Genomic DNA, 56,845 nt, shown 5'->3' with positions numbered 1-56,845 from the left:
TATTGACCAATAGATTAGATTCAACGCTTTCTCCGCATCAATATCCTCACGAAATTTAGTTAAATCAATGTCTTTATTTAATACTTTATCAACTTGCTTTTCAATCGCTAGTTTAGCTTGCGGTAAGCCTTCACATATAGTTGTGTAGCGGGATATATTTACAAAAATATGACCTAAAAAATCAAACGTATCTTTAAATCTAGGGTATTCTTGATTTTTTATTTCTGAAAAATGAATAATCCGATCAAAAATATCCGTAATGTCATAATTAACCTTCTGAAAATACATCGTATCAATGCGTTCTAAAGCTAATTCAATTAAATACTTAAACAAGTCTTCCTTGTTATTGAAATAATTAAATAAACTCCCCTTACTAATATTCGCTTCCTTAGCAATCCGGTTTGTTGAAGCGTCATCAAACCCTTTCTCAGCAAATTCTTTAAAAGCTGCACTTAGAATGCGTTCCTTCTTTGCATCATCAATTCGATTAAATTGCTGACTTTCAAACATAAAGCACCTACTTTCTGTTAATGACCACACTGGTCAACTTATTTTTATTCTAACAATAATGACCAGAATGGTCAATTATATTTGTTTAATAACTTGAATAAAGTTTAATGGGACGTGTCATATGGTGACCCATCCTGTTAGACGTTTAGTTTCCCCTGTCATGTGATGACCCGTCCCGTTAGCTGTTTAATTTCCCGTGTCATGTGGTGACGTGTCCCGTTAGGCATTTAATTTCCCTTGTCACGTGGTGACGTGTCCTGTTAGGCGTTTAATTTCCCATGTCACAACATGACCCGTTCCGTTAACAGTCTAACTCCCCTGTCACAACATGACCTGTCCTATTAAAACTCCAACTCCCTCTGTCAGATCATGACAGGGGGGATTGGTATTTAAAATATATACTCCGCCCCCATAAGTTTAGCTCTAGTTAACTTAATCGACTATAATTAGTAATGAGGTGATTGGGATGTTCCAAATTTTAGTTGTAGATGATAATAAAAACACACGCCAATTAATGCGAGCAGTTTTAGAAGAAGAAAATTATAAAGTCTTTACCGCAGAAGATGGTCAAGATGCCCTTGATCTGATGGAAAATCAACATATTGATCTAGTCTTGTTGGATATTATGATGCCTAATATGGATGGTTATGAGTTCACTAAAATATTACGAGAAATGAAAAATGACTTACCTATTTTAATGGTATCTGCTAAGCAGTTGCCAATCGATCGTAAGCAAGGTTTTATTGCTGGGACGGACGATTATATGATTAAGCCGGTAGATGAGGAGGAAATGCTTCTTCGAATTAAGGCTCTTCTTCGTCGTGCCAAAATTGCAACTGAAAGAGAAATTAATATTGGCGAAGTCACTCTAGATTATGACAAATTAATGGTGTCTCGTTTAGATGAAGTACATACTTTGCCACAAAAAGAATTTCAATTACTTTATATGCTTTTATCATATCCAGGGAAAATTTATACACGAATCCAATTAATGGATGAAATATGGGGAGTGGACAGTGATACAGGTTGGGAGACAGTAACAGTCCACGTCGCAAGGCTTCGTAAGCGATTTGGTGAGTGGCCAGAGTTTGACATTGAATCCGTTCGCGGCTTAGGTTATCGGGCGGTGAAGCGCGTATGACAAGAAAGAAATTGCTTAGAAAAAGGAAACTATTGCCTAGAACGATGCTGACAATTATATTCTCCGCGATTGTCTTTATTATTATGGTCATTACGATGGCCATTGTTAGCTTATTAATCTATCTACTTGCGCATACTGGAATCATTCAAACTCATATTCAAAGCCCAAGTATATTATATCCAATATTATTATTTGCGCTCATTAGTATTGTGATTGGAACATTTGTGGCAGCTATACTTAGTGCGTTTCCATTAAAGCCAGTCAATATACTAATTGAGGGAATGGACCGGCTAGCTCATGGGAATTATGATGCGAGAATTCATTTGGGACGCAGTCAAGTTGGGAAAGACTTATCAAAGAGTTTTAATAATTTAGCTGAAGAGTTGTCTAATACTGAGATGTTACGCTCGGATTTTGTGAATAACTTTTCCCATGAATTCAAGACGCCCATTGTTTCAATTCGAGGATTTGCAAAACTCGTTCAAAAAGGAAATTTATCAAAAGAAAAACAAGATGAATATTTAAAGATAATTGTTAATGAAGGAAGTCGACTCGCAGATCTTGCGACGAATGCGTTAGATTTAACAAAAGTTGAGAATCAGACCATATTAACTGATGTTACCGAGTTTAATTTATCGGAACAATTGAGAAACTCAATGGTTTTATTGGAAGAAAAATGGGCCAAGAAAGACTTAACTATGATGCCGGAGTTCGATGAGCACATGATTGAAGCGAATGAAGAGTTACTTAAGCAAATTTGGATAAACTTATTTGATAATTCAATTAAATTCGCCCCGGAACAAACACCAGTAAAATCAACGATTAAAGCCAATGATGATTATTTAACCGTAGAAATAACAAATTATGGAACTAAGATTTCTGAAGAAGACCAGGAAAGGATTTTTAATAAATACTGGCAAGCAGATACTTCTCATGCAAGTGAAGGATTCGGGATTGGTTTATCGATTGCTCAAAGGGTCGTCGAATTACATAAAGGGAATATAAATGTTGAGAGTAATGACGAGTGGACGAAATTCATTGTCGTCTTGCCTAAAGAACAAAAGAATGGGTAAATGCTGAGAGGACTCAGCATTTTTTTGTTTAGATTCATTTAATGGTAGAAAGATAGTATAGAACTAGAAAGTTATGATGGATACTGTCACGTACTATTTCCGAGGGTTTGCTTTGGAGATAAGTACGTCTTTCTTGTCTTAACTAATAAATAATGCATCGAGGGGAGTATTTTATGTTAAAAATATTTAAAAATTTAACAATGAAAGAAGCACTACTGGCTGGCTTAAGCCTTGTCTTCATAGTGATTCAAGTGTGGTTGGATCTGAAATTGCCAGATTATATGAGTGAAATCACGATGTTGGTTCAGACTGAGGGGAGCCAGATGAGTGATATTTATGCTGCGGGTGGCATGATGCTGTTATGTGCGTTCGGAAGTTTGATTTCTGCTGTCGCTGTAGCGGTTTTAGCATCTAAAATTGCAGCTAATTTCGGAGCAATTGTTCGCTTTAAACTCTTCGATAAAGTTCTTTCATTTTCAATGGAAGAGATTTCTGGGTTTTCAACATCCAGCTTAATTACACGCTCGACGAACGATATCAATCAGGTACAATTGTTGATTGTTATGGGTCTGCAAGCGATTATAAAAGCGCCAATTATTGCTGTGTGGGCGATGGTGAAAATTTCTGGAAAGAGTTGGCAATGGTCATTTGCGACTGGGGTTGCGGTGGTTTTCCTCATGTTAACGGTTGGGATTGCGATTTTCTTAGCAATGCCTAAGTTCAAATCACTTCAAGGGTTAACAGATAGATTAAATGGGGTGACACGTGAGAATTTAACCGGACTGAGAGTTGTTCGTGCGTACAATGCGGAGAATTTTCAAGAGGAAAGATTCAATACGGTGAACACTGAGTTAACGAATACGCACTTATTCACCAGTCGTGTGATGTCATTCATGCAACCGAGTATTCAACTTGTCATGAGTGGCTTGACCTTAGCTATTTACTGGATTGGTGCGATTCTTATTAACAATGCTGGTTTTGATATGAAGTTAACTTTATTCTCTGACATGATTGTCTTTTCTTCTTATGCGATGCAGATTGTGATGGCTTTTATGATGTTGATTATTATCTTCATCTTAGTTCCACGTGCATCGGTATCGGTTCAACGTATTCAAGAAGTATTAGAAACTAAACCAACCATCATAGATGGAGAAGTGACTGAAGCTCCAAATGCTCAAAAAGGTACAGTGGAGTTCAAACAAGTGAGTTTCAAATATCCAGATGCTGAGGATTATGTCATCGAAGATATTTCGTTCACTGCAAATCAAGGGGAGACGGTTGCTTTTATCGGATCGACTGGTTCTGGTAAAAGTACATTGATAAACTTAATTCCTCGACTTTACGAAGCGACTTCAGGCGAGGTCCTAGTGGATGGGATTAATGTTAAAGACTATACACAAGCTGCCCTTCATAACCGAATTGGTTATGTTACGCAAAAAGCGCGCTTATTTGATGGAACGATTAAATCAAATATCGCTTATGGTGATAATGGTAAGGACGGATTCTTAGAATCAGATATAGTTGAAGCAGTTTACACAGCGCAAGCTAACGAATTCGTTGAGAAGCTAGAAGGTGGCTATGATGCGAAAGTAACACCAGGTGGGACGAATCTTTCGGGTGGTCAGAAACAACGGGTGTCCATTGCTCGTGCGATTGCTAGACAACCAGAAATATTTATCTTTGATGATTCCTTCTCTGCCTTAGACTACCAGACTGACCGACAGCTTCGTGAGTCACTTCGTAAAGACTGTGCGGATGCAACTAAATTAATTGTTGCCCAACGTATCGGAACAATTAAAGATGCAGATCGGATTATCGTTTTAGATAAAGGTCGGATGGTTGGAAATGGGACACATGATGAATTAATGAAAACTTCCGCTGAATACCAGGAAATTGCTTATTCACAACTATCGAAGGAGGAATTAGCCAATGAATAATAGAACACGTGGAGGAAATCAAAGTAACCAAGCTTCTGGCCAAAAAGCAAATAACTTTAAAGCGACTTGGGGTAAGATGCTTAATTATTTTCGATCTTACTGGACAGCTGGAATTATTGCACTAATGAGTGCCGTGATTGGGACAGTCTTAACACTGATTGGACCAGATAAATTATCAGAACTCACCGATATTGTTACCGCCGGTATTGTTACAGGTATCGATATGGATGCAGTTAGAACCATTGGATTCACCTTAGTTGGTTTCTATGGGTTGAGTGGATTGTTGTCATTAGTTCAAGGCTTAATTATGGCAGAAGTTACCCAACGGATTTCTCAAAAATTACGCCAAGATTTATCACAAAAAATTAATAAATTACCAATAGCGTATTTTGATAATAATACAACGGGAGATATTTTGTCTCGAATGACAAACGATATTGATACAATTGCTCAATCACTCAATCAAAGTATCTCAACACTTGTTACCGCAACGACTATGTTAGTCGGATCATTAATTATGATGTTAACAACAAATCTAATTATGACAGCAACAGCGGTACTCGCAACTTTAATTGGTATTGGTTTAATGATGTTAATTATGAGTCAATCACAGAAATATTTTTCACGTCAACAAAATGACTTAGGTGCAATTAATGGTCATATTGAAGAAATATATACGAACCAGACGATTGTTAAAGTATATAACGGTGAAGATGATGCGCGTCAATCATTTATACAGATTAATAAAAACTTACAAACCAGTGGCTTCAGAGCCCAAAGTCTGTCTGGTTTAATGATGCCAATCATGACTTTCATCGGAAACTTTGGTTATGTGGCGGTCTGTATCGTCGGTGCGATGCTTGCGTTTAATGGATCAATTTCATTCGGTGTTATTGTAGCTTTCATTATGTATGTACGCTACTTTACACAACCATTAAGCCAATTAGCCCAAGCTGCTCAGTCACTTCAATCGACGGCAGCCGCAGGTGAACGTGTATTCGATATGCTAGAATCGACTGAAATGGAAGATGAAAGTGGTAAGACAGCAAAATTATCAACTATCGAAGGAAACGTCGAATTCTCAAATGTTGGATTTAGTTATCCAGGTTCAGACAAGACAGTGATTCATGATTTCTCTGCCAAAGCAAACGCTGGAGAAAAAATCGCCATCGTCGGTCCAACTGGTGCAGGTAAGACAACGATGATTAATTTATTAATGCGCTTTTACGATGTGAGTCGTGGTGACATTAAGATTGATGGCGTCTCAACGAATGAGCTGAAACGAGAAGATGTACGTAGTCAATTCAGTATGGTTCTACAAGAGACTTGGATATTCAATGGTACGGTGCGAGAGAATCTCGTCTATTCTGTTGAAAATGTATCCGATGAAAAAGTAGAAGAAGCCAGTCGAGCGGTTGGCTTACATCACTTCATTGCAACAATGCCTGATGGCTATGATACAGTCTTGAATGATCAAGTCAGTCTTTCCGAAGGACAGAAGCAACAAATAACGATTGCGCGTGCAATGATTGCAGATAAACCGATGTTAATCTTAGACGAGGCAACCAGTTCCGTAGATACACGTACGGAATTAAATATTCAGAATGCGATGGATAAACTAATGGAAGGGCGAACGTCATTCATTATTGCTCACCGTCTATCTACGATTAAGAACGCCGATCTTATCTTAGTCATGAAAGACGGAGATATTATCGAGAGCGGTACCCATGATGATTTACTTGAACAAGGAACTTTCTACGCGAAGCTTTATAATAGTCAGTTCGAAGCAGCTTAAGTAGATAAATTTATCGAAAATATTTAACGAACCCCCTAAATTCAGTTATGAGTTTAGGGGGTATTTATATAGGGAAAATCAAAAAAACACCTCATAAACCAATCGGTCTACAAGGTGTATGATAACTTTAATTCTTTTTACGTTTTGCTTCTTTAATTAATTTTAACGCGCGTTTGCGAGTTTTGATATTTGGACTTTTTAAGTGACGATAAGCACTTGATGCATTCATTGCTCCCATGGATATTTGCTCCTTTACTTCAATTACCAGCTGGCTTTATGAACACCCGGGATTTGCCCTAGATGTGCATACTTTCTAAAGTTAACTCGTGACATTCCGAATTTTCGCATGTAACCTCGTGGACGGCCATCGATTTTATCGCGCAGTTTTAAGCGGTTAGGGTTTGAATCAATGGGTAATTTACTTAAACCTTCATAGTCTCCCGCTGCTTTTAACTCACGACGTAGGTCTGCATATTGTTCTACCAAGGCGATTTGTTTTTCGTATTTTGCTTGTTTTGATTTTTTGGCCAAGTATGTAAATCCTCCTTATTTTTTAACTTCTGTGAATAAAGTACGACGTTTTAATTTTGGTGAGTACTTCATTAGTTCTAGTCGATCAGGGTTATTACGGCGATTTTTCGTTGTTAAGTATAAACGCTCGCCAGTCTCTTTGCTTTCCAATAAAATATTAATACGCATGGTGTACTCCTTTTATTTAAGAATTTAAATAGTAATGATTACTATTTATCCATAATATCAGGATTGGTCAAAGATGTCAATTTAAAAGTAAAATTGGAGGGAAGAAGTTGATCTATATTGAAACCAAACGTTTAACCTTAAGAAGTTGGAAAGAATCAGATATTGGCGAATTTATCCGAATGAATCAAGACAGGGAGGTTATGCGGTATTTTCCCAATGTGCTAACTGGGGAAGAATCGATTGATTTTGCTAGAAGAATCCAAAAAGAATTCGAAGAAAAGGGGTATGGGCTATATGCCGTGGAGGAGAAGGAATCCGGAGCGTTTCTTGGTTATGTAGGGCTTCATCAAGCGAACTTTGAAGCTGATTTCACACCATGTGTCGAAATTGGCTGGCGACTCAAACGAGAAGCTTGGGGGAAGGGCTATGCGACTGAAGCAGCTAAAGCATGCTTAGCATATGCCTTTGAAACGCTAAAACTAGATAAAATATACAGCTTCACTGCCAAAATCAATCAACCATCCAAGAATGTTATGAAAAAAATTGGGATGGAGTATCTCAAAGACTTTGATCATCCTCAGCTTTCAAGTGGACATCCATTAGAAAAACACGTTCTCTATAGCATTTCCTCAAACGAATAAATCGTATCGAATGCAACTTGGGATAAAGTGCAGTACAATAAAATTACAAGGAGGCGAAGATTATGAAAATAACGACAGATATGCTCCATCCAGAATTACGTCAAGTAGGAAAATGGATTCGTCGTTTACAACCTAAGATGAATCAACGAAAAATGAAAAAGTTAGGGCGCTTTTCTCAAAAAGCTTTATATGGTAAATACTCAGGACCCAATCGCTTAACAGAAGTGTGGATTCCACGTAAAGACGGATCATTGCTTCGATTATGCGTCTTTCGACCCCGTGAACGAATGTCATCAGATAAAGAAATCTTTCTAAATCATTCAGGTAAACAATGGGATGCTTCAATTGATAAAGCACCCGGGCTACTCTGGCTTCATGGGGGTGGCTACTCACTAGGTGCACCGGAGCAGGATGCAAGTCTTATTGATGACTTTATTAGAGTAAGCGGATCTGTTGTCGTTGCACCCGATTACACATTATCTGGCGATGCACCTTATCCTGCGGCATTAGAAGATGCTTACTTAGCTTTACAATGGCTAAAAAATCTTGCATCAGAGTACGGTGTCCGGTCTGATCAACTATTTATTGGTGGTGATAGTGCAGGTGGCGGACTCACTGCAGCTCTATCACTTTTAGCAAGGGACCGCGGGGAAGTGAATATTGCCTTTCAAATCCCTTTATACCCTATGTTAGATGCAAGCAGACAGACTGCTTCAGCGCAAATAGAGAATAGTCCCGTATGGAACAGCCAATATAATGAAGTTGCTTGGAAGATGTATTTAGGACCTGATTATCAAGCAGAAAACCTATCTATCTACGCTTCACCAGCACAAGCGACAGATTATTCAAATTTACCGCCAACTTATACGCATGTTGGAACAATGGAGCCTTTCTTCGATGAAACAGTCAGCTATATTAGTCATTTACTAGAGGCTGGTGTGCCAGTGCATTTTAAATTATTTGAAGGGGCGTATCATGCCTTTGATATCATTCAACCGAATACGCCAATTGCGAGAGAAGCGCGTGCTCATTTACTTACGACATTCAAATACGCTGTCGACAATTACTTTTCAAAACAACCCAATTAAAGAATTCAGAGAGGTTTGACTTTAAAATGTTAAGTTGCTACAATGCTTGTAATTAAAGCAAAGCAATTATTTTATCACCGGATGAAATAGTAGGCTCTTTTCCTTTTGTGTAGGTCTTAGAAACAAAAGGGAGGGGGTCTTTTTTGTTTGAGGAGGAAATGAATTTGGTCGGTCTGAGTAATCAAGCGTCAAGGACGCGAAAGCAGTTTATGCACTATGTTTCCTTAGCGATGGTAAGTATGATGGGACAATCGCTGTTTATCTTTGCGGATACATTCTTTATCGCAAATGGTGTCGGTTCACGGGGTATAGCAGCTTTAAATATTGTATTACCAATAGTTAATGTATTTAATGGGATTGGTTGGATGTTTGGAATAGGTGGGGCAACTTTATTTGCGATTGCCCTTGGTAAGAAGCAATTTACTGATGCGAACCGTTTATTTAATATGACTTTTATGTTTACAATTAGTGCTGCAATTGTATTTGCGGCGATGACGAGTCTGTTCTCGGAACCCATTTTGCAATTTTTAGGTGCGAATGAAGGGACGTACCCTCTCGCGAAAAGCTATTATGATATATTGATGTTCTTTTCACCACTGTTTATGGTCAATTTTGTTTTTATTTCATTTTTAAGAAATGATAATAATCCACGTCTTGCGATGTTTGCGATGTTAACTGGAGGCTTAGTGAATATCGTACTAGACTACATCTTTATATTCCCTTTACAAATGGAGTTAAAAGGAGCGGCAATGGCGACAGTGTTCTCACCAATAACGTCGATTTTAGTGGCAACTTTACACTGGCGCAGGGTTGCTCATCACTTGCACTTTAATAAAGTAAGTATGCAAATCAAGAAACTTAAAGATATTGTAAGTCTGGGATTTTCTTCATTCTTTAACGAGTTTTCTTCAGCCGTCGTGATGTTTTTATTTAATATTGTATTATTAAGATTGGTTGGAAATATTGCTGTATCAGCCTATGCAATTATTGCCAACATTAATATTATAGTAATTGCTTTATTTACAGGCTTAGGTCAAGGTTTTCAACCACTAGCAAGTAAGTTCTTAGGACAAGGAAATTCGAAAGAATTAAAACATGTGTTAAAACTTGCGCTCATTGCGGCGGTATTCCTTAGTTTGATCATTTTTGGAATAGGTTTCTTTTTCCCAGGCGGGTTAGTAGCAATTTTTAATAGTGAACAAAATCAAGAGATGGCACTGATTGCGCTTCAAGGGATTCCATTATACTTTATGTCATTCTTATTTACGGGAATGAATTTTGTTGTGATTTATTATTTGGCAGCGATCAATCAAGCGAGATCTTCGCTCATCTTATCGGCACTGCGTGGTTTTATTTTAATCATTCCGGTGCTACTTGTGATGGCCTTGTGGTTTAACCTTATCGGCGTGTGGCTCACGGTGATAATTGTTGAAGTTATGACATTTATATTCGCATTATATATTTTACGTAAGTCACTCAGCAGACTAGCGTAAGTAAAAACCCCCATCAACTGAATGTAGTGACCCCAAAAAGTCTAATGGGGTTTTTATTATGGTTTGGGGTTTGCATACCTACTGAAACTGAGTTTGACACAATAAGAATTAAGTAAAACTCATCAAAAAAGACAATAAAACTTTACATTATGACAATAAAACTTTACAAAACCCTTTTGAAAGGTTATAATCTATATAATTCAAGGGGGGAGTAAGAGATGAAAAAAGAAGATATTTTAAAAAAAGCTCAACAAGAAAAAACTGATGAAAGAGAAGAAGAAATTAATACAAAAGCTTTCCGTATAGGTTGGATGGGCGTATCAGTTGTCATGTTACTTCTTATTTTTTTAAGAGCTACTTTTAACGAAACAGCTACAGATCTTGTTGTAGTTTTACTAGCTCAATCAGCAGCCGTATCATTTTATCAATACTTTGAAATACGCGATAAAAAACTTTACTTGATCAGTGGAATTATGGCTTCAATAGGTGTTATATTAGGCTTTGCTTCTTTATTGAGTAGTTATGGAGTTTACTAATTACGACTAAAAATGAACACTTAATATTAAAAAATCGGTTAAAAATTGCCAGAGCAGAATGGAATTTAACGCAAGAAGAATTAGCTCAATTAGTTGGGGTTTCTCGGCAAACGATTAGTGCCATTGAGACAGGTCAATTTAACCCTACAGCAAAACTCGCACTAATTTTATGTATTGCTTTAGATAAAAAATTCGAAGAATTATTTTATTTTGATTAGCTTTAAATCCAGGAATTTTACTAACTAGCGAGTTTGTCAAAAATGTAATTAAGTAAAACCTATTAGAAAAAATAAGTTTTTACAAAATAGAATTCTATTTTATGAAATTTCCTTCAATTTTAGTCTTTTTTCATCAAAAATAAATGAACTAGGAGGATGAAAAATGAAAAGTGAAAAAACGTATTAAGTTTAAAGTTGAAGATGTACCGTCAACAAAACGAAATGACTCAAGAAGACTTGGCTGAATTACTAGAGGTTAGTGACAAATCTATATCAAAATGGGAGTTAGGTAAAGGTTATCCAAGCAAAAAAAACATGGTGAAAATCTCAGAGGTTCTTCAAGTTCCTTTAGAAGTCCTAATGATTGAAGAGCAAACAGAAGATAATCGGTTTGCAAAAAGCTTGAAATATTCTTTTGTCAGTTATTGTATTATCTTTGGACTGACGCTATTTATCAGAGTAATAAGGAATGGAAATGAGTATTCAAATATACTAAGCAGAGATCTTAGTGATATCCTAAAAATTGTACTCATTGAATTCGGTCAAAATGCTTATTTTGCTCTTCTACCAGCTATTATTATTGGTCTTGTTTTTTATCTTTATATTTTTCCGAAAGAGAGAGATGATTGAATTATATTTCGATGCGGTTTATCAAGAGCGACGATATGGTCGCTCTGATTTCGACGCAGAAACAGGAGAAATCAAATAAATAAAAGCCCCCTGACAGAAATGTAGTGACCCCAAAAAGTTGGATTAAACATCTAACTTTTTGGGGGCAGTACAGAATGATGGGGGTTTGTTGTTTAAATTATTTAATTAATTGAACTTGTACTTCTGAATCGATATATTCTTTTTCGCCAGCAACTTGTTCAACTGAACCAAATGGCATTTGAGCCACTAATTCGTATGATTCTGGTAGGGCGAATAGTTCACGGATTCCTTTGTCAAATCCTTGTTCGTAGCCTACGTTAAAGTGTTGTAGTGATCCACCTAAGTTCATTTCAGCTAATGCTAACCAAGTAGCGTATTGTGAGTTAGCTGAGTTGTTTTGTTTGTAAGCTTCAGTACGTTGACCTTGAGTAGGCATTTTAGCTACTGCATCGCGGTCTTCGAAGAATAATACTGTACCGATACCGTTTTTTGCCCCTTCCATAATTGGTGACATGAAGTCCCAAGTTGCTTGGTCTAAAACTTCTTTTTGAACATCTAAGATTAAGTTCCAAAGTTTAGTGTTTGCTTCACCAGTTAAAACAACTAAACGTGATGTTTGGCTGTTGAAAGCTGAAGGAACATCTTTTTGAGTTTCACGGATTGTTGCAACGATTTCTTCGATTGAATACTCGCTGTTTGTACCTAAAGCGTAGATTGAGCGACGGTTTTTGATTACATTTTTAAATTCTGCCATAATAAATAAATTCTCCTCTATTTCTAAATAATTAACTTACTTTTTATATTATAAAGGGTGTTTGAATGAATGTAAACCTCTAATTCGAGATAATAGACACAAAGGCGAAATTGTCGATTAGTTCGTAAATTTTATTCCGTAATGAGGGGAATATTTGGATAATGTTCCCTGATTAATTCTAGGACTTTCTTAGTCCGCATGTTTTTATTCGTAATATTCATAATCATCGCACCATCTTCACCTTCGATGACGATTTCTTCAGTATGATCATTTCCGCGTTTTCTTCGAATAAAGCGAGAACGATAGACAAAACGATGAATACGACTAACATCATAAGTCTCCTTGTGATATTGAATTGTATCCTCACTAGCCGTGATATACGTTGCGTTGACGATTGAATAAATCGAGTAACCCAAAAGAATGAGTCCAATAATTAAAAAAATCAGGGGGATAAACGCAATGATACTTAACTGATTATCAAAGTTGTCTTGGCCGAGCATCGGGAAAAGGACAAGAGAAAATGTGGCTCCATTCCAAGTAAAGACTAAGCCGATAATTAAGAAAATAGCTGTAGCTAATTTCCCTCTTTTGATTTTAAAGTAAGTTTCCATTACAAACACCTCTTTCAAATAGCTTTATAAAAGTATAAAGCTAATCGAAGTAGACTGCTATTGATATGGATAAATGTGCAATTATTCATTAAAAATGAGTAAAGAAATAGGCCAGCAACATGCATGCGCACCTCACTGGCCTGATAATTTAAAAATTATTAATACTCTGCGTTATGATAAACATCTGTGACATCATCGTCATCTTCAATAATATCGATCATAGCTTCAAAATCTTCTACAAGTGCCTCATCAAGTGGCACAGAAATATTTGGTTTCATCGTTAATTCAGATTGAGCTAAAGTGTAGTTTTCAGCTAAAGCATCACGAACAGCAGTAAAATCAGTTGGAGCTGTGTAAACTTCAACAACATCTTCTGACATTTCCATATCTTCGGCTCCCGCTTCAAGAATATTCATCATTAAAGTATCTTCGTCGTCTTCTAAACCTTCACGTTCAATTGCAATATAACCTTTACGTTCAAATTGAAAAGCGACAGAACCTTTCTCACCTAAATTACCACCATTATGATTAAAAGCTGTACGGATATTAGTTCCTGTACGGTTATGGTTATCTGTTAGTCCATAAACTAAGACCCCAATTCCGCCCGGTCCATAACCTTCATAAACAACTTCATCATAGTTTGCGCCATCAGCTGAATCCGTTGCGCGCTTAATTGCTCGCTCAACGTTATCATTTGGCATATTCGCACTTTTTGCTTTATCAAGTACGAGACGCAGTGAAGGATTCATATCTGGATCGCCACCGTTTTTTGCAGCTACATAAATTTCACGGGATAGCTTTTGGAAGATTTTACCTTTTTTAGAATCTTGTGCATTTTTTCGTTTTTGTATATTTTTCCATTTTGAATGCCCAGCCATCTAATCACTCCTTTTGTTAGTATCATCTAAGTAATCATATAATGAAACCACCTAATTGTAAAATAACTACCTAGTACAAAGGAGAATTTCCTTAAATTTAAAGCATATAACAATATTTTTATCTATTCACTTGTTACAATGAAGATAAGAATATTCAATATGAGAGGACGATTTATATATGGAATTAGGCGTACACGATTTAGTAACATTAAATGACGGAGAAACCCCTGAGGCAGCATTTGAGCGAACAAAGCGCTTTGTTCAAGAGATAGAAAAGTTAAATTACAAACGCTATTGGTTTGCAGAGCATCATAACTCACCGACCCACGCAAGTTCATCACCAGAATTATTGGCAGCTTATATGTCTGCGGTGACGTCAAAAATCCGCTTAGGTACGGGTGGGACAATGATTATGCACTACTCACCGTTGAAAATAGCAGAAAACTTCAAAACCTTAACAGCATTAGCTCCCGACCGCATTGATATTGGACTCGGACGTGCACCCGGAAGTGGTCCGAATGAAATTGTTGCACTGGCACAAGGTAAACCTAACTCTTTTGATGATCAATACGACAAGATTGAAATTATTCTGGATTACTTATCAGACCAACAAGCAGATGGCTATTACGGAAGAACGAACGCGATGCCACAAGGAACATCAACTTTAACGCAGCCATGGATGTTAGGATCTTCTGGTCAATCTGCGAGTAAAGCGGGAGAAATGGGCTTAGGCTATAGTTTTGCGAAATTCTTTGGTTTAGAAACAGACCCTGAAGTATTCAAACAGTACCGCAATGAGTTTCAAGCGAGCTGTTTCTTTGAAAAACCATCTGTGATGGTCAGTTACTTAATTGTCGTGGCTGATACACAAGAAGAAGCTGATTACTTGGCTAAACCTATGGAACTATCACAATTGGCCTTGTCACGCGGACGTATGATTAAAAATGTCAGTCCCGAAGAGCTGAAAGATTATAAATTTTCTGAACAAGAATTAAATTTCTTAAATAATCATTATGATAAACGCTTCATAATTAAAGGAACACCTGAGAAAGTTCAATCTATCTTAGAGGAAGAACAACAATTATTAGGTATCGATGAATTAATGGTTTATGCACCAATTCATGGTGAGAAAGAACGCTTAAATTCATACAAACACCTCGCGAAAATGTTCAATAAAATATAAAGCGATCCCTAAAGGAGGAATCTAAATTTAATGAATCAGCAATATGAAAGACTATTCCAAGCTGTAAACCTTCCTAATGGCAGTCAGCTTTCATCGCGATTTGCGATGGCACCAATGGTGGCAGAAGGGTCAACTTACGACGGCTTTGTCGGTGAAGATGATCTAAAATATTTTGAACGTCGCAGTCAAACAGGAGCCTTATTATTAACTGGAGCAGCGAATGTAGGACCATTTGGTAATGCTTTTGGTTATGGTTTAGGCATCCAATCAGATGCGCACATACCTGGTATGAAGAAATTAGCCAGTACTATGAAAGCACAGGGTGCAAAAGCAATGCTTCAGATTTTTCATCCAGGTCGCCAAGCTAAGTATTCCTATCAAGATGAAGAAAAAGTGTATGGACCTAGTACAAAAGACTTTGTTTTCTTAGATTATCCAGTCACTGGTATGACAAACGAAGAAGTTTATGAATTTGTACAGTACTTTTCAGATGCTACTAAACGTGCGATCGAAGCAGGTTTTGATGGTGTAGAAGTTCATGGGGCGAATCATTATTTAATTCAACAATTCTTCTCAGAATTATCGAACGAACGTGAGGATGAGTGGGGTGGAAATCGAGAGAAACGAGCAGCCTTTCCTTTAGCTGTAGTTAAAGCCGTTCAAAAAGTAGCAAATGAACACGCTAAAGATGATTTCATCATAGGTTACCGTATAAGTCCGGAAGAAATTCATGGCGAGATCGTCGGCTATAACCTTGATGACGCTTTATATTTAATTGACCAAGTAGCTGATTTGGGTGTGGATTATATTCATGTGTCTCAATTTGGACCCAATGGCTTTAAAAACAAAGCCCGTCTCGGTGAGCATAAAGGGGAAGTAATTAATGAAGTTGTCCGCGAATTATTAGCGGATCGTACATTACTCATTGGAGCAGGGGACTTAACGAGTCCAGATAAGTTGCTCGAAGCTTTGAATTATGTAGATATTCTTGCGATGGGGTCAGCAGCGATTGTCGAGCCAGATTTAATGCAGAAATTAAAAGCAGGCGAAGAGGATGCTGTTACCTTACATGTGGAAGATATTTCTGACTTAGCCTTGCCGGAGCGATTCTATATGATGGTTGGGTCATTGAAAGGTAATGGGTCAGTTCCAAAAGAAACGATTGAACAAATTGAAAAGTAAGATTTGACTCCAAGGTCATGGACGCACCGTGTCTGCGTTTATTATGACAGAAATAACTGGAGTCCACGAATGAAATTAGTTTGTTTGGAGTTGTCCACGATTATTGGACCAGTATATTCGTCTAATCGATCACTCGAATTTGAAACGAATGCTTGATTAGCACTAATCGATCACTCGAATCTGAAACGAATGCTTGATTAGCACTAATCGATCACTCGAATCTAATACGAATGCTTGATTAGCACTAATCGATCACTCGAATCTAAAACGAATGCTTGATTAGCACTAATCGATCATTCGAATCTAAAACGAATCCTAGTTTAATCAAAATCACAAAAAAGCACTCAACCCGCGTTGAGTGCTTTTGCTATTCCTATGCTTTCTTTTCTTTATAAGACGTTTCGAAGGCTTTAAGTTGTTCGAGTAATATTTTTAAATTGGCCATACTTGAAACATAACTGATTCTAAAGTGTCCGCGACCAGCTTCACCAAAAATTTGAGCAGGCGTGACACCAATTTTAACTTCATGGGCTAAATCTAGACAGAATTGGTAATCGTCTTCTTCATACCAAGCTGGAATTTTACTGAAAAGATAAAATGCGCCTTCAGGAACAATGAAGTCATATTCCAATTCACTTAAACCTTCAATAAGAAAGTCACGGCGTGCTTGATAGTCTTCTAACATGAGTTGAATTTCGGCGTCGCTATTATCATAAGCTTCGATACTAGCATATTGAATTTGGGTACTAATGGCAGTTAGAACTGATTGATGCAACGGGTAGATTGAGTTAATTAATTCTGCAGGTCCCGCTAAGAAGGCAGAGCGCCATCCGGTCATCGCATGGGATTTTGACGTTCCATTAATTAATAAAGTTAATTCAGGTGCAAATTTTGCCATCGATGTATGCTTAGATCCGTAACTAAATTCTGAATACACTTCATCTGAAATGACATAAATTTGATGTTTTTTAATGACTTCAGCTAAGGCTTCAATTTCATCATGAGTATAAGTAACTCCCGTAGGGTTTGTCGGGTGATTTAAAAGCAAAGCCTTTGTCTTATCTGTAATGGCTTCTTCTAACAATTCAGGTGTCAGCTTAAATTGAGTTGAGCTAACGTCGATGGCTACAGCTTTTGCGCCTGATAAAGAAATTTGTGTATTATAGATAACATAGTTCGGGTCGACGACTAAGACTTCGTCGCCTGGATTCACTAAGCCAGTTACCGCCAAATATAATGCTTGGGTCGCACCTGCTGTAACGATAATTTGATCATCCGGTGAGTAATCCAAATCATATTTACGATTTAAGTAACGGTGAATCGCCTCACGCAATTCATACACACCACGAGAATGGGCATAGAAACTTTGATCGGCATTGATTGATTTTATGGCTGCTTGTTTAATATTTTCCGGGGTCGGAAAATCTGGTTCGCCAACGTTGAAAAATAACAATCCTTCAATATGACTGATTTGATCGTTAAAAAGTCGGATGAGATTCTCCGACGTGTTTAGTAAGTGTTTATTAATGTTTTTATAATCCATTCTCATCAACTCCTCTAATAATATTCTTAAGTCTAACATATTTTTTAATAAAATGTTTGACAAAGTAAAATTTGTGTACTATTATAGTTTCAACAGATAAATAAAACGCTTTGATGTGGAAAGTAAATCAATCAAACTTTTTAGAGAGCTCACGTTTGGTGAAAGTGAGTAAGTGACGATCGGTTGAAAATGGCTACTGAGCGGTCATTCTGAATGCGTAACGCAATAAGGATGAACGGATGCACCCGTTAGAGATGCCACAGTATATAGTTAATATTATTTAAACAAATGTACTGGTAGAGGTTATTTCAGTGATGAAATGACAAATTAAGGTGGTAACACGAAGTTTATACTCTCGTCCTTTTCATAGGATGGGAGTTTTTTTTGTAGTTTATTTTATGTCGAAAGTAATTAAAATGTCAAATAATAGAACGGTCAATATATCAATGAACAAGGAGAGATAAAAATGAGAAAATGGTTAAAAAGTTTAAGTGTTGTCGGATTAGCAGCAAGTTTATTAGTAGGTGCAAGTGCTCCAGTACAAGCACAAAGTGAATTTGAAGGTGAAGAAGTATCAGTTGGGATTGTTCCTGGGCCTTCAGAAGAAGTCTGGAATGTCGTTGTTGAGAAGGCAGAAGCCGATGGAATCACGGTCGATTTAGTTTTATTCAGTGACTATGTTCAACCAAACATTGCATTACAAGACGGTTCGCTAGACTTAAATGCCTTCCAACACGTTGCCTTTTTAGATGACTGGAATGAAGCAAATGACGGAAGTCTAACTGGCATTGGTTATACCTTTGTTTCGCCAATGGGTGCTTACTCTGAAAACATTGAATCTTTAGATGACTTACAAGAAGGCGATACAATTGCTATTCCAAATGATCCAACCAATGGTGGACGTGCTTTACTTGGCTTAGAACTAGCCGGTGTCATTGAAGTAGATGATGAAGTTGGACCTTTAGCAACAGTCAATGATATTACAGATAACCCATTAAACTTAGAGTTTGAAGAACTAGACGCAGCTCAATTAGCTTTATCATTACCAGATGTAGCGGCAGCGTTTATTAACCTAAACTTTGCGACAGATGCCGGACTGAGCTTAGATGAAGCTATCTTCGTTGACGCGGATTATCCAGAAGAATTAAATGAAGCTTACCGAAATGTCATCGCAGCTCTTGAAGAAAATCAAGACAATGCCCTATATTTACAAATTGTTGAGTACTACCAATCTGAAGAAGTCGCTCAAGCTCTATATGACACAACTAACAATGGTGATAAACCAGCCTGGGAAAATGCGCCAGTGATTGGAGAAAATGCTGAAGACGCAAGCAGCGAAGAAACAAGTGAAGAAGAAAGTAGCGAAGAGACAACGGAAGAAGATGCTGAATAGTCAAAGACAAAAGGAGAAAAGTGCTATGTTAAAATTACTTAAGAAGTTAGGAAAAGTTGCCCTGACAAGTTCACTCATTCTAGCGCCAGCTACTCAAGTGGCATTTGCACAAGAAAGTACCGGAGAATTTGAAGGCGAGCAAGTTAACGTTGGTGTTGTAGGAGATAATGGTGCAGAAGTTTGGGGCTATGTTGCCGACAAAGCTTTAGAGCAAGAAGGTATCGAGATTGATGTGACACTTTTAACTGATTATAACCAACCGAACGAAGCTTTAGCAAATGGCTCTCTAGATTTAAACGCCTTCCAACACGTTGCCTTTTTAGAAAACTGGAACGAAGCAAATGACGAAGATCTAGTAAACTTAGGCTTTACATTAGTTACACCAATGGGCTTATACTCAGATAAAATTACATCGGTAGAAGAAATTGTGGATGGCGACAGCATCGCAGTTCCTAATGACCCAACCAACGGTGGGCGTGCTTTACTAGCCTTAGAAATTGCTGGATTAATCGAAGTAGATGACGCTGTTGGCGTATTACCAACGATTGATGATATTACTGAGAACCCATTAAACCTTGAAATTATCGAATTAGACGCAGCTCAAATCCCACAATCTCTACCAGATGTTGCAGCAGCGATTATTAACACAGGTCACGCAGAAGACGCAGGTTTATCAGTCACTGAAGATGCTATCTTCGTGGATACTGACACACCAGAAGAATTAAGTGATACTTACCGAAATATCATTGCAGCTCGTTCTGAAGATGCTGAAAGTCCATTACTATTGAAAATCGTAGAACTTTACCAAACAGCCGACGTAGCAGAAGTCATCCTAGAATCAAGTAACGGCGGAAGCATTCCAGCATGGGAAGGCTATGAACCAGCAGAAAGTACAGATGGATCAGAAGAGTCAACTGAAGAATCAAGTGAAGAATCAACAGAAGAAGATACTGAATAAACATAAAAAAAGGAGAGATTTATTATGAAAAAATTCTTGAAATCATTAGGTGTATTATCGTTAGCAGGTAGCGTTTTAGTTGGGGCAACTTCAGCAGTTCAAGCCCAAGGTGAATTCGAAGGCGAAGCAGTAACCGTTGGAGTTGTAAGTGAAGCAGAAGAACAAGTTTGGGAATTTGTTGCGGAACAGGCCTTAGAACAAGAAGGTATTGAACTTGAATTAGTATTATTTACAGATTATGTTCAACCAAACGTTGCTTTACAAGACGGATCAACAGATTTAAATGCTTTCCAACACGTGGCTTTCTTAAACGAATGGAATGAAGCAAATGATGGTAACCTTGAAGCCTTAGGTTTCTCATATGTTACACCATTAGGAGTGTATTCTGAATCAATTACTTCAATTGAAGAGATTCCAGAAGACGCAGTGATCGCAATTCCTAATGACCCAACAAACGGTGGTCGTGCATTATTAGGCTTAGAATTAGCCGGCTTAATTGAAGTGGATGATGAAGCAGGAATCTTACCAACAGTTGCGGACGTAACTGATAACCCATTAAATATTCAATTTGAAGAATTAGAAGCGGCACAAATTGCGCAAGCTTTACCAGATGTGGATGCAGCAGTTATTAACAACACATTTGCTTTAGACGCTGGTTTAAGTGTTGAGGATGCTATTTTCCTAGATGCTGAAAATCCTGCAGACTTACCAGATGATTACAAAAACGTTATCGCAGTAAATGGTGACAACGCAGACAACGAATTATTTGCTAAAGTCGTAGAATTATACCAAACAGACGAAGTCGCTGAAAAATTAGCTGAAGCAAGTAACGGTGGAGATGTTCCAGCATGGACTGAAGAAGGCGAAGAAGGCTCAGAATCATCTGAATCAGAAGAAGCTGAGTCCGAAGAATCAGCTGAATAGTCAAACACTCTAAAAGAAACAAACTTAAAGCGTAAGTAAGCTACAATGAAGAAAGTGGTTGTAGACTTTACTTGCGCTTTTTTTAATAAAAAATGGAGGTCCGTAATGAAAAAATTATTATATTCATTCTTAGCAATCATTACTATCGCAAGCTTTTTACCGATGCAAGCTTCTGCCCAAGAGGAATTTGAAGGTGAGAAAGTAACGATAGGTTTAGCCAGTTCAAATGCTTATGACTATTGGGATGTTGTCGTTGAAAATGCGCTAGAACAAGAAGGTATCGAAATTGAGCTTGTGCTATTCTCAGATTACAATCAACCAAATGAAGCCTTACAAAACGGTTCATTAGATTTAAACGCAACTCAAGGGTATTCGTTTCTATTTTCATGGAATGATGAAAATAATGGCACAATCACACCGATTGGGAATACGTTAATTACACCTTTAGGTTTATATTCTGATAAACATTCGTCAGTGGAAGATATACCAGATGGCGGAATTATTGCGATTTCAAACGATCCATCAACTTATGGACGCGCGCTTCAAGCCTTAGAAATTGCGGGCTTAATTGATGTTGATGAAGCGGCGGGTATTTTCCCAGAAGAGAAAGATATTTTAGATAATCCGAAAGATTTAGAGTTTGAATTATTAGACCCAGCGATGGCTGCAGTTGTACTGCAAGATGTTGATGCAGCGATTATTAATACTGGTTTTGCTTCAGACGCAGGACTTAAAGTTTCAGATGCGATTTTCGCGGATGCTCATAATTTAGATAATGTGAATCCGATGTATATTAATGTGATTGCAGCCCGTGAAGAAGACAAAGACAACCCATTATATTTAAAAATCGTTGAGTTATTCCAAACAGATGAAATCGCAGAAATTATTAAAGAATCAAGTGACGGTTCATTAATCCCAGTATTCAGAGAATACGACGTTGATATCGAGAATCAAACGGTCACAGAAGTGGCAGAGTAGAAACTAAGTAATAAAGGCAATAGAAAGTAGGAACTAAATTGGTACAAGTTATTCCAGAAATTCAAGCAAATAAAGAACAAATCGTAACATGGCGTCGTCATTTCCATCAACACCCAGAACCTAGTTTAAAAGAATTTAAAACAGCTGAGAAAATCCAAGAAATACTTACGGATCTCAATGTTCCTTTTGAAAAAGTCGGTGAAACAGGAACTTTAGGGACGATTACAGGAACAAAGAATGATGCGACTGCCAACCAACGCGAGCGAAAAGTGTTACTGCGTGCGGATATTGATGCTTTAGAAATCACAGAAGCGACAAGTCATGATTACCCATCATTAAACGAAGGCATTATGCATGCGTGTGGTCATGATGCTCACAATTCAGGACTGCTTGGTGCGGTTGCTTATTTGGCAACACACCGTGAACAGTTTGCGGGGACTATTGTAGTAGCTTTCCAACAAGCAGAAGAAATTGGGAGCGGGGCGTATCAATTTATCGACAGTGGACTTTTGGACGGCGTAGGTCAAGTGTTTGGTATGCATGTAGAACCAGCCTTACCAGTCGGTACCATTCAAGCAGTGTCAGGTCCTACCATGGCATCTTGTGATATCTTTACAATCAATGTCACAGGTAAAAGTGCCCATGTTGCCCGCCCACATACTGGCGTTGATGCTTTAGCTGCCGGAGCAAATATTGTAACGGAATTACAAAACTTAGTATCCCGCTTACTGAATCCCTTAGAACCAGCAGTGATTGGAATTGGAAAATTCACTTCAGGTACGCGTTATAATATTGTTTCCAATCATGCAAAAATCGAGGGGACATTACGTACATTAAGTCATGAAACACGCGAACATTTTTTAGCTAAGATAGAAGAAACTGCTCATGATATTGCGAAAGTATTTGGGGCAACGATTGAGTTTGAAAACTATCCGGCTGCAGCTCCAAACATTAATGACGAGGATGCAACATTACGTGCCCAACGTGCTGGAGCGAAAATTGTTGGAGAAGCAAACGTCATCAAACAAAGCCAGCCAAGTATGGGCTCAGATGACTTTGCGGACTTCTTAACAAAGATACCAGGAACATATGCCCGCGTTGGTGTAAGTAGCTCTGAAGAAACTTCATACGGTTTGCATCACGAGAAATTCAATTTAGATGAAGATGTATTACCAATCATGGCATCCTTCCACGTTGAATTCGCATTAGATTACTTGAATCAAGCATAGATTATTTAGGATACGTCATTGTGGCGTATCTTTTTTTGATAGGGAGAATTTTGGGTTGTAAAATGTGTCCTTGAGAAATATTCAAGGCACCAAACCATCCTTGAGAAAATTTCAGGGATGCAAAACACCGAAAAGGATCCTTGAGAAATATTCAAGGCACCAAACCATCCTTGAGAAAATCTCAGGGATGCAAAACGCCGAAAAGGATCCCTGAGAAATTATCAAGGCACCAAACCATCCCTGAAAAAAATCTCAAGGACACGAAACACGAAAAATTGTCCCTGAGAAAATCTCAAGGACACGAAACACGAAAAAATGTCCTTGAAAAAATCTCAGGGACACGAAATACGAAAAAATGTCCCTGAAAAAATCTCAGGGACACGCCCACACCCCAATACAAACAAAAATCCCCAACAATTCCGGTTATACAACCAAAACTGCTGGGGAAATGAGCATTTAGCCCAAACCATAAAAACTAAAATAATCTCTGCTGAATATTAAAGGTTACATCATTCGTTTCTTCATTATAAGCTGCGATTATTTTTTCCTGATCAGGGGTTAAATCTGCTTCAGGGATTTTCAGTATCGTATGCAAGACTTCACGTGGGTAATACAAGCGTTGCTCACCACGCGGCACTCCGGTTAACGATTGCACTAAGGCGCTGACTTGTGACAATTCGACGACTTGATTTTGTTTTGTTAAGAAATCAATTTGCGTGCGCGTACTTGTTGAGTCAGGGCGATAGAAATCATAAGGCAAGTCGAAGGAGCTATTTTCCCCAAAGTAGTATTCTGGGTCATAGCCTTCTGCCAGCATTTCGTTTTGAATTGAAGACGTTAATTCATCACGCTGGTCATCGCTCGATAAGAGTGACTTGAATGGTTTCCGGTTTAAGAAACGGTATGCTAAATCCTTCAATATGTCGTCATCTTCAAGTAACCAATGTGAGAAATAACTACTTAAAACGTAGTCATCTAGACGTAAATAGTCTTCTAAATCCCATTCACCTTCTAAGAAAGGAATCAACAAATCAATGGAATGTCTCATTGTTTCCGGTTTTTGGTCGTAACAATATTTGGCACGAGCAAGTAAGTTACGTAACACTTCTTCCATTCCGCGTGAAACGGGGTGGAAATACACTTGCATATACATTTGATAGCGACTCACAATATAGTGTTCAACTGCGTGCATCCCTGAGAAATCAAATACAATTTGATTGTTGAATGGCCGAATGACACGCAAAATTCGAGTAATATCAAAAGCACCGTAACTCACGCCAGCATAATAGGCGTCGCGAATTAAATAATCCATTCGGTCAGCGTCAATTTGACTGGAAATTAATTGAACGACTTGCTGATTAGGGTAAGTTTTATTAATGACGCTGGCAACTTTTTCTGGAAAATCATCACCCATTAACTTCAATACATGATTAATTTCAGTATCTGGTGACATAATAATTTTTTGAGTGACTACTTCATGGTCGGTATCGAAAATCCCTTCAAACGTATGTGAGAAGGGCCCGTGACCAATATCATGCAGAAGTGCCGCACATAAGGCAACAAGGCGTTCACTATCGTCCCATAAGCCATCACCGGCTTCGAGACTAGGATAATTACGTACGAAATTGTTGATGATGCGACGTGTAATCTCATACACACCTAAAGAATGGTTGAAACGGCTATGCTCTGCACCGTGGAAGGTGTAAGAAGACGTCCCAAGTTGACGAATTCGACGCAGACGTTGGAATTCGACCGTATCAATTAACTTTAAGATAATCGAATCTTGAATATGAATGTAGTCATGAACGGGATCGCGAAATACTTTCTCTCGAGGCAAGATTTGTAATTGATATTTATCATTATTAGTAGCCATCATTAACTCCTTAAGGTAATTGATTAAATTGGATTTTGTATGACCGAGCGGTTGTCTTGTCGAATGCTTTTTCGTATAAAGCTTTTAATTCAGGGTCTTCATAGTCGCCTTGAGTGAGTGAACCGTATTTCTCCATCGTTGAAATTAATAATTTTTGATATGCATCGACTTGAATTGGTTCACCGATGACTGCTTCAATCGTTGTCATTGAGTTAGGATTGATTAAAGGATAGTCACTACCCGCTTCACCTGTACGGTAATAAGCCTGGAGTAATTCAGCGCGTGCTTGTTGGTCACCATTGACACTTAAGTAAGCAGCCGTTGTGACACCAGATTTGAAGCGACGTTGCGCAATGCCACCAATTTTTTTCCCGTTGACAACTAAGTCGTATTTTCCAGGACAATAAGAATCTGGAATTTCATAGCTTTCTACTTTGACGCCGAATGGCTCTAAGGACTGCGCCACTAAAGCAACCATTTGCTCGTAAGCATGATCAATCGATAAGTCAAAATGACGATTATCACTCACCAGTCCAAAGTTTATGACACCCGGGTCATTAACAACAGCTAAGCCACCATGAGGACGTTGAACTAGTGTGTATCCAAGGTCAACGAGATAATTATTCGCATTGCCCAGTTCTGGCAGACGAGTATCTTTTGCCCCAAGTAGGATAGTTGGATAGTCAAATGGATAGAAGTGTACGACACCATAAGGTTTACGAGCGTCATCGTTTAGAGCTGGAACCCAGCGGATGAAGCTGTCTTGGTAACTGAGTGCACTGTTTGGATCCCTTTTTGATGGATTATCTTGTTCTGAAAATACAAGCCATTGTTGGGATGATATATATTCTTGATTTGAAAGCATAGAAACCTTCCTTCATTTTGTAATTATTTTATAGTTATGTATAATTATAACAAAAAATCGATTATAATAGTAAATAACTATAGATTGTGTGGTGAAAATGTGCAGAGAAAAAATATTTATCTTGAAGTTGATCAAAAGATTCGCTATCATAAGCAAGCTCATAAAGATGAATGGTTGTTAGAGACTAAAGGAGAGTTAGTTGATTTAAAGACTTTTTCAAAAATCTCCTACGTCGACCGCGAAGATATTCCAATTGAAGTAAAGTGGTATACTCAACGTGACGCAGGGCATCTGATAGCAGAGATTAAACAACCGCAATATACATTAACGTTTAATCCATCTAAACAAACATATGCATCCTATATGACACCGCAAGGGGTATGGGAATTAGCAGTTGAGACCGAAAAAGTTCAATTTTCTGAAACAGAAACAGGTGTGAAGTTAATGATTCAATACCAAGTATTAATTAACGAAGAACCGATCGGAGACTATGAATTTCAATTGCATTATCGTAATTAAATCGGTAATATATTAGAATACGAGGAAGGAAGTGGAAGCTTTGATTTTAAAACAATTTGAGAATGAAAATATTGAAGAACTTTCTTCGATTGAAGTTGCACATGCAATCCTTGAAGAGACAGGTGATGTGTATGATTTCACTGCATTAATGGTTGCGATTCAAGACTATTTAAATGTAAGCGAACAAGAGATGGAAGCGAAAATGACACGCTTTTATACAGACATCAATATTGATGGACGCTTCATTTCATTAGGAGATAACCGTTGGGGACTACGCGCTTGGTATCCCATCGATTCAATCGATGAAGAAATTGTAAGTTCAATTGATGATGAAGATTTACCACGTCGTCGCAGACGCAAGAAAAAACGCAAACTAAATGCGTTTGACGAAAATGACGACATGATTGACTACAACGATGATGATCCAGAAGATCTAGATGATATCTATGATGATGAAGAAGACTTTGACGATGAAGAAGATGAAGTCGAAGAAGCTGTTCCAATCGTTAAAGACGAAGAAGATGACGAAGACGACAACCAAGAACTTGGTGTCTATGCACGTGATTTATCTGAACTAGGTGACGATGATCTAGAACTTGATGAAGACGACGATGACTTTGATGAAGATATCGATGATGACGATTTTGAAGATGAAGAAGACGAAGATTTCGAGGAAGAAGACGAAGACTAAAATTTTTTATTGACGAAACGACAAAGTTATCGTATTATCTAAATTGGGCACCTTTCAAGAGGAAGGTCAATCTACTTAATTAGCACCCCTATTCCATCGGAATAGGGGGCTTTTCTATTTATATCCCGAAAATATATAAAAAGGAGCTTACAATAATGGCAAAATATATATTTGTTACAGGTGGCGTTGTGTCATCAATTGGTAAAGGTATCGTCGCTGCGTCTTTAGGACGTTTACTTAAAAACAGAGGATTGAAAGTTAATATTCAAAAATTCGATCCATACTTAAACATTGACCCAGGTACAATGAGTCCATATCAACATGGAGAGGTTTTTGTAACAAATGATGGAGCAGAAACTGACTTAGATTTAGGCCATTATGAACGATTTATCGACATTAATGTTAATGAATACTCAAGTGTCACAGCCGGTAAAGTCTACGATGAAGTTCTACGTAAAGAACGTCAAGGTGAATATAATGGCGCAACCGTCCAAGTTATACCACACGTGACAAACGAAATTAAAGACAAAATTATGCGTGCAGCAGAAACAACTGACGCTGACGTTGTTATCACTGAAGTCGGTGGAACAATTGGAGATATTGAAGGATTACCGTTTATTGAAGCACTACGTCAAATGCGTACAGAAATCGGGCACGAAAATGTTCTTTACATTCATACAACTTTAATTCCTTACTTAAAAGCAGCAGGAGAATTAAAAACGAAACCTACACAACATAGTGTGAAAGAATTACGATCATTAGGTATCCAGCCAAACATTTTAGTAGTGAGAACTGAAGAGGCATTACCACAAAGTATTAAAGATAAATTAGCTCTATTCTGTGATGTAACAACGGACGCGGTGATTGAGTCACGAGACGTTGAAACACTTTATACAATCCCATTAAGCTTACAAGAGCAAAAAATGGACCAATTAGTCTTAGATTACTTTGGTCTTGATTTACCTGAAGCAGATATGACTGGTTGGAGAGAATTAGAACAACGCGTTCTACATCTAGAAAACAAAGTAAAAATCGGTTTAGTTGGTAAATACGTTGAATTACCTGACGCATACCTATCAGTAGTAGAAGCCTTAAAACATGCCGGATTCTACCACAATAGTGATATCGAATTATCTTGGATTAATGCTGAAGATATTAACGCGGACAACGTAGATTCTTACTTGAAAGATGTTGATGGTATCTTAGTGCCAGGCGGCTTTGGTGAACGTGGTGTTGAAGGTAAGATTGAAGCCATTCGTTATGCTCGTGAAGAAGAAGTGCCATTCTTTGGTATTTGTTTAGGTATGCAATTAGCGACCGTTGAGTTTGCACGTAATGTTGTTGGCTTAAAAGGGGCACATTCTTCAGAATTAGACCCAGAATCACCACATAAAATCATTGCCTTATTAGCAGATCAAACAGAAGATATGACTTTAGGTGGAACATTACGTCTAGGTCTATACCCTGCAAAATTATCAGAAAACTCATTAGTTCGTGACTTATACGACGGAAGCGAAATGATTGAAGAACGTCACCGTCACCGTTATGAATTCAATAATGAGTACCGTGAAGCTTTAAGCGAACACGGTATGTCATTCTCAGGTGTGAGTCCTGACGGGAAGTTAGTTGAGATTATTGAATTGAAAGACCACCCATTCTTTGTGGCACCGCAATTCCACCCAGAATTCACTTCACGTCCAAACCGTCCACAACCAATTTTTAAAGGCTTTATTGAAGCAAGTTTAGAACATCAAAACAATCGCAAATAACAATTGACATTGGTGTAAATAATCACTATAATTCCATAAAAGTAGTAAAGCTTTAATCGTGTTCCGTGAGACGCGAAAGTGTTGCTAACTGATTTCTTTATAGGCATTTTATAGAGATTAATAGTGAACCCACTTTGTACAATGCAAGGGGAACACTATCGTTATGCACTCTTTCACGTCGTAAACGACCGGTAACATGATCTGTTATCGGTCGTTTTTTTGTACTCTCGATTAAAAATAATGAATGAAAGGTGAGACAATGGATAAACAAAAACCAATCATTGCGCTAGATTTCGCCACTAAAGAGGCAGCCATCGCTTTTCTAAATCTATTTAAAAATGAATCTTTAAATTTAAAAGTCGGCATGGAACTATTTTACAAAACTGGGATGGATTTTGTGCATTACTTAAAAGAGGAAGGACACAGCGTGTTTCTAGATTTAAAATTACATGACATTCCAAACACGGTCAAAAGTGCCATGAAAGTGCTCGCTCAAAGTGGTGTAGACATGGTAAATGTTCATGCCAGTGGCGGACTGAAAATGATGCAAGCAGCCAAAGAAGGCCTGGAGGAAGGGGCTTTGAATAATCACAAACCCTTACTAATCGCAGTGACACAACTCACCTCAACTTCGCAAACTCAAATGAATGAGGAACAAAAGATATTAGGGCCGATTCAAGATAGTGTCCAAAATTATGCGATACTCACACAAAATGCAGGCTTAGATGGCGTTGTTTGCTCGCCCTTAGAAGCTTCAATCATCAAAGAAGCAACATCAAACCAGTTTCTAACTATCACACCTGGCATTCGTCTGACTTCAAAATCAAACGACGACCAAACACGGATTATGACACCTAGAGATGCAGCCAAAAACGGCAGTGACTATATCGTTGTGGGAAGACCGATCACGCAAGCGCCTGACCCGGTAGAAGCCTATCGATATATCTTGAAAGAATGGCAAGCTGAATTAAATTAATAGAAGGGGAATGAATCATTTGAACATGACAGTATCAGAACAAGTAGCAGAAAAATTACTCGCGATTGAAGCAGTAAATTTAAAACCAGATCAACCTTATACTTGGGCAAGTGGACTCAAAGCCCCAATTTATTGTGACAATCGTTTAATCATGAGTTTCCCAGAAACACGTGACTTTATCGAACAAGCTTTAGCAGATTTAATTAAAACTCAATTTGAAGGCGTTGAAGTCATCGCCGGAACTGCCACTGCCGGTATTCCGCATGCGGCCTTTGTTGCTAATCTCTTAAACCTACCAATGATTTACGTCAGATCAAGTGCGAAAGACCATGGAAAGGAAAATGCCATCGAAGGCTACCTTAAACCAGGCAGCAAAGTTGTCATGGTCGAAGATTTAATTAGTACAGGTGGAAGTGTATTGGACGCCGCTTCAAAAGTAGAGCAGGCTGGAGGTGAAATTATCGGTTGCGCCGCAATCTTTAACTACATGTTAGAAAGCGGACAAAAAGCGTTTAGTGAAGTTGAATACTCACTTGAAACATTAACAAACTACCGCGAACTAGTAGAATATGCTGTCAGCGATCCGAAATTAAAAGCTTACTATGACACGTTAGTCGAGTGGTATCAAGATCCAGCAAAATGGTCAAAACAATTTGAAGCATAGAAAACTCTGTCCCTATAGTCATCTATAACAATTTTAATAAAGAATGCCGAGAGCATTCATTAAAGGAGATTATACAAAATGAAAAACTTAAACAAATCACAACGTAACGCTTTATTATCAGCCATTGTCGCGTCAGGAACCGATGATTTAAACGTTATGTTCCTAGCCTTTTCGATGTCTACAATCATTTCTCAATTAGGTATCTCAGGAGCACAAGCAGGGTGGATTGCGACTATTACAAACTTCGGTATGTTGTTCGGAGGAATTTTATTTGGAATCTTAGCAGACCGTTACAGCAAACTAAAAGTTTTTAAATGGACAATTTTAATCTTTTCAATTGCCACAGGATTAATCTTCTTTACAAATAATATCTATTACTTATATGCAATGCGCTTTATTGCCGGGATTGGTGTCGGTGGTGAATATGGTGTGGCGATCTCAATCATGGCCGGAATCGTGCCAAGTGAAAAAATGGGACGCATCAGTTCATTAAACGGAATTGTTGGGCAAATCGGTTCCATTTCTTCAGCCCTACTTGCAGGATTGATTGCTCCAATATTCGGGTGGCGCGGACTATTCCTATTCGGTTTACTTCCAATTTTAATCGTAGTTTGGGTGAGTCGTACAGTTAAGGAAGAAGAATTACATATTGAAAGTTATTCAGATGAAGATGATGAATCAGCACAAGGTAGCATTAAAGATTTATTCAAAGACCGAAAAACATCGTATCAAACAATCGTTTTAATGGTTATGACAACTGTTCAAATCGCCGGTTACTTCGGTATGATGAACTGGTTACCAACAATGATGCAACAAAATGTTGGCGTCAGTGTCAGTGGTTCTTCAACTTGGATGATCGCAACAATCATCGGTATGTGTATCGGAATGTTTGTCTTCGGGCAAATCTTAGACCGCATTGGCCCACGCTTAGCTTACGGAATCTTCTTAATAAGTTCTGCTGTGGCAGTATATTTATTCACTTTTGCTAATAGCTCAACATCAATCTTAATCGGTGGAGCTATCGTTGGATTCTTTGTGAACGGGATGTTCGCAGGTTACGGAGCGGTTATTACACGCTTATACTCTTACAAAATCAGTGCGATTGCGAATAACACAATCTTGAATGTGGGACGTGCTGTTGGGGGATTCTCATCAGTCATCATTGGTTACATCTTAGATATGTCAGGTGTACCTTTAGTAATGCTTTTCTTAGCGGGGCTGTACATTATCAGTTTCGGTTTCATGATTACATTACCTCAATTGAAGGCTAATAATTATAAAACATTGGACAATAAAGTGGATATTGACACAAGTACGTCAACAGTTAAAAACAACAAACGCTTAGCTGAAGCATAAAAATTTATTAAAGGAATCTAGTTGAAAAGCTAGATTCTTTTTAAGTTTTTGGGGACTAATATTGAAAAGAATATAATGGTAATCCCGCTTATTCCAGAGTGTTAGTTTCGGTGACCGTAGTGGCACGACTCTAGCTAATCACTTCGGCGTTATATTGTGATTGAGCTTCCGTCTCGCTGATCTACTGATTCCGTAAGTCGCTTCGCTCCAACGGTATCATGTGCGATCCGTCGACCTGATATTACTGTACCTCTACTAACACTCTGTCATAAACTAAGCACTTTTTTTAATATTTAGTGAAAATAAAACCAACCGCCAGTATTTTATATTATCAAATCATCAAAAATGACAAAATAATCTCTAATCAAATTTAACCCCTTAAATGAATAAGTGAAAAAAGTTCAATTAAAATGCCTACAAATCAAGCCATAGCGCCAATCTGCTTATTTACTAGCAATAGCGCGGTTTTTGGAGTATAATAAACGTATAAAATAACATTATAGGGGGAATTTTAAGTATGACTCGTTTAGTAAGTATGACAGATATGTTAAACAAAGCAAAAGAAGAAGGGTACGCTGTAGGACAATTCAACATTAACAACCTTGAGTGGACTCAAGCTGTATTAACAGCTGCAAAAGAAAACAACTCACCAATTATCTTAGGTGTATCAGAAGGTGCAGCTAAATATATGGGTGGAACTAAAGTTGTTGCAGCAATGGTTAACGCTTTAATGGAAACAATGGACATTACAGTACCAGTTGCTCTACACTTAGACCACGGATCTTCATTTGACACATGTAAAGACGCAATTGACTCTGGTTTCTCATCAGTAATGATTGACGGATCTCATCACCCAATCGACGACAATATTGCGATGACAAAACAAGTTGTTGAATATGCTCACGAGCACGGTGCTTCAGTTGAAGGTGAAGTTGGAACTGTTGGTGGAGAAGAAGACGGAGTTATCGGTGGAGTTGCTTATGCTGATTTAGCTGAATGTGTACGTTTAGTACAAGAAGCTAACGTTGATGCTTTAGCAGCAGCATTAGGTTCAGTTCACGGAACTTACGATGGCGAACCAAAATTAGGCTTCAAAGAAATGGAAGAAATTTCTGAAGCAACTGGTATGCCTTTAGTATTACACGGTGGTTCAGGAATTCCAGAACACCAAGTTAAAAAAGCAATTAGCTTTGGACATGCAAAAATTAACGTTAACACTGAATTACAACAACAATGGACAAAAGCTGTTCGTGAAAAATTAAACACGGATGATAAAGTATATGATCCACGTAAAGTAATCGCACCTGGTAAAGATGCAATTGTTGCGACAACTAAAGAAACAATGGATATGTTTGGATCATCAAACAAAGCTTAATAATTCATTCCCAATACTAAATTAAACCCGTTCGAACCGAGATTCATCTTGGTTCGAACGGGTTTTTCTATCTGATAATTTATAGATAGAGAATAAATTGCAACTCAAGCCAAATGGTTATGTGGTTTGTCTCTAGTTGGTCCAACTCAAGCCAAATGGTGATGCGGTTTGTCTCTAGTTGGTCCAACTCAAGCCAAATGGTGATGCGGTTTGTCTCTAGTTGGACTAACTCAAGCCAAATGGTGATGCGGTTTGTCTCTAGTTGATCTAACTCGAGCCAAATAACTTTGCCATTTGGCTCAAGTACACCAAAAAACTACCTAAAAAATAGTGCCAGCAAGATTTCTCTCGCTAACACTAAAACTTTTTAATAGCCTGGTTTTGTTGGATGTTTATCAATCACAAATTGATTGTTTTCTAAAGCTTTTTTACCAGAATCAGTTAAACGCATGCCGCGAACATCGAAGTGTTCATCTAATTCTTTATTGGAATAATGCTTTTTGATTTCTTCCACTAAGCCTGTTTTATTTAATTTTGAATAGCCTTTAACGTTTTTCATTTTTAATAAGCTCTTCAACAAAGTGGCTGTGACGTGATCCATTGATTCATAAGGCGACTCTTGAACCACATAACCGTGTTCGATTAAGTCTTTTAAAGATTGGTGAGCGTTAATGCCGTAATCATATTCAAAGTATTTCGGCATCACTGATTCGTTTGTGAATGTCCCTAAAGAAATGCGCCAAATTAAGATGATATCTCCCGGTAATAAGCCTTCTTCAGTACGTTGCATATTGCGCAAGGGTACACGCGTTTCGCTTGTTAAATCTAAATCACGGAACCATTTTCTTAGATTACGTTCTGGTGAGATGTAAGGTAATTCAGGGTAATCTTTGTAAATTTTTTCAATTTCTTTGATTTCTTCTTCTGTACCATTAATAGGATAATTTATTTTCATATTTTTCCTCCTAAGATAATAATAAATATGCTATCAGTGCATAAAGTAATAGATGAACTGGATAGAACCAGTAGAATGCTTTGGAGCTGAGATTTCCTTTTAAACCATTGTAAAAATAGGTAATAATGAAAGCAGGCATCGCAAACCAACTGCCGATAAATGCAAAAGCACCAAAAAGGGATTGGAATAACCGAAAATCCCGTAGGACATACAGAATAATAATGACGGATACGCCTAAAGTAGAATAATCTGTGTCCAAGATGAAGACAAATGCTAAGGAGAGCACAACCCCCACAAAGCGGTAAATGGGTTGCTCAAATTTTTCTATACACCAAATAGCAAACAGCCCACTAAATAAGGTGAACATCACATTCTGTCCAGAAAAATCAAAGAATGTATGCGATCTCGCTAAGTCAAAAGGAATTTCAGAAATTAGCGCAAAGATACCGAGACGTTTTAAATACTTTTTCACATCGCTTGTATGCTGAAAGCCTTCGACAATTAAAAAACAGAATAACGGAAAAGCGAGCCGACCGACTGCCCGACTTGCGGTGTACACGGAGTTCCATGTTTCGAAATTAGCTTGACCATTCCCCGCTTGCAACCAGGGCAGGAGCACGAAAGCACCTAAGTGATCAATTAACATCGAAGCCATCGCAATGATTTTGATGGTCGCACTATTTATAAACGTATTTTGAGGCTTATTTAAAGCTTCCATATGATAAAGTATCCTTTCTGAGTCAAATCCTTCATTTTGAAATACAATGTTTACATAACAGTAATTAAGTTATGGTACTGTATAGAAAATATTTTTTAACACTCTAATGTTCAATTAGAGGAATTATACATATTTTAACAAGAAAAACATGGATATAGTAGTCCTTTCTTTGAAGGATTCCGGGCTTATGTTAGAATCATAAAACAAGAATGTTAATTTATTAGGAGCGTTATGATATACTTCAACTATATAAAATTTAAGGAGAATGAATCCGTGACACAACCTTCACCGATCATAAGTAAAACTCAAATGACGTTGATTGATCATATGTTGGAATATAATCAATATCGACCGTTATTATCTTATATAAAAGAGAATACTACACTGAACGATTCCTACCTTACTCACTCAATTCAGCTTGCTCAAGCTTTTCTAGATGTAAATATTCGAGAAATTGAGCAACTAGCTCCCAAAGTAGACCGCCAATATTTACTCAAGCCCACATACCTAGAACGCCGAGTGTATAGCTATGCACATTATATGAATGTTCAATTTGAACGATCTGAATATATGGATTATTTTCGTGCACTCAGTCCGTTGTTGGTTGATTTACTGCGCTTAATTATCGAAGAAGATTTTATGCCGGAATTAAGTCAATATATCCAACCAATTGTCAAGGAAACCGTTGAAGGAACGCCGGTTTATCGTGGTTTACAGTGGAAGCAAGCAAAAGTGGAGGAAGAAGCGAATAAAGTGGCTGAGACCTTTACAAAATATTACGGCGACCGCTTCAATTATAAGCATTATGTAAGTTCGAGTCATTTATTAAAACTCATTGACGATCATAGTAGAAATGACGAAGTGAGAGCGAAAGCCATTTCTTTAAGACATATTGAAAAATATGTCCGAAATATCGTGGCTCACGAAGTAATTTATGTCAGTGATGAACTAGTTGAACGTCGTTCGGGGATGAACGTGAAACAAATTCATCGTCTCCTTCAGGAAGCACTAATACTTGCTGGACTAGATGACAAGCGCCAATGGGCGATTTTGAACGAAATAAATAAAGCAATTAAAAATAATATACAAGACAGAACGAATTAAGGAGCGAAACATGAAAAAATTAGTTATTCGTGGAGGAAAACCTCTAAACGGCGAAATTACAATTAACGGAGCAAAAAACAGTACGGTGGCACTAATACCAGCCGCAATTATCGCTGATTCACCAGTTGTACTTGAAGGCGTGCCAGATATTCAAGATGTTCACTCATTACTTGAAATCCTTGCTGAATTTAATGTAAAAACCGAATTTAAAAATAATACACTAATGATTGACCCAACAGATATGGTGTCAATTCCAATGCCAACAGGAAAAATCCAAAGTTTACGTGCATCTTATTACTTTATGGGAGCAACTTTATCGAAATTTGGTGAAGGTGTTATCGGACTACCTGGAGGATGTTTCTTAGGACCTCGTCCAATTGACCAACATATTAAAGCTTTCCGTTCACTTGGAGCAACGGTTGAAGACGAATTTGGTGTGATTACTTTATCAACGCCAAATGGCCTAGAAGGTTCAAGAATTTACATGGACGTTGTATCAGTGGGAGCAACAATCAACGCGATTCTAGCTTCTGTCCGCGCTAAAGGAAAAACAATCATCGAAAATGCGGCACGTGAGCCAGAAATTATCGATGTTGTGACACTTCTGAACAAAATGGGAGCAAATATCCGTGGTGCTGGAACAAGCTTGATCCGTATTGAAGGTGTCGACGAAATGCATGGTACCAACCATACAATCATTCCAGACCGTATAGAAGCGGGTACTTACATTACAGCGGCAGTCGCAATGGGTGAAAATGTTCGTGTCACAAACGTTATTTATGAACATATCGAAAGTTACATTGCTAAACTAGACGAAATGGGTGCGATGATGACGATTGGTGAAGATTCGATTGACATCAAGAAATCTGACAACTTAAATATGGTTAATATTAAAACACTGCCATACCCTGGTTTTGCGACTGACTTACAACAACCTTTCACACCATTACTTTTAAAAGCTCACGGTGAAGGAACCATTATGGATACAATTTATCCACAACGTGTGAAACACATTCCAGAATTAAACCGCATGGGAGCAAATATCAAAGTAGATGGTGATATTATCCGCATTAGTGGCCCATCGAAACTCCAAGGTGCCCCAGTCCGTGCAAGTGATTTACGTGCAGGTGCATGTCTTGTAATTGCTGCTTTAATCGCTGATGGCGAGACAGTCATCACAGGTGTAAGCAATATCTTACGTGGATATACTGACATCGTAGGTAAATTAAAAGCTATTGGTGCCGATATTGAAATGATTGAAGACGACACTGTCGAAGAATAATAAACATGACTATATTTGGGCAGATCAATTAAATTCTGTCCAAATATATTTTTGTATTCAAATCACCCCCACTCGCCCACAAAACAAACTCCCCACAAACATTCAAGTAAAGAAAAGGAACTGATAAAATGACAGATGCATTTTCATTGCCAACATTATTAAATAAAGACGTAAAAGAGCTCTATGGTTACGCCCGCGAACTTAAAATCCCTAACTATAGTGAATTAAGTAAAAAAGAATTAGCCTTAGCGATTATGCGTACGCAAGAAGAGAAACAAGGCTTCTTCCAAGTTGAAGGAGTTTTAGATATTTTACCTGGAGATGGTTTTGGCTTTATTCGTCCAATTAACTACTCGCCGAGTCAAGAAGATATCTATATTTCAAATTCACAAATTCGCCGTTTTGATTTAAGAAACGGGGATAAAGTTGCTGGTCCTGCGCGTCCACCAAAATCAAATGAGCGCTATTACGGCTTGATGCAAATTTCAACCGTGAATGGTAAAGACCCAGAAGAAGCGAAAGAACGCGATCACTTTCCAAGTTTAACGCCATTATATCCAGAAGAACAAATTAAATTAGAGTACAAGCAAAATGCAATCAGTAACCGTTTAATAGATGTGTTTTCACCGATTGGCTTTGGACAAAGGGGCCTAATTGTTTCACCACCTAAAGCCGGTAAAACATCAACATTAAAAAGCATTGCTAACGGGATTTCGCATAATTATCCTGATGCAGAACTCATTGTGATGTTAATCGACGAGCGTCCAGAGGAAGTAACGGATATCGAACGTAGCGTGAATGGTGAAGTGGTTTCATCAACGTTTGACCAAAAACCTGAGAACCATATTCGCATTGCAGAATTAGTCTTGGACCGCGCCATGCGTTTAGTTGAAGATGGCCGTGATGTTGTAATCTTAATGGATAGTATCACCCGTCTTGCTCGTGCTTACAACTTAGTAGTCAAACCAAGTGGCCGTACATTAAGTGGTGGGTTAGACCCCGCGTCATTCTACTTCCCGAAACGTTTCTTTGGAGCAGCGCGTAATATTGAAGACGGCGGTTCATTAACTATTTTGGCAACAGCTTTAGTTGATACTGGTAGCCGTATGGATGATATGATCTATGAAGAATTTAAAGGAACAGGGAATATGGAAATCCACTTATCTCGCCAACTAGCAGAACGACGTATCTTCCCAGCGATTGATATTCAACGTTCAGGAACACGTAAAGAAGAATTACTGATTCCGGAAGAAGAGTTAGACAAGATTTGGAAGTTCCGCAAAATGATGGTCGGAAATTCACTTGAATACACTGATCAACTCATCGGAATTCTCCGTCACACAGATACTAACGAAGAATTCTTAGGACAAATTGAAAAATTAGTCCAAAAATAATCGAAATTCAAGGGCGATGTCATGAAAATGATGTCGCTTTTTTGTTTGGGCTGGTAAATGGGGAAAAGCGTCACTATGGAAACTCAAAGTGACGCTTTATACCAACCCTTAAGTCCCAGGCAACAACTCGAACGCAAAAAACAAGCAATCTGCCAGTTAGCAGTTGCTTGCCTCTATAAGAGTTTATTCCGAAATTGATACTGGAACAAATTCAAATTTTGTTACATCAATTAAGCCCATGTCGGTAATTTTAAGTGCAGGAATTACAGAAAGTGGCATGAAACTTAAAGTCATAATTGGATCAACACGGTGAGAAATTTCTAACTTCTCGTGTGCAACTTTATTAATGGTATCTTGTTGTGCCATCACTTCTTCGGCTGTTAAATCACTCATCAAGCCGCCCACTGGGAGAGGAAAATCAGCAATGACTTGACCGTCTTTAACTAACACGACACCGCCTTGAAGTCGCTCCAATTCTTTCACAGCAAAAGCCATACCAGAATCATTTGTTCCCGCAACAACCACATTATGATTGTCATGTGCAATCGATTGAGCAATGGCTCCGTATTTCATTCCATAATCTTTTAATAGAGCCACACTCACATTGCCAGTTAAGTGATGGCGCTCAATCACGGCAATTTTAACTACTGGAATGTCAGGATTATATTTAAAATTCCCATCAGCATCGCGGTCCACTTGAATAATCGCTTCATTCGTAATGACTTCTTGTTCAACGACTTCGATGGCACGGACAGTTTCAGACTCTAAAGGTAAAACTAAACGCTCTTCGCTAAAATCTTTATACTTCACGCTCGATTCAACGACTTCGTAATTGGCACGCTGAATCGGAACTAAATATTCGCCGTCTTTAGCAACCAACTCTCCTTCAACATAAGTGCGTTGAACTGTGAAGTCTTCAAGGCTATCAAATACAATTAAATCCGCACGCAGACCTGGCGCAATCGCTCCACGGTCACGCAGACGTGTGGCTTCAGCGGTATTAATTGTTGCCATTTGAATAGCAGTCATTGGATCCAGACCTTCTTCAACACAAATTCGTAAACAATTATCTAAGTGACCTAACTCTAAAAGTGTCTTTGCTTGGACATCGTCACCAGATAAAAGGCAGCGACGGCTGTTGTGAGAAGTGACTCCTTTGAGTAGCATGCGCAAGTTTTGTGTCACAGACCCTTCACGTAAGAAGACATACATACCGCGACTTAGGCGCTCATGCATTTCTTCAATCGTTGTACATTCATGATCATTTTCCACCCCAGCAGCAATATAAGCATTCAAATCTTTACCTGTAACCATCGGACTGTGTCCGTCAATACGCTTGCCGTGCTCACGAGCCACCATCACTTTGTCAATGACGCTATCCTCATTATTAATAATACCTGGAAAGTTCATAAATTCAGCTAAACCATCAACTTGCCCATCAATAATTGGTTGAACCATATCTTGGGCAGTGATAACTGCGCCAGAGTTTTCCATATTCGTTGCAGGCACACAAGAAGGCATCATATAACGGATATCAATCCCTACATTCTGAGATGCATCAATCATGTAGCTTAATCCGTCCATGCCAGCCACATTAGCAATTTCATGAGGATCCGCGAGCGCCGTTGTTGTCCCATGAATCGCTAATAACCGTGCAAATTCTTCTGGAGTCACATAGGAAGATTCAACATGAATATGTGGTTCGATTAACCCGGGTGCTACAATCTTACCTGCTAAGTCGTGAACCTCTTTACCTTCATAATCGCCCCCAATGCCGGCAATGACGCCTTCTGTGATCGCAATATCCCCTTCAATTAATTGCCCTTGATAGACATCGACAATTCGTGCATTTTTAATGACGAGATCTGCCGATGTTCGCCCTGCAGCCACGTCGATTAAATGTTTTAGTGATGCTTTATTCATGAAATCCTCCCTTGAAAAATAACTTTTATCTATAATAGACAATAGATGGACTTCCTTTCAATGATTTGCGGATAATAAACGTATAATAAATACCATTGTTCGTGTTATTCACTGAAGTGAATAAGTTGTTCTTATTTTATACTAGCTTGCATTTCAGTTATAATGATAGTGTAAAGAAGGCAAAGATAGGTGATAAAATGGCGAAAAAAGATAAAACAAATGTGATGCGTGTGCTTGACCAAAATAAAATCGTGTATACTGGCTATCAATGGGAAGATGTAGACAAATTAAAGGTTGAGTCGCCCATTTATAAAACCCTTGTTACACAAGGAAAATCGGGTGAACATTACGTCTTCGTTGTTCCAGTAACACAAGAATTGAATTTAAAAAAAGCCGCTAAAGTTGTTGGCGAAAAAAATATTCATATGATCAAAGAAAAAGAATTACTTCCACTCACAGGTTACATCCATGGGGGCTGCTCACCGATTGGGATGAAGAAGCAATTTAAGACCGTGCTAGATGAATCGGCGAAAGAGTATGAACTTATTTTATTCAGCGGAGGAAAAGTTGGCTTTTCAGTGGAAGTAAACCCAAGGGATTTAGTAGCAGTTATTAACTTTGAACTCGCAGATATTGCAACAGCATAATAGAGGAGAGATAGTATGGCAGACTTTAAATTTGAAATTATAGAACATTACGGCCAATTAAGTGAGAATGCGAAAGGCTGGTCAAAAGAATTAACAAAAGTGAGTTGGAATGAACGTGAACCCAAATTTGATATACGTGACTGGAGTCCAGAATACGACAAAATGGGGAAAGGTCTGACTCTTACAGAAGAAGAATTAAGAGTACTTCGCGATGTATTAAATAAGATGGATCTATAAAATGATTGAATACCAAAAGAAAGTCGATATTACCCAAGAGGCACTGCTTCATTTATATGAAAGTGTCGGATGGAGCGCTTATACACAAGATAATCCGGACTTAACGAGTTTACTCGAAGGAGCCAAGCATTACTTAACAGCTTGGGACGGAGAACGTTTAATTGGCTTGATTCGAGTCGTAGGCGACGGTGTGTACATTGCTTATATTCAAGATGTTTTGGTCCATCCTGATTATCAAAGGCAAGGAATCGGGAAGCATTTAATGCAAACAATGTTAACAGAAATTCGATACGCAAAGCAGATTATATTAACTACTGAGAATTCACCCGCAACGAAAGCATTTTATCAGTCACTAGGAATGAAGGATTTCAATGATACTGGTGCGTTAGGTTTCTCAATGTAGCGTGCTTGAGATGAAAAAGTCGAGGAGGACTTTATCATGAGTAAGCAGAAGAAGAGCGATAACAAAGGTAATACTGGGATGTGGATGGGAATTTGTATAACCTTAGGAGTTGCTTTTGGGATAATGATGGACAATATTGGAATAGGGATTGCATTAGGCGTAGCCTTTGGAGCTGCCCTTAGCTCAATCAATAGGGACCCAAAAGAAAAAGATAAAGAGAAGTAAACTATTGAACAGTCATCAGGTACTATATGTCGTTGATCAACACTATAGGTGAATAAAAATTGACTAAAAATAATAAGAACAAAAAAGATTATCAAGGTTGGGGAATTGGTTTCAGACTTGCTTTAGGTGCTGCGATGGGCTTATTAATGGATAATCTATTAATTGGTATAGTCGGAGGCTTACTTTTTGGGATAGCCATTAGTTGGATTGGTCCGAATAAAAATAAAAAAGAATAAAAATAAAAAAAGTCTTTGCATTCAAATATCAATCGTGGTATTATACTGATGTTGCACGCAGATGCATAATAATTAACTGTGATTTAGCATATAAATCACGGCAGAAAGGAAGTAGACATATGAAATCAGGAATTCATCCAGAATATTCACAAGTAGTTTTCCGTGATACATCAACAGGTTTTGAATTTTTATCAGGTTCTACAAAAACATCAAATGAAACAGTAGAGTGGGAAGATGGAAACACATATCCATTAATCCGTGTTGAGATTTCTTCAGATTCTCATCCATTCTATACAGGACGTCAAAAATTCACGCAAGCCGATGGACGTGTGGACCGTTTCAACAAAAAATTCGGTTTTGCAGACAAAAACGCAAAACAAGACTAATTATAGTTATGAACGTTGTTATACCAACGTTTCGAAAGACTTACTGCCAAGTGCAGTGAGTCTTTTTTTCGTTCTGGCTAACTTTTGGCTAACCATTTAAGAAAAACTTGACGCCCGTCAATAAATTCGAAGCCAATGATTGGTATATTTAAACTATCAAACAATAGGAGGATGGTAAAGATGACTGAATCATGGCTACCAAGCTTAATCACTGAAACACCTGAAGAAGGATACGACCTTGCAATGAAACTAGCACGTAAAGCTGTTGGAATGACGCAACCTGATGCTGAAATAAGAAAGAAATTACGTCCTATTTATGCAAATAATCCCGACAGTTTAACATTCGCTTCGCAAGTAGTTGCGGTCCACTTCCAAACAGTTGCGGCAGCTAACAACTATTGGAAATAAGAGACAGCATAATCCTCAATAATTGTAGTTATTTTAACTACATTGTTGAGGATTTTTTTTGGTCAGATAATGTCCTTGAGAAAAAGTCAGGGACACGATATACGATTTTATGCCCTTGAAAAATCTTAAGGACACAATTCACACTTGCGACCCATTATCCCGTCATTGCATTTAACTCAATGCCTGCCTTCGCTTTTTTGAAGGTCAATAATGAAAGTTTAATGAGCGGTTTCGTTGACTTTAAGGGTTTAAAACGTTACCATTCTAATAGATATTTGATTGACATTTAAACTAAATTATTAGGAGGATTTATATATGTTATTTGAAAATGTTGTCGACGCAATTGGGTATACACCCGTAGTTAAAATCAACGGTCTAGATGATTCTTATGCAGATGTTTATGTAAAACTTGAGAAGAATAATCCAAGTGGATCAGTGAAGGACCGCCCTGTAAAATACATCATTCAAGATTTATTAGATAAAGGTGAACTAAAACCAGGTGGAACAATCGTTGAATCAACAAGTGGTAACACAGGTGTTGGTTTAGCAATGGTTGGAGCGGCGTTAGGTATTAAAGTTATTATCGTAATGCCAGACTCAATGAGTGTTGAGCGTCGTAAACTAATGCAAGCTTATGGAGCAGAATTAGTATTAACACCAGCTTCAGGTGGAATGAGCTTAGCAGGTGAAAAAGCGGAAGAAATTGCTAAAGAGAAAAACGCACCTATCTTCGGTCAATTTAAAAACGAAGCAAACGTAACTTCACATGAAGAAACAACTGCCCGTGAAGTATTAGAAGATGTTCCAGATGTAGATGGTTTCGTTGCAGGTATTGGTACGGGTGGAACAATTACAGGTGTAGGACGTGTATTAAAAGAAAATAATCCAGAAACAGTTATCTGGTCAGTAGAGCCAGAAGCTTCACCAATCTTAACAAAAGGAGAAGCAGGATCGCATAAGATTCAAGGTTTAGGAGCGAACTTTATTCCAGAAATCCTTGACCAATCTGTCATTGATAAGATTGAAACCGTATCGAACGATGAAGCGATTAATACAGCTGTTGAGTTAGCGAAGTCACAAGGGATCTTAGCTGGATTTTCTTCTGGAGCGAACTATGCAGTGGCATTACGTTTAGCAAAAGAATTAGGGAAAGGTAAGAAAGTCGTCGTTGTATTACCAGATAGTGGAGAACGCTACTTATCTTCTGGGTTTTTCGGCGATGGACAAGCAGAATAATTATTGCGACGAAGCCCTTGAACTCGCGCAATACATTTATGAAAATGACCCTGCCGCAACAAGCGTAGAGGAAGTCACTGACTTGTACCCAGGCTTTAAAGCAATAAAAAATCATTTAGAAGCGCATAAACTTTACTCTAAAGGTGAAGTATACGAAGCACGTAAATTATCAGAGGCATCTCGAACTGAAACAGGGATAGAGATTCATCCCGGAGCAAAACTGGGTAAGAATATCTTTATCGATCATGGTATGGGTGTGGTTATTGGTGAGACAGCGATTCTGGGAGACCGGGCTAAGCTTTACCACGGAGTGACTTTAGGTGGAACGGGGAATGAGAAAGGCAAGAAGCGCCATCCAACAATTCAACATGATGTTGAAATTGGAGCTAACGCGACTTTACTAGGTAACATTACTGTTGGTCATCACGCCAAAATCGGTGCCGGAGCCGTCGTATTAAAAGACGTCCCTCCGTATGCAACCGCCGTAGGTGTGCCAGCTCGTATTATTCTTCATGACAAAAATTGGAACCGTATCGGGGAATATCAAATTTAAAAACAAAGACGTTCAGTCTCTTTATTGGAGATTGAACGTCTTTCTTGTGTATTATTTGTCATCAGTAATAATTTGAATAAATCGGTCAGTGAAGTTTGCGGTAAAGCCCCATAGAACTTCGTCAGGAATATGGTAAAAAGGAATCTTCTGTTTGACTTCATTGAATGGATATTTTTCTCCTTGTTTAATCAAATGGAACGGAAACTCCTGTTCAGAATCGTTATCATTCGCTTTCTTAAATTCGAAGTTCAATTGATATAAAGTAGGTCTATTCTCCATTAAGTGATCTAAAGGAATTGTGAATAATCTCTCTACTTCAGTATTTGGATAAATATCTTCAAAATCCACACCGGTAATTTCTCCTACGTAACAATATATAATCCGATTGGCAGCAATAATATAATCAATTTCCCCATAGACGTTGATATTTTCGCGTTGAATATTTAGCTCTTCCATGGTTTCACGAATCGCCGCTTCTTTTGGTAATTCACCCGCTTCAATCCGCCCTCCGGGAAATGAAGTTTCACCTGGTTGTGAGATATGTTTACTGCGAACTTCATACAACACATGCCATTCATCCTTCACTTTTATTAGCGGGAGTAAAACGGTATAACCTCTTTGAACACCTAGTGCTTTAGCATCATACTGTTGGATAATCTGTCGAATTTTCTTCATATTTCTCTCCTTTTACTCTCTCTAAAATATTGTTAAAATGATGCGATTAACGGTATACTATAACTAATATCTGAAATGAGGTGAGAGTTATGTCTTTTGGTAACGATGATAACATTTTTCGTGCGTTACAGCAATTTATTGACCAGCATGGAGATGAATTTGAAAGTATTGAAAAAGCAGTTGAAACATTTATGTCATTCTATAATAATGGTGAGCTTGAGAATGAGATAGAATCGACACCAGAAATGGAATCAGCAGAATTATTTGAACTCTCAATGAGTATCGGTGATGAGAAACAACGCAAGGCTTTATTACGCGAGGCGATTGAGTTGTGGCCAGAAAATTGGAACGCCCATTTAGAACTCATTGAAGGCTCTTTAGTTGAACAAATTGAACAAATTCGTAAACTGGAAATCACAGCGTTTCATAAATGGGAAGAAACAGATCAAGTCGGCTGGATAAATTATGAAGAACGTCCTTACTTAAGATTAAAGTTTATGTTAGCTGTGATTTTATTTAAACAAGGCTTGTTAGAAGAAGCGTTAGAACATTTTGAAAACTTATATGAGATTGACGAGATGGATAGTTTAGGGGCACGTTATTATATTATGTCGATTTATTGCCGGACATATGACTTTGAAAGTGCCTATGAACTGTTCTCAGATGTCCCTTACCCAGCGAGTGAAGATGATCGAATGATTATTCCATTGCTTGTTGTGGCAGTTTTGACTAATAATTTGACGTATGCTAAAGATTTATTCTTAGATTTAGAAGAAGCAAATGACAATCTCTTTCAATTATTTATGGACGATTCTTGGCCAATGGATTTAATTTTAGGTTTTGGTGAAGTTGATCATTTCCAAATGAATTCCTTTGAATCTATTGCGGTTGCATTAAATGATATTTTACCTGTCGTAGTTAGCTCAGAGTATTTGTTTGACTGGATGTTGGAGGAGTATGAAGCAGCAGAACCGCATGAGCGTGTGAATGTGAATGAGAAAGTTATTTCGTTTACAGGCGCGTCAAAGCAATACCGAGCACAAACGAATCAATTTACTTATAAGTCCTATCTAGAAATACCCGTTCTGGCAGATGTCGTACACAATGCGGCGGTTACACTTCAAGAAATGGGACTTGTAAAAGTTGAGGATTTCTCGGCTTATACAGAAAAAGAACTCTTAGCTATTAAGCATATTGGTCCACAAACCATTAAACAATTAAAAGCAAACGGTGTAAAATTCAAGAAGAAATAAGCACCCATGATTTAAGCATTTCCTAGCGCAAACTTGTGTAGGAAGTGCTTTTAATGTTCTTATAAAAATACAACAGAATCCTGAAACTGTATCACAGTTGAATTAAGGGAAAACCAAACCATGAGATAATTACTTTAAGAGTGTAAAACCCTTTCAGTTTTAACTTGGATATGATACAGTGTTGTATATAAAGTAATACAGATTAAATATAAAACTATACGTATAAATCAGTTGAAATAAAGGAGATTATTATGGAAAGAATTGGGAACTTTTTATTAATTACTAAAGATGGCGATAACTATACAGTGAGTATGTCTGCAGAATTACAAGATGATGTTGGAACCGTTGGTTTTGTGGAATTTAACCAAGAAGATAACTTAGAAGTGGATGATGCAATTTTAAACTTAGAAGCATCGAAGACAGTACTAGAGATTGCATCACCTATTGCTGGAACAATTGTAGAACGCAATACAGCAGCGGAAGATAATCCTCAATTATTAAACTCAGCGAAAGCAGATGAGAACTGGTTAGTAAAATTAACTAACGTTGACGAAGAAGCATTCAATGCTTTAGAAGAAGCGTAAGCATAAGCAATACATGGACGCATTTAAGTGGGGGCCAAGCCCTTTGCTTAAGTGCGTCTACTTTATCTAGGAAAATGTAAAATTGAAAGGACGAGTCAATGAAAGCAATTGCAGATCTTGAATGGATGGTCCAATATTTATCAAAAGAAGATGATGCCCCTACACTTGAGGAATCAGAAGATACTTTTAAGAAATGGCGTCATTTGGTCAATGTCCGTCCACCAAAAGCAATCTCGGAAGAGTACTTAGAACATGAGGACCGCTTTCTAAAAGCAAATAATAATCAAGAAGAGGCAGTAACTTTAGAAGATTTAACGCCAGCTGAAGGAGATAATATTTATCTTTGGAAAGGTGATATTACAACTTTAGCGGTTGATAGTATAGTGAATGCAGCCAATTCAGAGCTGTTAGGATGTTTCATCCCAAATCATAATTGTATTGATAATATTATTCATACAAAGGCGGGCATTCGTTTACGACTTGCATGTCACGAAATTATAACTGAACAAGGGAAGAAGGAACCGGTAGGTAAAGCAAAATTGACTCCAGCCTATCACTTACCAGCCAACTATATTATTCATACTGTTGGACCTACTGCCAGTGGCAGAGTGACAAGAATCAATCAAAAGTTACTTACCCAAACATATCAAGCATGTTTAGAGATGGCCGATCGGAACCAACTTGAAAGTATTGCTTTCTGCTGTATTTCAACCGGGGTCTTCGGCTTTCCGAATGAGCCAGCAGCGGAAATTGCGATTAAGACGGTTCGTGATTATTTAAGTGAACATGAGACAGATTTAAAAGTGATATTCAATGTGTATGAAGACGAAGATGAAGCGATATATCAAAAGAAATTAATTAAAGGAGACGCATGATGACAAATTATTGGAAGACCCTTGAAGCAGAGCAAGGAACTTTAGAAGATGGACAAGTGTTACAAGGATTGCTTGATGAAGCGGACGCCATTGTTGTAGGTATTGGAGCTGGAATGTCAGCAGCAGACGGCTTTAAATATATTGGGGCGCGCTTTACAGATACCTTTCCTGACTTCATTGAAAAGTACGGCCTACTAGATATGTTACAAGCAAGTCTGTTCGACTTTGAAAGTGTGGAAGAGTACTGGGCATTTCAAAGTCGCTTCGTTGTCTTAAACTATTTAGATCAACCTGTAGGGCAATCTTACTTAGATTTAAAAGACATGTTAGAAGGTCGCAATTACCATATTATTACAACAAATGCTGATAATGCCTTTGATGTAGCCGATTATGATAGTGACCATGTCTTTCACATTCAAGGTGAGTATGGTTTATGGCAATGTTCAAAACACTGTCATCAACAAACTTACCGCGACGATTCAGTAATTCGTGAGATGGTGGAGCAACAGGCGAATATGAAAGTTCCGTCTGAATTAGTACCACACTGTCCAGAATGTGGTGCACCTTTTGAAATTAACAAGCGAAATGAAGAAAAAGGTATGGTGGAAGATGGCGATTTCCATGCACAAAAAGACCGCTATGAAGCTTTTCTAAAAGAAAATGAAGGCAAAAAAGTAGTCTTTTTAGAAATTGGCGTGGGACACACAACACCTCAATTCATTAAACATCCCTTCCAAGAAATGACGGAAGCAAACGAGAAAGCATTATTTGTTACAATGAATGAGAAAAATTACCGAATTCCAAAAGCAATTCGCCCGCAAACGGTTCATTTAGCCCATGATATCGCTAATACGATTCAAAAAGCTAAAGACTTAGATGCGGTCAAATAAACATAGAATAAAGCACTCGTATCCCAGTGATGCGAGTGCTTTTTAGCATTTGAATGTGGTAATAGATGGGTGAATAATAGAGTGGGAGAAGGTGAAGGAATGACTGATTATTTAACCGAATTTTTGAAAGGATTTACTTTAACTCAAGCAGAAGTCGAACAACTAAGCTCCGAAATCGATGTAAGAACATATAAACAAGGAACAATACTCCTTAGGCAAGGTGATGTATCTAAAGAATGTTACTTCGTGTTACAAGGCTGTTTAAGGCAGTTTGCGATTGATGAAGCCGGTGAAGAAAACACTTATAATTTCTACACGGAGAAACAAACAGCGATTAATTATAAAAGTTACACCCAGAGAATACCTTCAGAATACTCAATTGAATGTGTCGAAGATTCTGTATTGATCGTCGGTGATTTTATTAATGAAGATGTGATGTTTCAAAAATACCCTAAATTAATTGAAATTACGCGAGGCTTCATGGAAGAAGACCTAGCAAACATTCAAGACAATAATGCCCGCTTCATTAGTGCCTCACCTCAAGAACGCTACTTAAATTTATTAGATACTCGTCCTGATCTCATTGACCACGTTCCCCAACATCAATTGGCTAGTTTACTTGGAATGAAACCAGAATCATTAAGCCGCGTTAAGCGCCGGTTGAACCTTTAAATCCGAGACTTTTTTGAAGATAAACCAAAGTGCTAAACTCAATTCGCCTAAAGCCATCGGGACCGCTAAGAAGCCTTCTAATTGTGAAGCCAGAGCTGTCATGTCTGGTCCAAGTAAAGTTAAAGTATGGATGATAATGTAGCTCACACCAGCCAGTAATAATAAATAACCAATTACTTTATGTATCGGTGTTGCTTTCAATACGACATAAGCTAGAACTAATAAATGCAAGCCGAAAATAATTAAGCCAAAGCCCCAAACTAAGCTAAAAGCCTGTTCCCCGGCAGCGATTGACGGCAGTAAAACGTCTAAATTCGCGTTTGATTGGGTAACTATTTTCTAAACTGACGCTAATCTAAAGTAAATAACCGATGGACATTGGTAAAGTAGCTGTATAAAGCAGTCGCAACCAAGCTGCGAGTAGTGAGAGGTTTTCGTGACATTGCCGCATAGAATTTTCTCGTTTTTGTGTTGTTTGCATGTTATTTCCTCCTTTATTGTATAGATTCAGTTTACAAGTAAAGAGGGCACCGAGCATTGACTTAAGTTAAGATAGAAAAAAAGATTACTAGAAAAGAGGATTCTCTCAATCTAGTAATCCTTTATTTTTTTATTTGTTTTCGCGTTTCTCTTTGACAAATACTTCTAAACGTCGCATCGCTTCTTTAATATCATCGATACTGGCAGCATAGCTGAGGCGAACATGACTTTCGCCGCCGATACCAAAGGCAGAGCCCGGTACGAAAGCAACGGCAGCAGAATGAGCTAAGTCTAGACAAAAGTCCATACTATTTTGTTCCAAATCTTCTGGAATACGCGCGAACATATAGAATGCGCCACTTGGCTTAACGATTTTGAAACCTAAGCGTGTCATAAAATCATAAATATAATCACGACGCATCACATATTTTTCTCGCATCAGTTGAGCGTCGTTCATGCCATTTTCCAACGCTTCACGAGCAGCTAATTGAGAAATCGTTGAGTTTGTGGTGACAAGATTTTGGTGCACTTTAACTAATTGGCTCATAATATTTGCTGGGGCAAAAAGGAGCCCTACACGCCAGCCTGTCATCGCATGAGATTTAGATACACCATTAATCACAATTGTTTGCTCACGAATGTATTTCGCAATCGATACGTGCGCTTCTTCGTAAACTAATTCGCTGTATACTTCATCACTAATGACAAATATTGGTCGATCACGCAGTACATCTGCGAAAGCTTTTGCATCTTCTTCCTTCCAGTTTACTCCCGTTGGATTGGTCGGGTAATTTAAGATGATTCCTTTAACGGCATCACCATGCTCTTCTAACGTATCTTTTAACATCTCTGGTGACATAACAAAATCATTGGCAGCTGTATCCACTTCAATGGGTTCACCACCAGCTAAGTAAATAATTGAAGAATATAAAGTAAAGTAGGGCGAGGGAACAATAATTTTATCTCCAGGATTACAAATCGTTTGAAGTGCCGTCGATAGTGATTCAGTCGCCCCAACAGTTACAATGACTTCGTCTTCCCATTGATAATTTAAATCATATTTTTCTTTAACGAAATTTGCGGCTGCTTGACGTAGACGGTTATCTCCAGGTGTCGATAAATATCCGGTTTGGTTGTCTTGAATCGCTTTGATTCCGGCATCTTTAACATGTTCAGGCGTATTGAAATCCGGCTCGCCTAAAGTTAATTTAATAATCCCCTCAACTTGAGACGCACTTTCATCGAAGGCCCGAATGGCATTGGGTTTAATTTTAGTTAAGTTAGTATTGAATAAATTATTTAATTCCATTTTAATGTATCCCTCATCTAAAGTTCATTTTTAGTTAGTCTATCATAATTTTAGTTGTTATTAAATGATTTTTTTATAGGATAGCGATATCATAAGGAATTTTATGCTATAATGGGAAGGAATATTTTAGAGACAATAAAAGGAGAATGTGAAATGATTTCTGCAGTAGATTTAAAAGCAGGTATGACATTTATTCAAGATGGAAAATTAATTCGAGTATTAAGCGCAAGTCACCATAAACCAGGTAAAGGGAATACAGTTATGCGTATGAAATTACGTGACGTTCGCTCTGGGGCGACTTATGATACAACTTTCCGTCCAGATGAAAAATTCGAACGTGCTTTCCTTGAAACAAGAGATGTTCAATTCTTATACAGCATGGACGAAACAGCTTACTTCATGGACTTAGAATCATATGAACAATATGAATTACCAGTAGATTCAATTGAAGATGAGTTATTATACTTATTAGAAAATATGGAAGTAAAAATCCAATTCTACGGTTCTGAAGTTATCGGAGTTGAAGTACCTCAAACTGTTACTTTAAAAGTAAAAGAAACACAACCATCAATTAAAGGTGCAACAGTAACAGGATCTGGTAAACCAGCAACAATGGAAACTGGTTTAGTAGTCAACGTTCCTGATTTCATCGAAGTTGGAGAAGCGTTAATCATCAACACGTCTGAAGGAACTTACCAAAAACGTGCGTAAATAATAATAGTTAAGGCGGATCTTCGGATTCGTCTTTTTTTTGTAAAAATTAATACGAAATAAAATGTTTTCCAACACAATTTAGCGCCCAACCATGACACCGGATGGTCTCACGCTGAGCGCTATACTTTTATTATCTTTAGTCTTCTTTTGAATCTGCTTGTGATTTTTCAAATGTTGCAAGAATATCTGGATGATTACGTTTTAAAGAAAGTGGACGCTGAGTTTCGGCATCTAGGAAACAATGCGATGTTGATCCTGTCGTTGTTAAATCGCCCGTTTCTTTATTATATACTTTATATTCAACAGTCATTCTTACAGGTGTAAAGTGAGATATGCGCAATCGAATGATAGCCGTTGAGCCAAAAGCAAGCATTTGTTTATATTCAGCTTGAGCAGAAAGTACTGGAATCATGATGCCTTCGTCTTCCATTTGCTTATAACTGTAGCCAATATCAGATAGCCAAACGAGACGGGCTTCTTCAAACCAACGCAAATAATTGGAATGGTGCACAATGCGCATTGCATCTGTTTCATAAAACTGAATTAAATGTTCATATTCAAAAATCATTGTAAGTACCTCTCCTATTTAAAATGTGGTATACATGCTATTATATATAAAAGAAAGTCAGAATGTAATGGAGGGATTGAATGTCACTTGGACTTCGGACAATAAAGATAACACTGGCGGCCACTATCGCGATTTACATCGCACAATTTATCGGCTTAGAAAACTCACTGGCGACAGGAATTATTACGATTTTAACTTTGCTAGATACACGTAAAGCGTCTCGTCAGATTTCCCTGACTTATTTAATCGCTACGGTACTTGCTTTTGCGATTGCGACCATCATATTTTTAATATTTGGGTATCAAGTATGGGCATTCGGTCTGTATTTACTTATTTTTATACCGGTGGCTTACACCATGAATCTCCAAGCAGCGATCGCACCGATTTCAGTTTTGGTCACGCACTTTGTCATTGCAGAAAGTGTGTCCTGGCAGTGGCAACTCAACGGTGTGTTAATTATGGTAATTGGCGCTGGTATGGCGATTTTATTTAATTTATGGATGCCAAATCAAAAACCTAAATTAAAAAAAGGAATTAAAGAAATTGAAGAAAATTTCCGAGTAGTATTGGAATTAATTAATCAAAGATTACTTGAAAATGATTTTGATATACCTTTAATTCGGGCAGAAGTAGAACATGTCGATACGTCTATAGAAGATTTCAGACAACTCGCTTTATCTGAATATGAGAATCAAATATTCACTAAAGACGATTACTTCATTCGCTACGCTCAAATGCGATCTAGACAAGCAGATGTATTAAAGCGGATGATTGATTCCCTGCAACACATTTCATTAAGAACTGAACAAAATACAACTTTAGCAAATATGTTTAAACTCACTTCAGATGAATTTGCGCAAACAAATAGTGGAAAAGGTTTATTAGAAAGTATTAGTGAATTGTATAGCTATTATCGTAGCAGTGATTTACCCAAAAATCGAGAAGAATTTGAAACGCGCGCACTCTTATATCATATTCTGATTGAATTCGAGCGCTTTTTAGAAATTAAACATAAATTTTACTTAGACAAGCATATTCGCAAATTTTAATCGGTGAGGTTTCGGCAAAACTTGCCTAATAAATAAGACGACTCAACAATTGTAGTGTTGAGTCGTCTTTTGTTTTGGATAATTGTAATTTTTGAGGATGAAGTGTCCTTGAGAAAATTTCAGGGACACGATCTGCGTGTATATGTCCTTGAGAAAATTTCAGAGACACGAATTGCGTTTATATGTCCTTGAGAAAATGTCAGGGACACAATCTGCGTTTATATGCCCCTGAGAAAATCTCAAGGACACATCATCCCCTATGAATGTTCACGAATGAACGTATCAATCTCTTGAAGCGATTCGGAAAAGAGAAACATTTCCCGAACATCAAGTTTAAGGAACTCTTCTTGCACCATGCGGTCAAACTGCTCCTTCAGAGACTCATAATAGCCGTCAACATTGTAAAACACGGTTGGTTTATTAATGAGTCCAATCCAAGTTCCTAATTTAGTAGCTGCTAAGCTAAAGTTTGGATTTTTACCAGGATTCGAGCCACAATAAACTGTAATGTTCATTCTCATCGTCCTTTCTTTCGCATAAAATACGTAACCCCATTATAACGAAAACAGCTCGAAAATATGAAGCAAATTTAAAAGTGTCTATTTAGTGTTTTTTAATATTTAATTATTGTGATAAAGATTGAGAATTGGTAATATATTTGTATTAGAATTTTATGGGAGGTTTCGGATGGGAGAAGAGGTTGAAAAAACAAATATGAACGCAAAAATAACTCAATATTTTTTCACTAAAGATTCAGTCAAGGCCAATTTTTTATACTTAGTTTCTTTTATATTTATCCTATTTGGTTTGTTAGTAGATCCATTAAATCAAGTATGGGATGGTTTCTTAGCTATTTTAACCTCACCGAGTAATCTGATTACGGATTACTTTGAAGTAGGGGGAATCGGTGCAACTTTTGTCAACGCTGGTTTACTGATGTTGATTAATGCGATGGCAATTAAGCGATTTTCTACAAAGATAACTGGCCCATTAGTAGCGGCTTTATTTACAGTTATGGGCTTCGCCTTTTTTGGTAAGAATTTATATAATTCAATTCCGATAACACTAGGAACACTGCTTTATAGTCAATATAGGAATATGCCGATAGGTAACTTTCTACTTACATCGTTATTTGCAACGACTTTAGCACCAGTTGTAAGTATTATTACCTTTGGACAAGGTTTGTCATATTGGGTTAGTGTTCCTTTAGGAGTTTTGGTTGGAGTCTTCATTGGTTTTACGATTCATCCAATGGGATCAAGTTTCTTACGTTTTCACCAAGGATATAATTTGTATAATATGGGCTTTACGGCTGGAGTTTTAGGTATGATTATCGCGAGTATTATGCGAGTATTTGACTTAACGACGACTTATGATCCGATTATACAAACTCATTCCATTATCGAAGTTGAAGCATTCTTCGTGGCTTTTTCACTCTTTTTACTTGTTATTGGTTTCATGTTAAATGGTAAGTCTTTCAAGGGATATGGGATATTTAAGAAAGATTCAGGCCGTTTAATCTCAGACTTCGTGACGGATTATGGAGTTGGTTTAACCTTTATTAATATGGGTGTCTTAGGTCTAGCCTCTTTAGCTTATGTTTGGGTTGTAGGAGGTACGCTTGAAGGAGCCGTGATAGGTGGCGTTTTAACGGTTATTGGTTTTGGTACGTTTGGTAAGCATATCTTTAACGTAACACCCGTTGTAATTGGGATATTCGCCATGCAAGTCATGATGGCAGTAGACGAACCTAGTTCAACAGCATCACTTCTTTCGGCCTTATTTGGAACAACCTTGGCTCCAATCGCAGGCCACTATGGATGGAAGGCCGGAATTCTGGTAGGATTATTACATGCAGGGTTAGTTCCAAATACGGGTATAACTCATGCAGGTTTAAACTTGTATAACAATGGCTTTGCTGGAGGTTTCGTGGCAGCTACTGTTGTACCTGTCCTAGACGGAATTAGGGAAAGGAATGAGATGCGTGAGGGAATATCGAAAGATTAAGTTGATTATGAATGAGTTATTGGATTACTTTTATAACAGTGGTATGACACAGGCAAACATTCACTTTGGACTCTTTGATCATCAAAGTGAAATAACAATCACGGGTCAGATCGATTCAGAACCTTCCGACCTCGATTTTGTTATCGAAAAGTTACGAGCAACTCAACAACCCGAAGTGGAAGATTATTACGAAGACCTATTAGGTTTAAGAGATGACGAATTCCATGTCGATGTTTTGTCAGCACTCATTGATGTTGTCGAATATGATTTTGAAGACAATATTATGATGCTAAAAGCGATACGCAAACATCACTAAAAGGAGCCCGAAGGCTTCTTTTTTTTAGTTGAATTGCAATAAGTATTGCGACAATTTTTTATTTACTCAATTAATAAGAGTTCGTGTAAAAATACTTCCAAAGGTGTTTGGTAATTTAAGCATTTCCTAGGTCGATTATTCATTAACCACAAAGCTTGGTTGAGTTCTTGGGAAATTACTCTAGCGAGGTCTGTTTTCTTAGGAAAAAACTCACGCAGTAAACCGTTAGAGTTCTCATTGGTT

Annotated in this window: 65 protein-coding genes and 1 other annotated feature (1 of these 66 cut by a window edge); of the genes, 45 read left to right on the top strand and 20 right to left on the bottom strand. The window is 37.8% G+C overall.

Going from position 1 to position 56,845, the window contains the following annotated elements; all coding sequences use genetic code 11:
* On the bottom strand, positions 1–510 hold the 5' portion of the coding sequence (locus tag ACEN31_RS01965) for a TetR/AcrR family transcriptional regulator (protein WP_407108463.1). The gene continues 162 nt to the left of window position 1, outside the view; the window shows 510 of its 672 coding nt (coding positions 1–510); the start codon lies at positions 508–510; its stop codon lies off the left edge, out of view.
* A 466-nt stretch (positions 511–976) separates the two neighbouring features.
* Between ACEN31_RS01965 and ACEN31_RS01960 the strand changes: the two genes are divergently transcribed.
* The 4 genes from ACEN31_RS01960 to ACEN31_RS01945 all read left to right on the top strand — a co-directional run bounded on the left by ACEN31_RS01960 (position 977) and on the right by ACEN31_RS01945 (position 6,456).
* Positions 977–1,651 carry a response regulator transcription factor gene (locus ACEN31_RS01960; RefSeq protein ID WP_407108462.1) on the top strand — a complete coding sequence of 225 codons (675 nt, stop codon included), beginning with the start codon at positions 977–979 and terminating at the stop codon, positions 1,649–1,651.
* A gap of 44 nt (positions 1,652–1,695) precedes the next feature.
* Positions 1,696–2,724, top strand: coding sequence for an ATP-binding protein (locus ACEN31_RS01955; RefSeq protein ID WP_407108461.1), 1,029 nt, complete (start codon positions 1,696–1,698; stop codon positions 2,722–2,724).
* 173 nt (positions 2,725–2,897) lie between these two features.
* On the top strand, positions 2,898–4,661 hold the full coding sequence (locus ACEN31_RS01950) for an ABC transporter ATP-binding protein (RefSeq protein ID WP_197104231.1): 1,764 nt from the start codon (positions 2,898–2,900) through the stop codon (positions 4,659–4,661).
* Between the two features lie 76 nt (positions 4,662–4,737).
* The gene (locus ACEN31_RS01945) at positions 4,738–6,456 is read left to right on the top strand and encodes an ABC transporter ATP-binding protein (RefSeq protein WP_407108475.1); all 1,719 of its coding nucleotides are present in this window, start codon (positions 4,738–4,740) and stop codon (positions 6,454–6,456) included.
* Between the two features lie 127 nt (positions 6,457–6,583).
* Here ACEN31_RS01945 and ACEN31_RS01940 read toward each other — a convergent pair whose 3' ends face one another.
* From ACEN31_RS01940 to rpmG, 3 genes are read right to left on the bottom strand one after another with little or no spacing between them, the layout of a single operon-like run.
* Complete coding sequence (locus tag ACEN31_RS01940; protein WP_171031333.1) at positions 6,584–6,694, bottom strand: putative metal homeostasis protein; 111 nt, start codon at positions 6,692–6,694, stop codon at positions 6,584–6,586.
* A gap of 23 nt (positions 6,695–6,717) precedes the next feature.
* The gene (gene rpsN / locus ACEN31_RS01935) at positions 6,718–6,987 is read right to left on the bottom strand and encodes a 30S ribosomal protein S14 (RefSeq protein WP_138404918.1); all 270 of its coding nucleotides are present in this window, start codon (positions 6,985–6,987) and stop codon (positions 6,718–6,720) included.
* A 15-nt stretch (positions 6,988–7,002) separates the two neighbouring features.
* Positions 7,003–7,155 (bottom strand): 50S ribosomal protein L33, encoded by a 153-nt coding sequence (gene rpmG / locus ACEN31_RS01930; protein WP_407089028.1) that lies wholly within the window; start codon positions 7,153–7,155, stop codon positions 7,003–7,005.
* Between the two features lie 107 nt (positions 7,156–7,262).
* Between rpmG and ACEN31_RS01925 the strand changes: the two genes are divergently transcribed.
* The 6 genes from ACEN31_RS01925 to ACEN31_RS01900 all read left to right on the top strand — a co-directional run bounded on the left by ACEN31_RS01925 (position 7,263) and on the right by ACEN31_RS01900 (position 11,761).
* Positions 7,263–7,796 carry a GNAT family N-acetyltransferase gene (locus ACEN31_RS01925; protein WP_407089030.1) on the top strand — a complete coding sequence of 178 codons (534 nt, stop codon included), beginning with the start codon at positions 7,263–7,265 and terminating at the stop codon, positions 7,794–7,796.
* A 62-nt stretch (positions 7,797–7,858) separates the two neighbouring features.
* The gene (locus tag ACEN31_RS01920) at positions 7,859–8,884 is read left to right on the top strand and encodes an alpha/beta hydrolase (protein ID WP_407108458.1); all 1,026 of its coding nucleotides are present in this window, start codon (positions 7,859–7,861) and stop codon (positions 8,882–8,884) included.
* A gap of 164 nt (positions 8,885–9,048) precedes the next feature.
* The gene (locus ACEN31_RS01915) at positions 9,049–10,377 is read left to right on the top strand and encodes an MATE family efflux transporter (protein ID WP_407108457.1); all 1,329 of its coding nucleotides are present in this window, start codon (positions 9,049–9,051) and stop codon (positions 10,375–10,377) included.
* A gap of 218 nt (positions 10,378–10,595) precedes the next feature.
* Positions 10,596–10,913 (top strand): DUF6442 family protein, encoded by a 318-nt coding sequence (locus tag ACEN31_RS01910; protein ID WP_407108456.1) that lies wholly within the window; start codon positions 10,596–10,598, stop codon positions 10,911–10,913.
* Positions 10,913–11,131, top strand: coding sequence for a helix-turn-helix transcriptional regulator (locus ACEN31_RS01905; RefSeq protein WP_407108474.1), 219 nt, complete (start codon positions 10,913–10,915; stop codon positions 11,129–11,131). Before ACEN31_RS01910 ends, ACEN31_RS01905 begins: the two co-directional genes overlap by 1 nt.
* A gap of 195 nt (positions 11,132–11,326) precedes the next feature.
* The gene (locus ACEN31_RS01900) at positions 11,327–11,761 is read left to right on the top strand and encodes a helix-turn-helix transcriptional regulator (RefSeq protein ID WP_407108455.1); all 435 of its coding nucleotides are present in this window, start codon (positions 11,327–11,329) and stop codon (positions 11,759–11,761) included.
* Positions 11,762–11,939: 178 nt separating this feature from the next.
* Here the strand turns inward: ACEN31_RS01900 and ACEN31_RS01895 are convergent, their stop codons facing one another.
* From ACEN31_RS01895 to ACEN31_RS01885, 3 genes are all read right to left on the bottom strand, one after another.
* Positions 11,940–12,536, bottom strand: a complete 597-nt coding sequence (locus ACEN31_RS01895; protein ID WP_407108453.1) for a nitroreductase family protein — start codon at positions 12,534–12,536, stop codon at positions 11,940–11,942.
* Between the two features lie 131 nt (positions 12,537–12,667).
* Positions 12,668–13,147 carry a hypothetical protein gene (locus ACEN31_RS01890; protein ID WP_197104225.1) on the bottom strand — a complete coding sequence of 160 codons (480 nt, stop codon included), beginning with the start codon at positions 13,145–13,147 and terminating at the stop codon, positions 12,668–12,670.
* 158 nt (positions 13,148–13,305) lie between these two features.
* Entirely contained in the window at positions 13,306–14,025 is a 720-nt protein-coding gene (locus ACEN31_RS01885; RefSeq protein WP_407089039.1) for a YebC/PmpR family DNA-binding transcriptional regulator, read from the bottom strand.
* Positions 14,026–14,203: 178 nt separating this feature from the next.
* Between ACEN31_RS01885 and ACEN31_RS01880 the strand changes: the two genes are divergently transcribed.
* Both ACEN31_RS01880 and ACEN31_RS01875 read left to right on the top strand, forming a co-directional pair.
* The gene (locus ACEN31_RS01880) at positions 14,204–15,208 is read left to right on the top strand and encodes an LLM class flavin-dependent oxidoreductase (protein WP_407108452.1); all 1,005 of its coding nucleotides are present in this window, start codon (positions 14,204–14,206) and stop codon (positions 15,206–15,208) included.
* A 30-nt stretch (positions 15,209–15,238) separates the two neighbouring features.
* Positions 15,239–16,390 (top strand): NADH-dependent flavin oxidoreductase, encoded by a 1,152-nt coding sequence (locus tag ACEN31_RS01875; RefSeq protein ID WP_407108450.1) that lies wholly within the window; start codon positions 15,239–15,241, stop codon positions 16,388–16,390.
* A gap of 373 nt (positions 16,391–16,763) precedes the next feature.
* On the opposite strand, the gene ACEN31_RS01870 is transcribed toward ACEN31_RS01875, so the two are convergent.
* On the bottom strand, positions 16,764–17,933 hold the full coding sequence (locus ACEN31_RS01870) for an aminotransferase class I/II-fold pyridoxal phosphate-dependent enzyme (RefSeq protein WP_407108449.1): 1,170 nt from the start codon (positions 17,931–17,933) through the stop codon (positions 16,764–16,766).
* A gap of 101 nt (positions 17,934–18,034) precedes the next feature.
* Positions 18,035–18,299, top strand: a binding site (T-box leader).
* A gap of 100 nt (positions 18,300–18,399) precedes the next feature.
* Between ACEN31_RS01870 and ACEN31_RS01865 the strand changes: the two genes are divergently transcribed.
* The 5 genes from ACEN31_RS01865 (at position 18,400) to ACEN31_RS01845 (ending at position 23,415) form a co-directional block, all read left to right on the top strand.
* Positions 18,400–19,326: a MetQ/NlpA family ABC transporter substrate-binding protein gene (locus tag ACEN31_RS01865; RefSeq protein ID WP_407108447.1), complete on the top strand. Its 927-nt coding sequence runs from the start codon at positions 18,400–18,402 to the stop codon at positions 19,324–19,326.
* Positions 19,280–20,284, top strand: a complete 1,005-nt coding sequence (locus ACEN31_RS01860) for a MetQ/NlpA family ABC transporter substrate-binding protein (protein ID WP_407108446.1) — start codon at positions 19,280–19,282, stop codon at positions 20,282–20,284. Before ACEN31_RS01865 ends, ACEN31_RS01860 begins: the two co-directional genes overlap by 47 nt.
* A gap of 24 nt (positions 20,285–20,308) precedes the next feature.
* Entirely contained in the window at positions 20,309–21,208 is a 900-nt protein-coding gene (locus ACEN31_RS01855; RefSeq protein WP_407108445.1) for a MetQ/NlpA family ABC transporter substrate-binding protein, read from the top strand.
* A gap of 105 nt (positions 21,209–21,313) precedes the next feature.
* Positions 21,314–22,186, top strand: coding sequence for a MetQ/NlpA family ABC transporter substrate-binding protein (locus ACEN31_RS01850; RefSeq protein WP_407108444.1), 873 nt, complete (start codon positions 21,314–21,316; stop codon positions 22,184–22,186).
* A 38-nt stretch (positions 22,187–22,224) separates the two neighbouring features.
* Positions 22,225–23,415, top strand: coding sequence for a M20 family metallopeptidase (locus ACEN31_RS01845; RefSeq protein WP_407108443.1), 1,191 nt, complete (start codon positions 22,225–22,227; stop codon positions 23,413–23,415).
* A 475-nt stretch (positions 23,416–23,890) separates the two neighbouring features.
* On the opposite strand, the gene ACEN31_RS01840 is transcribed toward ACEN31_RS01845, so the two are convergent.
* The gene (locus ACEN31_RS01840; RefSeq protein ID WP_407108441.1) at positions 23,891–25,288 is read right to left on the bottom strand and encodes an HD domain-containing protein; all 1,398 of its coding nucleotides are present in this window, start codon (positions 25,286–25,288) and stop codon (positions 23,891–23,893) included.
* 10 nt (positions 25,289–25,298) lie between these two features.
* Positions 25,299–26,153 carry a biotin/lipoate A/B protein ligase family protein gene (locus tag ACEN31_RS01835; RefSeq protein ID WP_407108440.1) on the bottom strand — a complete coding sequence of 285 codons (855 nt, stop codon included), beginning with the start codon at positions 26,151–26,153 and terminating at the stop codon, positions 25,299–25,301.
* A 99-nt stretch (positions 26,154–26,252) separates the two neighbouring features.
* Between ACEN31_RS01835 and ACEN31_RS01830 the strand changes: the two genes are divergently transcribed.
* The 7 genes from ACEN31_RS01830 (at position 26,253) to fba (ending at position 33,503) form a co-directional block, all read left to right on the top strand.
* Positions 26,253–26,672: a DUF1934 family protein gene (locus ACEN31_RS01830; protein ID WP_407108438.1), complete on the top strand. Its 420-nt coding sequence runs from the start codon at positions 26,253–26,255 to the stop codon at positions 26,670–26,672.
* A 40-nt stretch (positions 26,673–26,712) separates the two neighbouring features.
* Positions 26,713–27,363, top strand: coding sequence for a DNA-directed RNA polymerase subunit delta (gene rpoE, locus ACEN31_RS01825; RefSeq protein ID WP_407108472.1), 651 nt, complete (start codon positions 26,713–26,715; stop codon positions 27,361–27,363).
* A gap of 155 nt (positions 27,364–27,518) precedes the next feature.
* Complete coding sequence (locus ACEN31_RS01820) at positions 27,519–29,132, top strand: CTP synthase (protein ID WP_407094614.1); 1,614 nt, start codon at positions 27,519–27,521, stop codon at positions 29,130–29,132.
* Positions 29,133–29,391: 259 nt separating this feature from the next.
* Entirely contained in the window at positions 29,392–30,108 is a 717-nt protein-coding gene (pyrF, locus tag ACEN31_RS01815; RefSeq protein ID WP_407094615.1) for an orotidine-5'-phosphate decarboxylase, read from the top strand.
* A 25-nt stretch (positions 30,109–30,133) separates the two neighbouring features.
* A complete protein-coding gene (pyrE, locus tag ACEN31_RS01810; RefSeq protein ID WP_338487104.1) occupies positions 30,134–30,772 on the top strand; it encodes an orotate phosphoribosyltransferase in 639 nt (212 codons plus the stop codon).
* Between the two features lie 78 nt (positions 30,773–30,850).
* Positions 30,851–32,128, top strand: coding sequence for an MFS transporter (locus ACEN31_RS01805; protein ID WP_407089065.1), 1,278 nt, complete (start codon positions 30,851–30,853; stop codon positions 32,126–32,128).
* 517 nt (positions 32,129–32,645) lie between these two features.
* Positions 32,646–33,503, top strand: a complete 858-nt coding sequence (gene fba / locus ACEN31_RS01800; protein ID WP_407108436.1) for a class II fructose-1,6-bisphosphate aldolase — start codon at positions 32,646–32,648, stop codon at positions 33,501–33,503.
* A 367-nt stretch (positions 33,504–33,870) separates the two neighbouring features.
* On the opposite strand, the gene ACEN31_RS01795 is transcribed toward fba, so the two are convergent.
* Positions 33,871–34,458, bottom strand: a complete 588-nt coding sequence (locus ACEN31_RS01795) for a hypothetical protein (RefSeq protein WP_407089070.1) — start codon at positions 34,456–34,458, stop codon at positions 33,871–33,873.
* A gap of 10 nt (positions 34,459–34,468) precedes the next feature.
* On the bottom strand, positions 34,469–35,176 hold the full coding sequence (locus tag ACEN31_RS01790; protein WP_338487114.1) for a TraX family protein: 708 nt from the start codon (positions 35,174–35,176) through the stop codon (positions 34,469–34,471).
* A 273-nt stretch (positions 35,177–35,449) separates the two neighbouring features.
* Between ACEN31_RS01790 and ACEN31_RS01785 the strand changes: the two genes are divergently transcribed.
* The 3 genes from ACEN31_RS01785 to rho all read left to right on the top strand — a co-directional run bounded on the left by ACEN31_RS01785 (position 35,450) and on the right by rho (position 38,956).
* Positions 35,450–36,280: a hypothetical protein gene (locus tag ACEN31_RS01785; RefSeq protein ID WP_171031303.1), complete on the top strand. Its 831-nt coding sequence runs from the start codon at positions 35,450–35,452 to the stop codon at positions 36,278–36,280.
* Positions 36,281–36,290: 10 nt separating this feature from the next.
* Positions 36,291–37,562: a UDP-N-acetylglucosamine 1-carboxyvinyltransferase gene (locus ACEN31_RS01780; protein ID WP_407089073.1), complete on the top strand. Its 1,272-nt coding sequence runs from the start codon at positions 36,291–36,293 to the stop codon at positions 37,560–37,562.
* A 128-nt stretch (positions 37,563–37,690) separates the two neighbouring features.
* On the top strand, positions 37,691–38,956 hold the full coding sequence (gene rho / locus ACEN31_RS01775; RefSeq protein WP_197104204.1) for a transcription termination factor Rho: 1,266 nt from the start codon (positions 37,691–37,693) through the stop codon (positions 38,954–38,956).
* 183 nt (positions 38,957–39,139) lie between these two features.
* Here the strand turns inward: rho and ade are convergent, their stop codons facing one another.
* Positions 39,140–40,879 carry an adenine deaminase gene (gene ade / locus ACEN31_RS01770; RefSeq protein ID WP_407108435.1) on the bottom strand — a complete coding sequence of 580 codons (1,740 nt, stop codon included), beginning with the start codon at positions 40,877–40,879 and terminating at the stop codon, positions 39,140–39,142.
* Positions 40,880–41,076: 197 nt separating this feature from the next.
* Here ade and ACEN31_RS01765 point away from each other — a divergent pair, with 197 nt between their 5' ends.
* The 9 genes from ACEN31_RS01765 to epsC all read left to right on the top strand — a co-directional run bounded on the left by ACEN31_RS01765 (position 41,077) and on the right by epsC (position 45,210).
* The gene (locus ACEN31_RS01765) at positions 41,077–41,526 is read left to right on the top strand and encodes an aminoacyl-tRNA deacylase (RefSeq protein WP_407108434.1); all 450 of its coding nucleotides are present in this window, start codon (positions 41,077–41,079) and stop codon (positions 41,524–41,526) included.
* 15 nt (positions 41,527–41,541) lie between these two features.
* Positions 41,542–41,763 (top strand): YdbC family protein, encoded by a 222-nt coding sequence (locus ACEN31_RS01760; protein WP_338487124.1) that lies wholly within the window; start codon positions 41,542–41,544, stop codon positions 41,761–41,763.
* A gap of 1 nt (position 41,764) precedes the next feature.
* Positions 41,765–42,166 carry a GNAT family N-acetyltransferase gene (locus tag ACEN31_RS01755; protein WP_407108432.1) on the top strand — a complete coding sequence of 134 codons (402 nt, stop codon included), beginning with the start codon at positions 41,765–41,767 and terminating at the stop codon, positions 42,164–42,166.
* Between the two features lie 36 nt (positions 42,167–42,202).
* Positions 42,203–42,391, top strand: coding sequence for a hypothetical protein (locus ACEN31_RS01750; protein ID WP_407108431.1), 189 nt, complete (start codon positions 42,203–42,205; stop codon positions 42,389–42,391).
* 59 nt (positions 42,392–42,450) lie between these two features.
* Entirely contained in the window at positions 42,451–42,627 is a 177-nt protein-coding gene (locus ACEN31_RS01745; RefSeq protein ID WP_407108430.1) for a hypothetical protein, read from the top strand.
* Positions 42,628–42,746: 119 nt separating this feature from the next.
* On the top strand, positions 42,747–43,013 hold the full coding sequence (locus ACEN31_RS01740; protein ID WP_407108429.1) for a type B 50S ribosomal protein L31: 267 nt from the start codon (positions 42,747–42,749) through the stop codon (positions 43,011–43,013).
* 180 nt (positions 43,014–43,193) lie between these two features.
* Positions 43,194–43,421: a hexameric tyrosine-coordinated heme protein gene (locus ACEN31_RS01735; RefSeq protein WP_407108428.1), complete on the top strand. Its 228-nt coding sequence runs from the start codon at positions 43,194–43,196 to the stop codon at positions 43,419–43,421.
* A gap of 315 nt (positions 43,422–43,736) precedes the next feature.
* Complete coding sequence (cysK, locus tag ACEN31_RS01730; RefSeq protein WP_138404512.1) at positions 43,737–44,657, top strand: cysteine synthase A; 921 nt, start codon at positions 43,737–43,739, stop codon at positions 44,655–44,657.
* Positions 44,641–45,210, top strand: coding sequence for a serine O-acetyltransferase EpsC (gene epsC, locus ACEN31_RS01725; RefSeq protein ID WP_407108427.1), 570 nt, complete (start codon positions 44,641–44,643; stop codon positions 45,208–45,210). The genes cysK and epsC overlap by 17 nt, the downstream gene beginning before the upstream one ends.
* A 51-nt stretch (positions 45,211–45,261) precedes the next feature.
* Here epsC and ACEN31_RS01720 read toward each other — a convergent pair whose 3' ends face one another.
* Complete coding sequence (locus tag ACEN31_RS01720) at positions 45,262–45,885, bottom strand: NUDIX hydrolase (RefSeq protein ID WP_407108426.1); 624 nt, start codon at positions 45,883–45,885, stop codon at positions 45,262–45,264.
* An 89-nt stretch (positions 45,886–45,974) separates the two neighbouring features.
* On the opposite strand from ACEN31_RS01720, the gene ACEN31_RS01715 reads away from it, so the two are divergent.
* From ACEN31_RS01715 to ACEN31_RS01695, 5 genes are all read left to right on the top strand, one after another.
* Positions 45,975–47,138 carry a hypothetical protein gene (locus ACEN31_RS01715; RefSeq protein WP_407108425.1) on the top strand — a complete coding sequence of 388 codons (1,164 nt, stop codon included), beginning with the start codon at positions 45,975–45,977 and terminating at the stop codon, positions 47,136–47,138.
* Positions 47,139–47,389: 251 nt separating this feature from the next.
* Positions 47,390–47,722: a glycine cleavage system protein H gene (locus ACEN31_RS01710; protein WP_138404508.1), complete on the top strand. Its 333-nt coding sequence runs from the start codon at positions 47,390–47,392 to the stop codon at positions 47,720–47,722.
* A 98-nt stretch (positions 47,723–47,820) separates the two neighbouring features.
* Positions 47,821–48,597, top strand: a complete 777-nt coding sequence (locus ACEN31_RS01705; protein WP_231606860.1) for a protein-ADP-ribose hydrolase — start codon at positions 47,821–47,823, stop codon at positions 48,595–48,597.
* The gene (locus tag ACEN31_RS01700; protein ID WP_407108424.1) at positions 48,597–49,487 is read left to right on the top strand and encodes an SIR2 family NAD-dependent protein deacylase; all 891 of its coding nucleotides are present in this window, start codon (positions 48,597–48,599) and stop codon (positions 49,485–49,487) included. Before ACEN31_RS01705 ends, ACEN31_RS01700 begins: the two co-directional genes overlap by 1 nt.
* Positions 49,488–49,586: 99 nt before the next feature.
* Positions 49,587–50,159, top strand: coding sequence for a Crp/Fnr family transcriptional regulator (locus ACEN31_RS01695; RefSeq protein ID WP_407108423.1), 573 nt, complete (start codon positions 49,587–49,589; stop codon positions 50,157–50,159).
* On the opposite strand, the gene ACEN31_RS01690 is transcribed toward ACEN31_RS01695, so the two are convergent.
* From ACEN31_RS01690 to ACEN31_RS01680, 3 genes are all read right to left on the bottom strand, one after another.
* Positions 50,127–50,450, bottom strand: a complete 324-nt coding sequence (locus tag ACEN31_RS01690; RefSeq protein ID WP_407108471.1) for a DUF4386 domain-containing protein — start codon at positions 50,448–50,450, stop codon at positions 50,127–50,129. The genes ACEN31_RS01695 and ACEN31_RS01690 overlap by 33 nt on opposite strands.
* Before the next feature lie 64 nt (positions 50,451–50,514).
* A complete protein-coding gene (locus tag ACEN31_RS01685; protein ID WP_407108422.1) occupies positions 50,515–50,640 on the bottom strand; it encodes a hypothetical protein in 126 nt (41 codons plus the stop codon).
* Positions 50,641–50,769: 129 nt separating this feature from the next.
* Positions 50,770–51,948, bottom strand: coding sequence for a pyridoxal phosphate-dependent aminotransferase (locus tag ACEN31_RS01680; RefSeq protein WP_407108421.1), 1,179 nt, complete (start codon positions 51,946–51,948; stop codon positions 50,770–50,772).
* A 153-nt stretch (positions 51,949–52,101) separates the two neighbouring features.
* Here ACEN31_RS01680 and efp point away from each other — a divergent pair, with 153 nt between their 5' ends.
* Positions 52,102–52,659, top strand: coding sequence for an elongation factor P (gene efp, locus ACEN31_RS01675; RefSeq protein WP_407108420.1), 558 nt, complete (start codon positions 52,102–52,104; stop codon positions 52,657–52,659).
* 139 nt (positions 52,660–52,798) lie between these two features.
* On the opposite strand, the gene ACEN31_RS01670 is transcribed toward efp, so the two are convergent.
* The gene (locus ACEN31_RS01670; RefSeq protein ID WP_407108419.1) at positions 52,799–53,230 is read right to left on the bottom strand and encodes an acyl-CoA thioesterase; all 432 of its coding nucleotides are present in this window, start codon (positions 53,228–53,230) and stop codon (positions 52,799–52,801) included.
* Positions 53,231–53,310: 80 nt separating this feature from the next.
* Between ACEN31_RS01670 and ACEN31_RS01665 the strand changes: the two genes are divergently transcribed.
* Positions 53,311–54,279 (top strand): aromatic acid exporter family protein, encoded by a 969-nt coding sequence (locus ACEN31_RS01665; RefSeq protein ID WP_407108418.1) that lies wholly within the window; start codon positions 53,311–53,313, stop codon positions 54,277–54,279.
* Positions 54,280–54,536: 257 nt separating this feature from the next.
* Here ACEN31_RS01665 and ACEN31_RS01660 read toward each other — a convergent pair whose 3' ends face one another.
* A complete protein-coding gene (locus ACEN31_RS01660; protein WP_407108417.1) occupies positions 54,537–54,794 on the bottom strand; it encodes an LOG family protein in 258 nt (85 codons plus the stop codon).
* A gap of 172 nt (positions 54,795–54,966) precedes the next feature.
* Between ACEN31_RS01660 and ACEN31_RS01655 the strand changes: the two genes are divergently transcribed.
* Both ACEN31_RS01655 and ACEN31_RS01650 read left to right on the top strand, forming a co-directional pair.
* Positions 54,967–56,286, top strand: a complete 1,320-nt coding sequence (locus tag ACEN31_RS01655) for a DUF1576 domain-containing protein (protein ID WP_407108416.1) — start codon at positions 54,967–54,969, stop codon at positions 56,284–56,286.
* A 7-nt stretch (positions 56,287–56,293) separates the two neighbouring features.
* Positions 56,294–56,602, top strand: a complete 309-nt coding sequence (locus ACEN31_RS01650) for a hypothetical protein (RefSeq protein WP_138404496.1) — start codon at positions 56,294–56,296, stop codon at positions 56,600–56,602.
* Between the two features lie 62 nt (positions 56,603–56,664).
* Here the strand turns inward: ACEN31_RS01650 and ACEN31_RS01645 are convergent.
* Positions 56,665–56,845: transposase (locus tag ACEN31_RS01645; RefSeq protein ID WP_407108415.1), on the bottom strand; the 181-nt coding region annotated here is incomplete at its 5' end.

Origin of the sequence: Ruoffia sp. FAM 26255, assembly GCF_045528525.1 — a bacterium.
In the GTDB taxonomy this organism is placed as follows: Bacteria; Bacillota; Bacilli; order Lactobacillales; family Aerococcaceae; genus Ruoffia; species Ruoffia tabacinasalis.
The sequence above is the reverse complement of the archived record's forward strand: the minus strand, read 5'-3'. Positions and strand labels throughout refer to the sequence as shown.

What these genes read in the sequence shown, in the direction of transcription:
- ACEN31_RS01960 (WP_407108462.1), top strand. Translation starts at nt 977, where the DNA reads ATGTTCCAAATTTTAGTTGTAGATGATAATAAAAACACACGCCAATTA.
- ACEN31_RS01955 (WP_407108461.1), top strand. Translation starts at nt 1,696, where the DNA reads ATGCTGACAATTATATTCTCCGCGATTGTCTTTATTATTATGGTCATT.
- ACEN31_RS01950 (WP_197104231.1), top strand. Translation starts at nt 2,898, where the DNA reads ATGTTAAAAATATTTAAAAATTTAACAATGAAAGAAGCACTACTGGCT.
- ACEN31_RS01945 (WP_407108475.1), top strand. Translation starts at nt 4,738, where the DNA reads ATGCTTAATTATTTTCGATCTTACTGGACAGCTGGAATTATTGCACTA.
- ACEN31_RS01940 (WP_171031333.1), bottom strand. Translation starts at nt 6,694, where the DNA reads ATGGGAGCAATGAATGCATCAAGTGCTTATCGTCACTTAAAAAGTCCA.
- rpmG (WP_407089028.1), bottom strand. Translation starts at nt 7,155, where the DNA reads ATGCGTATTAATATTTTATTGGAAAGCAAAGAGACTGGCGAGCGTTTA.
- ACEN31_RS01920 (WP_407108458.1), top strand. Translation starts at nt 7,859, where the DNA reads ATGAAAATAACGACAGATATGCTCCATCCAGAATTACGTCAAGTAGGA.
- ACEN31_RS01910 (WP_407108456.1), top strand. Translation starts at nt 10,596, where the DNA reads ATGAAAAAAGAAGATATTTTAAAAAAAGCTCAACAAGAAAAAACTGAT.
- ACEN31_RS01895 (WP_407108453.1), bottom strand. Translation starts at nt 12,536, where the DNA reads ATGGCAGAATTTAAAAATGTAATCAAAAACCGTCGCTCAATCTACGCT.
- ACEN31_RS01890 (WP_197104225.1), bottom strand. Translation starts at nt 13,147, where the DNA reads ATGGAAACTTACTTTAAAATCAAAAGAGGGAAATTAGCTACAGCTATT.
- ACEN31_RS01885 (WP_407089039.1), bottom strand. Translation starts at nt 14,025, where the DNA reads ATGGCTGGGCATTCAAAATGGAAAAATATACAAAAACGAAAAAATGCA.
- ACEN31_RS01880 (WP_407108452.1), top strand. Translation starts at nt 14,204, where the DNA reads ATGGAATTAGGCGTACACGATTTAGTAACATTAAATGACGGAGAAACC.
- ACEN31_RS01875 (WP_407108450.1), top strand. Translation starts at nt 15,239, where the DNA reads ATGAATCAGCAATATGAAAGACTATTCCAAGCTGTAAACCTTCCTAAT.
- ACEN31_RS01870 (WP_407108449.1), bottom strand. Translation starts at nt 17,933, where the DNA reads ATGGATTATAAAAACATTAATAAACACTTACTAAACACGTCGGAGAAT.
- ACEN31_RS01865 (WP_407108447.1), top strand. Translation starts at nt 18,400, where the DNA reads ATGAGAAAATGGTTAAAAAGTTTAAGTGTTGTCGGATTAGCAGCAAGT.
- ACEN31_RS01855 (WP_407108445.1), top strand. Translation starts at nt 20,309, where the DNA reads ATGAAAAAATTCTTGAAATCATTAGGTGTATTATCGTTAGCAGGTAGC.
- ACEN31_RS01850 (WP_407108444.1), top strand. Translation starts at nt 21,314, where the DNA reads ATGAAAAAATTATTATATTCATTCTTAGCAATCATTACTATCGCAAGC.
- ACEN31_RS01840 (WP_407108441.1), bottom strand. Translation starts at nt 25,288, where the DNA reads ATGGCTACTAATAATGATAAATATCAATTACAAATCTTGCCTCGAGAG.
- ACEN31_RS01835 (WP_407108440.1), bottom strand. Translation starts at nt 26,153, where the DNA reads ATGCTTTCAAATCAAGAATATATATCATCCCAACAATGGCTTGTATTT.
- ACEN31_RS01820 (WP_407094614.1), top strand. Translation starts at nt 27,519, where the DNA reads ATGGCAAAATATATATTTGTTACAGGTGGCGTTGTGTCATCAATTGGT.
- pyrF (WP_407094615.1), top strand. Translation starts at nt 29,392, where the DNA reads ATGGATAAACAAAAACCAATCATTGCGCTAGATTTCGCCACTAAAGAG.
- pyrE (WP_338487104.1), top strand. Translation starts at nt 30,134, where the DNA reads ATGACAGTATCAGAACAAGTAGCAGAAAAATTACTCGCGATTGAAGCA.
- ACEN31_RS01805 (WP_407089065.1), top strand. Translation starts at nt 30,851, where the DNA reads ATGAAAAACTTAAACAAATCACAACGTAACGCTTTATTATCAGCCATT.
- fba (WP_407108436.1), top strand. Translation starts at nt 32,646, where the DNA reads ATGACTCGTTTAGTAAGTATGACAGATATGTTAAACAAAGCAAAAGAA.
- ACEN31_RS01795 (WP_407089070.1), bottom strand. Translation starts at nt 34,458, where the DNA reads ATGAAAATAAATTATCCTATTAATGGTACAGAAGAAGAAATCAAAGAA.
- ACEN31_RS01790 (WP_338487114.1), bottom strand. Translation starts at nt 35,176, where the DNA reads ATGGAAGCTTTAAATAAGCCTCAAAATACGTTTATAAATAGTGCGACC.
- ACEN31_RS01780 (WP_407089073.1), top strand. Translation starts at nt 36,291, where the DNA reads ATGAAAAAATTAGTTATTCGTGGAGGAAAACCTCTAAACGGCGAAATT.
- rho (WP_197104204.1), top strand. Translation starts at nt 37,691, where the DNA reads ATGACAGATGCATTTTCATTGCCAACATTATTAAATAAAGACGTAAAA.
- ade (WP_407108435.1), bottom strand. Translation starts at nt 40,879, where the DNA reads ATGAATAAAGCATCACTAAAACATTTAATCGACGTGGCTGCAGGGCGA.
- ACEN31_RS01765 (WP_407108434.1), top strand. Translation starts at nt 41,077, where the DNA reads ATGGCGAAAAAAGATAAAACAAATGTGATGCGTGTGCTTGACCAAAAT.
- ACEN31_RS01760 (WP_338487124.1), top strand. Translation starts at nt 41,542, where the DNA reads ATGGCAGACTTTAAATTTGAAATTATAGAACATTACGGCCAATTAAGT.
- ACEN31_RS01755 (WP_407108432.1), top strand. Translation starts at nt 41,765, where the DNA reads ATGATTGAATACCAAAAGAAAGTCGATATTACCCAAGAGGCACTGCTT.
- ACEN31_RS01750 (WP_407108431.1), top strand. Translation starts at nt 42,203, where the DNA reads ATGAGTAAGCAGAAGAAGAGCGATAACAAAGGTAATACTGGGATGTGG.
- ACEN31_RS01740 (WP_407108429.1), top strand. Translation starts at nt 42,747, where the DNA reads ATGAAATCAGGAATTCATCCAGAATATTCACAAGTAGTTTTCCGTGAT.
- ACEN31_RS01735 (WP_407108428.1), top strand. Translation starts at nt 43,194, where the DNA reads ATGACTGAATCATGGCTACCAAGCTTAATCACTGAAACACCTGAAGAA.
- cysK (WP_138404512.1), top strand. Translation starts at nt 43,737, where the DNA reads ATGTTATTTGAAAATGTTGTCGACGCAATTGGGTATACACCCGTAGTT.
- epsC (WP_407108427.1), top strand. Translation starts at nt 44,641, where the DNA reads ATGGACAAGCAGAATAATTATTGCGACGAAGCCCTTGAACTCGCGCAA.
- ACEN31_RS01720 (WP_407108426.1), bottom strand. Translation starts at nt 45,885, where the DNA reads ATGAAGAAAATTCGACAGATTATCCAACAGTATGATGCTAAAGCACTA.
- ACEN31_RS01715 (WP_407108425.1), top strand. Translation starts at nt 45,975, where the DNA reads ATGTCTTTTGGTAACGATGATAACATTTTTCGTGCGTTACAGCAATTT.
- ACEN31_RS01710 (WP_138404508.1), top strand. Translation starts at nt 47,390, where the DNA reads ATGGAAAGAATTGGGAACTTTTTATTAATTACTAAAGATGGCGATAAC.
- ACEN31_RS01705 (WP_231606860.1), top strand. Translation starts at nt 47,821, where the DNA reads ATGAAAGCAATTGCAGATCTTGAATGGATGGTCCAATATTTATCAAAA.
- ACEN31_RS01700 (WP_407108424.1), top strand. Translation starts at nt 48,597, where the DNA reads ATGACAAATTATTGGAAGACCCTTGAAGCAGAGCAAGGAACTTTAGAA.
- ACEN31_RS01695 (WP_407108423.1), top strand. Translation starts at nt 49,587, where the DNA reads ATGACTGATTATTTAACCGAATTTTTGAAAGGATTTACTTTAACTCAA.
- ACEN31_RS01685 (WP_407108422.1), bottom strand. Translation starts at nt 50,640, where the DNA reads ATGCAAACAACACAAAAACGAGAAAATTCTATGCGGCAATGTCACGAA.
- ACEN31_RS01680 (WP_407108421.1), bottom strand. Translation starts at nt 51,948, where the DNA reads ATGGAATTAAATAATTTATTCAATACTAACTTAACTAAAATTAAACCC.
- efp (WP_407108420.1), top strand. Translation starts at nt 52,102, where the DNA reads ATGATTTCTGCAGTAGATTTAAAAGCAGGTATGACATTTATTCAAGAT.
- ACEN31_RS01670 (WP_407108419.1), bottom strand. Translation starts at nt 53,230, where the DNA reads ATGATTTTTGAATATGAACATTTAATTCAGTTTTATGAAACAGATGCA.
- ACEN31_RS01665 (WP_407108418.1), top strand. Translation starts at nt 53,311, where the DNA reads ATGTCACTTGGACTTCGGACAATAAAGATAACACTGGCGGCCACTATC.
- ACEN31_RS01660 (WP_407108417.1), bottom strand. Translation starts at nt 54,794, where the DNA reads ATGAACATTACAGTTTATTGTGGCTCGAATCCTGGTAAAAATCCAAAC.
- ACEN31_RS01655 (WP_407108416.1), top strand. Translation starts at nt 54,967, where the DNA reads ATGGGAGAAGAGGTTGAAAAAACAAATATGAACGCAAAAATAACTCAA.
- ACEN31_RS01650 (WP_138404496.1), top strand. Translation starts at nt 56,294, where the DNA reads ATGAATGAGTTATTGGATTACTTTTATAACAGTGGTATGACACAGGCA.